Below are 44,048 nucleotides of genomic sequence, written 5' to 3'. Positions count from 1 at the left end.
GGGTGGGGCGTCGACGGTGTCCGTTCAGCGCCAGGTCGGCTCGGCGGGCGCGGTGCCGTCGGCGTCGGGTCGGGGTGAGGGCGGTTCGCCTGGTGCTGCGCCGGGAGCGCCGCTTCAGGGACGCGGTGGTTCGGCGGGTGGGGCGTCGACGGTGTCCGTTCAGCGCCAGGCCGGCACGGCGGGTGTGGTGCCGTCGGCGTCGGCTCGGGGTGAGAGCGGCTCGGCTGGTGCTGCGCCGGGAGCGCCGCTTCAAGGACGGAGTGGCTCGGCGGATGTGACGCAGTCAGCGTCCCGTCAGGGTGAGGGCGGCTCGGCTGGTGCCGCGCCGGGAGCGCCGCTTCAAGGACGGAGTGGCTCGGCGGGTGGGGCGTCTACGGCGTCCGTTCAGCGCCACCGGGACCCGTCAGGCGCGGCGTCGTCAGAGTCCGGTCAGGGTGATGGAGGCTCGGCGAGTGTGGTGCCGTCGGTGTCCGGTCGGGGTGAGGATGGTCCGGCTGGTGCTGTGACAGGGGCGCCCTTGCAGGGTCGAGACGGCTCGCGTCAGGGGGACGGCGGCGCGGCCGGTGCGGCTGCGGTGCCACCTCGTGGCCGGGGTGGCTCGTCGAGCGGGGCGTCGGCGGTGTCCGTTCAGCGCCACCGGGACCCGTCAGGCGCGGCGTCGACAGTGCCCGTTCAGGGCGATGCTGCTGCCGTGCCCCCTCGGGGCCGCGGTGGTTCGGCGGGCGGGGCGTCGGCGGTGTCCGTTCAGCGCCACCGGGACCCGTCAGGCGCGGTGCCGTCCGTGTCCGCGCAGGGCGACGGTGACACGGCGGGCGCTGCTGCGAAAGCCCCCCTCCCGGGTCACGGCGGCCCGACCGACACGCCGACGACAGCGCCCCGTCAGGGGCGCGGGGAACTGCGCGATCAGCCCCCACCGGCCGTCACGGTGGCGACCGGCGGCAACACCCCCTCCGTGCAGCGCGCCGTGTCACCGCCCAGCACTCCCCGCCCCGGCCTAGGTGCCCCCCTGCCCCCCTCCCCGACACCGCCGCGCGCGGTACCCGCACGCTCCGCAGCCGTCGGTGCAACCAACCCTCCGGTGCAGCGCCGGACCACGCACAGCACGGAGACTCCTGCGCCTGCCCCCACCCCCTCGGCCCCGGCCCCGGCTCCCGCATCCGCATCCGCCCAGCGTGCCCTGAGCACCCCGAGCACCCCGAGCACCCCGAGCACCCCCCGCACCCCGAGCATCCCCCGCACCCCCCGCCTCGGTCTCGGCGCCCCCCTCACGTCCCCCGCACGTCCCGTGCAGCGGCAGACACCGGCCGGCACAGCGAACCGCCCGGCCGGCCGGCCGTCTCCGGCGACCACCCCGAACCCACCCGCCCCCGACCTACCGTCGATCCCGGCCGGCGCCTACCACCAGCCCCCCTTCGCCCCCGCCACACCCCCGTTCCTGACCGGAGCCCCGGCCCCGGCCCCGGCCTCCACGCCCGCACCCACCCCCGGCGGCCCCCCGGCACCCGTCCAGCGACGCCCCGCCACTCCACCGGACAGCGCGCCGACGCACATACCCGGCGTCGCCCCCGTCTCCGTCCAGCGGTCCCCCGCCACCCCCTCAGCAGGCACGTCCGCCCACGTGCCGGGCGGCATCGCGCCGCACCGGACGTCCCCGCCCACGCCCGGCCGCACGGCGACCACGGCCGCCGCCCCCACCCTCGCCGTCCCCGTGCAGCGGGCGACCCCCGCCGTCGGCACCTCCCAGCCGGTCCCCCTCCGAACCACCGGCGCGACCGCCCCCCGAACCAGCACCGACCCCCTCCCCCTGGCGCCCCTCAACCCCCCCACCGTCCAGCGCGACCCCCTCCCCACCTCGCTCCCACCGGTCCTTCCCCCGCACTCCGTGAAGAAGACCCCGGTCACCGGCTCCACCCCCACCCGCCCCCACGCCCCGCTCACCAAGTCCGAGACGCCGCCGCCACCTCCGCCGCCGCCCTCGTCCTCACCCCCGGACGATCCCCCGCCGTCGTACTCCGCCTCCGCCTCCGCAGCCGGCGACGGCGACGACCCGCCGGACTACATGGCGATCGAGGAGGGCGGCTTCGACCCCCGGGCCCTGACCGAGTACCAGGTGGACGCACTGGTCCACCGGATCATCGACCGGATCACCCGGCAGGTCCGCACCGAACTGCGCCGGGACCGTGAACGCGTCGGCAAGCTACGCGACTTCCGCCCCTGACCCCCGCCGGCCCATCACCCCCCGCCGACCACCCACCGCCCGTCACCCGCCCCACCCACAGAAAGGCCCCCGATGGCTCGCCAGGACCCGGGAACCACGATCTGGTTCAGCCTCTCCATCGACGGCGAGAGCCTCGGCTACTTCAACGGGTGCCAGGGGCTGTCCTCGCAGGTGGAGGTCGAGCGCAGGCAGGAGGGCGGCAACAACGGCTTCGTGTGGCAACTGCCCACCCGCGTCACCTTCTCCACCATCCGGCTGACCCGTCCGCTCACCCCGGACACCTCGAAGGTCGCCAAGTGGATCTCCTCCGTGCAGACCGGCATCAAGCGCCCCACCGCCCAGATCACGGCACTGCGGGCGGACGGTTCGGAGGTGGCCCGCTGGGGTCTTCTCGACGTCCTGCCCGTGAGCTGGCAGGGCCCCTCCCTGGACCCCGCCAGCCCCGCCGTGGCCACCGAGGTCCTGGAGATCACCCACCACGGCTTCACCGACTGAGCGGGACGAGAGAGACGAGACGGACAGAGAGACGAGAGGGCAGAGAAAGACATGGCCAGCAGCAGCCGGGGCGCCGGCAAGAGCCTCGTGCGCGCCACCCTGGAGATCCACCAGCCCCCACCGAGCGGCAGCCGCACCCCGGGCGCTCTCATCAAGTCCTTCCACTTCGACTTCAACCCGGCGCAGCTCAGCATCGGCCGCCGTGCCGACTGGAAGTCCTCGTACGCGCCGATCGAACGCGACGGTCCGCTCCCGGAGTTCCTCGGCGCGTACCCCCGGCAGATGAACGTGGAGATCTTCCTGGACTCCTCCGACGACCCGACCGACAACACGGTGCTCAAGAAGGTCGAGTCGCTGCTGACCTGCTGCGAGGTCACCAGTCAGAGCATCGCCAACAAGCGGCCCTCGCCGCCGTGGGTGGTCTTCGAGTGGGGTTCGTTCTCGACGGCCCGCTTCACGGCGTTCGTCGCCTCCGCCGACGCCTCGTACACCCTGTTCGGGACGAGTGGGATGCCCATCCGGGCCACCTGCCGACTGCAGCTCCAGGAGATCCCGACCAAAACCCCCGGGCAGAACCCGACCTCCGGGGCGCTCACCGCGCAGCGCGTGCACCGGGTGGTCGCCGGGGACTCGCTCCAGGCGCTGGCCTGGCGGGAGTACGGCGACGCGTCGGCGTGGCGGGCGATCGCCGACGCCAACGGGATCGACGACCCGAACCGGCTGCCCACCGGCACGGAACTCGTGCTGCCCGCCGCCGAGGAGGTGCGGCGCTGATGGTCAAGTACGCCTATTCGAACATCATCAAGGTCACCGTCGACGGGAAGGACCTGAAGTCCGATCCGGTGTGGGGGTCCGCGCTGGTCGAGGCCCATGTGGACCAGGGTGTCGGGGTGCCCGCCGCCTTCCACCTGACCTTCCGCGACAAGGACCGCAAGCTCTTCGGCGACCTGGGCGTCAAGTTCGGCAGCGAGGTGGTGCTCACCCCGATGTCCGACGGCCTGGACACCGCGGGCCCGCTGCTGACCGGCGAGGTCACCGCCATGGAGGCCGAGTACGACGGCACCGGCAGCTACGCCGTGATCCGCGGCTACGACAACGGCTTCCGGCTGATGCGCCAGCGCCGGGTGGTCGCCTACCGCAACCAGACGGCCTCCGACATCGCCCGCAAGCTGGCCGGGCAGGACGGGGTGCCGATCGGACGGATCGACGCGACGAAGACCGTCTACGAGTTCATCAGCCAGAGCAACGTCACCGACTGGGAGTTCCTCGCGCGGCTCGCCGACGAGAACGAGATGGTCATGTCGGTCGACGCGAAGGGCAAGTTCCAGTTCGTGAAGCCGAAGGACGCCTCCGGGGCGCCCTCGACCAGCACGGACGGCGACAAGAGCCCCTTCGTCCTGGAGGCCGGGCACGACATCCTGCGGCTGCGTTCCGCGGTGACCGCCGCCGACCAGGTCGCCACCGTCGAGTCCCGCGGCTGGGACGTGACGACGAAGAAGACGCTCACCGCGACCTCGAAGGCCAACGGGAACAAGGCGTACAGCATCGGCGCCACCCCCGGCGACGCCTACGCAAAGTTCCCGGCGGCCAAGCTGGTCGAGACCCGCACCCCCTACGACAAGCAGTCCGAGGTGAAGTTCGCGGCCGACGCCCTCTCCGACGACGTGACGAGCGGGTTCGCGGAGGTCGAGGTGATCGTCCGGGGCAACCCGCAGCTGCGGCCCGGGGTGCCGGTGGCGCTCAAGGACGTCGGCACGCCCTTCGCCGGCAAGTACACGGTGACCTCGGTACGGCACGTCTTCGGCGACGCCAAGCACTACGAGACCTGGGTGACGGTCAGCGGCCGGCAGTGGCGGTCGCTGTACGGGGTGGCCTCGGGCGGCGGGGGCACCGACGCCGGTTCCGACCGGCAGCTCAGTGTGGCCCCGGCGCTCGTCACCGACGTGCAGGACCCGCTCCAGCAGGGCCGGGTGAAGATCAAGTTCCCCTGGCTCGACGACACCTACGTCAGCGACTGGACGCGGACCGTGCAGATGGGCGGGGTGCGCGGCGGCGGGGTGTTCCCGATGGACGTCGGCGACGAGGTGCTGGTCGCCTTCGACCGGGGCGCCCTCGACCACGCGTACGTCATCGGCGGCCTCTACAACGGCAAGGACAAGCCGACCAGGGTCAGGGACGTACCGCTGCACGACGGGATGCGCGGCCGCGCCACCCGGCACACGATCTCCGACCGCGTCGGCAACCGGATGGACCTGCTCGACCAGCGGGGCCGCAAACAGGGCGTCCGGCTGGCCAGCGGCGACGACAAGCTGACCGTCCACCTCGACCGGCAGAAGACCGAGATCACCGTGGACAGCAAGGGCAGCGTCTCCATCAAGGGCAGCAGGTCGGTGTCGGTCGAGGCCGGCGCGAACCTGTCCCTGAAGGCGGGCGGCGCGCTCAGCATCAGGAGCGGCGGACCGCTCTCCCTGCAGAGCGCGGAACTCGTCGACATCAAGTCCCCCGCGGGCGCGGTCTCCGTGAACGCCGCCGCCGTGAACCTGATGGCGAACGCGGCCCTGTCGCTGCGCGGCAACGCCGCCGTCGCGATCAGCTCCCTGGCCACCGTGGCGATCCAGGCCCCCGAGGTGCCGGTCCTCGGCAACCTGATGATGGGCGGACTGACGGTGATGGTGATCCCGGCATGAGCGGGCACGAGGTCCTCGCCGAGGGGCGGGTGCGGAGCTGATGGCAGAACAGTTCGTGGGCTCGGGCTGGTCCTTCCCGCTGCGGATCGGCCCCACCGGCGGTATCGCCCTGGTCAGCGGCGAGAAGGAGGTCGAGGAGGCCATCCGGCTCGTGCTGTCCACGGCCCCCGGTGAACGCCCGATGCGCCCGGAGTTCGGCTGCGCCATCCACGACCTGGTCTTCGCGCCGGTCAACGAACAGACCGCAGGCCGGATCCAGCACGAGGTGTACACCAGCCTGGACCGCTGGGAGCCGCGGATCGAGGTCGAGGACGTCGAGGTCAGCACCGGGGCCGACCCGAGCGTGCTGATGATCGACGTCCGCTACTCGATCCGCGGCACCAACAACCCGCGCAGCCTGGTCTTCCCCTTCTACGTCATCCCGTCCCACGACGAGCCGGACCTGCCGCCCGCCTCCTCGGACTCCTCGGAAAGCGACCGCTGATCCCCGATGGCCCTGCCCTCCCCGAACCTCGACGACCGTCGCTTCCAGCAGTTCGTCGACGACGCCAAGCGTTACATCCAGCAGCGCGCGCCGGAGTGGACCGACCACAACGTCTCGGACCCCGGCATCACGCTGGTGGAGACGGTCGCGCACATGGCCGACCAGATCGTGTACCGGCTCAACCGGGTCCCGGAGAAGAACCACCTGGCCTTCCTGGACCTGGTCGGCATCACGCTGTTCCCGCCGTCGGCGGCCCGCACCGAGGTGACGTTCTGGCTGTCGGCGGCCCAGGAGGAGACGGTTCCGGTGCCGGTCGGCACCGAGGTGGCGACCCGCCGTACCGAGACCCAGGAGGCGGTGGTCTTCGCGACCGAACGTGACCTGGCGATCGTGCCGAGCGCGCTGCGTCACCTGATGAAGCAGGAGCGCGGCTCGGCCGTCGTCGACCTCACCCACGAACTCGCCGAGGGCAAGGACCTGTTGTGCTTCACGGAGTCCCCGAACCCCGGTGACTGCATGCTGCTCGGCCTGTCCGCGGCCGTCCCGCACTGCGCGGTCGCGCTCGACCTGGACAGCAGGGTCGACGGTGTCGGCGTGGATCCGCGGCAGCCGCCGCTGGTGTGGGAGGCGTGGACGGAGGACGGCTGGCGGGAGTGCGAGGTCGACCAGGACGGCACGGGTGGTCTGAACCGGCCCGGCGAGGTCGTGCTGCACGTTCCCGGCGGCCACGTGCTGTCCCGCAACGGCGGCCGGGAGGCGGGCTGGCTGCGCTGCCGGGTCACCGAACCCCACCCCGACCAGCCCTTCTACACCACCTCCCCGACGGTCCGGTTCGCCGAGGCCTGCACCATCGGCGGCACCACCGGCGCGGTGCACGCGGAGACCGTCGAGGACGAGGCCCTCGGCGAGTCCACCGGCCTGCCCGGCCAGCGGCTGCGGCTCGCCCACGCCCCGGTCGTCGGTGACACCCCGCCGCTGCTCCTGCAGACCGCCGAGCACGACGGTGAGGGCGGCTGGCTGGACTGGCAGGTGGTCCCGCACTTCGCGGCCTCCGGGCCGTACGACCGGCACATCACGCTCGACGCGACCACCGGCGAGATCGCGTTCGGCCCCGCGGTGCGCGAACCGGACGGCTCGCTGCGCCAGTACGGCGCGGTGGCCGCGAAGGGCGCCGTCATCCGGGCCCGCCGCTACCGCACCGGCGGCGGCCGGGACGGCAACGTGGCCCGGGGGGCCGTACAGATCCTGCGCTCCTCCATCCCGTACGTCTCCGAGGTCGTCAACCGGGAGGCGGCGCGCGGGGGAGTGGACGGCGAGACGGTCGCCGAGGCCAAGGTGCGCGCCCCGATCACGCTGCGCGCCCAGGAGCGGGCGGTGACCCTGCGGGACTACGAGGAGCTGGCCCGCCGCGCCGCCCCGGAGACCGCCCGGATCACCTGCCTGGAGGGCGAGGAGGGCGAGCACGGCGCCTACGCGGTACGGGTCCTGGTGGTCCCGCAGGCCGTCGCGGACCCGGGCGGGCGGCTGCGCTTCGAGCAACTCGTGCCCGGGGACGCCCTGTTGGACCGCATCACCCGGCACCTGGACGAACGCCGTCTGATCGGCACCAGGCTGGCCGTCGGACCGCCCTTCTACCAGGGCGTCACCGTCGTCGCCACGCTGCACGCCTTCCGCGGGGTGGACGTCGACCGGGTCCGCCGCCAGGCCCACGACGCCCTCTACCGCCACCTCGACCCGCTGACCGGCGGCGCCGACGGCAAGGGTTGGCCGTTCGGGCGCCCGGTGCAGTCCGGCGAGGTCTTCGCGGTGCTGCAACGCGTCCCCGGCGTCGAACTCGTCGACGAGGTCGTCCTGCACCCCGCCGACCCGCTCACCGGCAAGCGCGGCGACCCGACGGACCGCATCGACCTGGACGCGCCGTCCCTGGTCTTCTCCTACGACCACCGGGTCCGGGTGATCGGCGAATGACGACGGCCGACGACGTGTCCGGAGGTCCGCGTTGAGAGGCTCGATCGACGGCCTGGGCTCCTCCACCCCCATCGGCCCGATGCTCCCCGCGGTCTTCGCCGACGACGACCTCGCCCTGCGCTTCGTCGCCGGCCTGGACGACGTGATCGCCCCGATCCCCAACGTCCTCGACTGCCTGCCCAGTTACTTCGACCCGGCGCTGGCCCCGCTGGACTTCGCGGAGTGGCTCGGCACCTGGGTCGGCGCGGAGACGGACGGCACCGAACCGGCACCGCTGCTCCGCGCGGCGGTGGCCGCGGCCGCCCACCTGCACCGCATCCGGGGCACCCGGCGCGGCCTGTCCGAGGCGGTCCGGCTGGCGTTCGGCGTGGCACCGGAGATCACCGAGAGCGGCGGCGCGACCTGGAGCGCCCGCCCGCTCGGCGCGTTCCCCGGCGCCCCGCGCCCCCACCTGCACGTCCACCTCACGCTGCCCGCGCCCACCCCGGCCGACGAGGTCCGCCTGGAACGCCTCGTGGCCGCTGCCCGCCCCGCCCACATGCCCTACACGGTCCAGGTGACCGCTTCTTCCCCGTCCGCCGAAAGGACCCCGTAGCGATGACGACCACCCAGAACTGCACGGAGTGCGGCACGGTCGCCGAACCGGGCCAGTCCTTCTGCGACGCCTGCGGAGGGGTCCTGAGCTGGACCGGCAACCGGGACACCCCGGCCGCGGCGTCGAACTCCACCACCCCGCCCCCGGGCTGGGACGCCTTCACCCGCCGCGACGGCGGCACCGGCCTCCCCCAACGGGAGATCCGAACCCCGGCAACGGCAACGGCAACCGCAACGGCACCCCCCGACACCCAGGAAGCCGCGCCGCCGACAGCCCCCCGCCAGGACCACACCGACTCGTCGGGTACGGCCACGACAGCACCCCTTCAGGACCACGCCGACTCGTCGGGTACGGCCACGACAGCACCCCTTCAGGACCACGCCGACTCGTCGGGTACGGCCACGACAGCGCCCCTTCAGGGGCGCGGGGAACTGCGCGACCAGCCACAACCCACCCGCACGGACCCCACCACCCCCACCACCCCCACCACCCCCGACGCCCCCACCGTCCCCACACCGCAAGCCACCGACGAGACGACGCAGCCTTCGCACCCCCCGCAGACCCCGCCCGCCGAAGGCGACGACGCCCACGACCGGGCACGGCGCCTGCTCATCCCGGTGGCGGAACCCACCCCCACCCCGGCCCCCTCCACCGTCTCCCCCGTCCTCCCCGGCCGCCCCACCCCCCAACGCCCCACCTCCGTCCGCGCCCCCGGCGAAGACCTCGGCGCCCACGGCGGCACCCCCTGCCCCTGGTGCGCCACCCCCAACCGCCCCGACCGCCACTTCTGCACCCGCTGCGCCATGCCCATGGCCGGCCACCCCGACACCTCCCCGTCGGCCCCCCGCCCGTGGTGGCGCCGCATCCTCGACTTCCGCAACCGCGAGACCCCGTGGGCGGGCGACCGCCCCCGCCTCCGCCGCACCTTCGACCGCGTCCTCACCTGGATCGGCGTGGCCCTCATCCTCACCGCCGTCGCGGTCCTGGCGGTCAACACGCCGAAGGCGATCAGCGCCACCCGCGACCACTTCGCCAAGCGCGTCCAGGTCCCCCCGGACCGCGTCAGCGCCTCCCGCTCGTACGCGGGCCACAAGCCGGACCTGGCCTTCGACAAGCTGAACAACACCTGGTGGGGCCCGGGTGTGACGCAGTCCGGCCAGGGCGAGTGGATCGAGGCCCGCTTCGACGAGCCGACCCGCCTGCTCAACGTCATCTTCACCTCGGGCGAGTCGACCCACTTCGACCAGCTCAAGAAGTCGGCGCTGCCGCACCGGCTGAAGGCGACGATCAAGACGGCCGACGGAAGGACCGAGGACCGCGAGCTGGTCCTGGACCAGACGGCCGGCGGTCAGACCCGCGGCTTCCGCGCGGCGGACGTCGTCTCGGTCCGCTTCACGATCGAGTCGTCGTACCAGGCATCGGCCGAGACCCAGGTCGCCATCGCCGAGATCGAGTTCTTCGGCCCGTCCAGCGCCGGCTCCTCCTGACGCGCCTATCTCCTCATCAGGGACCGGTACACGGCCGTGGACCTGGGGTTGCCGCGGCACCCCCAGACCCCGTGCGGGCAGTAGTCCGTGAGGGTCTGGTACACCGGCCGGGCGCTCGCGAACCAGTCCAGCATGCCCCGCAGGTACGCGGGGTCGTCCCCGTTCTCGTACAGCCCCCACTCCGGGTACGAGACGGGCTTGCCGTGGGCCCGGGCGAAGTCGACCTGGGCCCGCAGCCCGTAGGGCTCCGCCACCTGCTCCGGGAAGGAGAGCCCGCGCGGGGCGTCGTAGGCATCCATCCCGATGATGTCGACGTACCGGTCCCCGGGGTAGCACCGGGTCCAGGGGACCGCGTCCCGGCCCCGGTCGGGCGCGAAGTCGAAACGGAACCGCCGGCCCGGCACCGACCGCATCGCGGTGACGATCCGCACCCAGTACGCCTTCCAGGCGGCCGGGTCGGGGCCGCAGCGGTGGGTGTACGTCACCCCGTTCATCTCCCAGCCGAGGACGATGACGGTGTCCGGCGCGCCGACCGCCACCAGCCGCCGGGCCAGCGCCCGGAAGTGGCCGTCGTACGACCCGGCCGCCCCGAGTCGCAGTTCGCGGCGGACCTCGGCGTCCGGCAGGTGCTCCTCCGTCCGTTCCAGCATCGGCACGTTGAGGACGAGCAGCCGGTCCGGTTCGGCCCGCCGCCAGCGCGCCCACAGCCGGACGAAGCCGGGGGCGCCCTCGATGTTCGGCCACACGTCACCGGGCAGGTACGTGTGCCCGACGCGCGGTTCGTCGCGGCCCAGCCACGCGCCGAGCGCGCGCACCCGGCGCACGCCGTCGGCGCCGTAGCCGAGGTACGCCCCGAAGGGGCCGGGGGCGGGGGCGCGCGGGGTCTCCGGGCGGGAGACGGGCAGCAGCAGGAGGGCGACCAGCGCGGTGACCAGGACGAACCTCAGACGAGCCATGAGGGGCAGTCTGTCCGTTGCGGCACGGCGGTGCGGGCGGTGCGGACATCTTCGAACTTTGTGCGAGACACCGGCCCGGTCTGAACGGACGCCCACCGTCCGCCCGTACCTCCGGGCACGTCAGCGTTCGACCGCAGATCGGAGTCCCCCGTGAACGCATCCGCAGCCATCGGCGTGACCGGCCTGGGCGTGATGGGCCGCAACCTGGCCCGGAACTTCGCCCGGCACGGCTACCCGGTCGCCGTCCACAACCGCACGCCCGCCCGGACCCGTGCGCTGCTCGACGAGTACGGGCACGAGGGCACGTTCGTCGGCGCGGAGAGCGCCGCGGAGTTCGTCGCCGCCCTCGAACGCCCCCGCCGCCTCATGATCATGGTGCAGGCGGGCGCGGCCACCGACGCCGTCATCGACGAGTTCGTCCCGCTCCTCGAACCCGGTGACATCGTCATCGACGGCGGCAACGCCCACTTCGCCGACACCCGCCGCCGCGAGGCCGCCCTGCGCGAGAAGGGGCTGCACTTCGTGGGCGTCGGGGTGTCCGGCGGCGAGGAGGGCGCGCTGCACGGGCCCGCCGTCATGCCGGGCGGGTCCGTCGAGTCGTACGCCGTCCTCGGGCCGATGTTCGAGGACATCAGCGCCAAGGTCGGCGGCGAGGCGTGCTGCACGCACGTCGGCGCCGACGGCGCCGGGCACTTCGTGAAGATGGTCCACAACGGCATCGAGTACGCCGACATGCAGCTCATCGCCGAGGCCTACGACCTGCTGCGGCAGGTGGGCGGATACACGCCGGCCGAGATCGCGGACATCTTCCGCCAGTGGAACGGCGGTCGGCTCGGCTCCTACCTCATCGAGATCACGGCCGACGTCCTCGGCCACGTCGACGCCGCGACCGGGGCCCCCTTCGTCGACGTGGTCGCCGACGCGGCCGGGCAGAAGGGGACCGGGCGCTGGACCGTGCAGACCGCGCTGGACCTGGCCTCGCCGGTCACCGCCATCGCCCAGGCGACGTTCGCCCGCGCGGCCTCCGGGCGCCGTGAACTGCGGTCCGCCTACGCCGGGTTGCCCGGCGGGACCACGCCACCGCTCAGCGCGACCGAGGCCGACCGCTTCGCGTCCCGTGTCGAGCACGCCCTGTACGCGTCGAAGGTCATCGCCTACGACCAGGGCTGGACGATGATCCAGGACGCCGCCGCCGAGTACGGCTGGAAGATCGACCTCGGTGCGGTGGCGCGGATCTGGCGGGGCGGCTGCATCATCCGGGCGTCCTTCCTGGACCGGATCCGCGCGGCCTACGGGGCCGACCCCGACCTGGTGAGCCTGCTCGCGGAGGGGGAGTTCGCGCAGGAGATCGCGGACGCGCAGGTGCCGTGGCGCGAGACGGTCGCGTCCGCGACCCGCCGGGGCGTCCCGGTCCCGGCGTTCTCGGCGGCCCTCGCCCACTACGACACGCTCCGCGCGGACCGCCTCCCGGCGGCCCTCCTCCAGGGCCAGCGCGATTACTTCGGCGCGCACGCCTACCGGCGGACGGACCGGGAGGGCACCTTCCACACCCTGTGGGCGACGGACGGCCGCCCCGAAACAGAGGCCTGAGCAAAAAGCGCCCCGTTCCTCCCCCAGCCTCCGGCCGGGGGTGCCCCCAGCGCCCCTACGGGGCGCTGTGGTTCGACCCCGGTCAGACGCGGACGCCGAACATGAACGGGCCGCCGATGGTGCTCATCGACTCGTAGCGGACGACCGTGCCGGTGCGCGGGGCGTGCAGGATCTGCCCGTTGCCCGCGTACAGGCCCACGTGGTGCAGGTCGTTGAAGAAGAAGACGAGGTCGCCGACCTGGAGCTGCGAGGCCGAGTAGATCTTGGTGCCGATGGTCGCCTGCGACTCGGAGGTGCGCGGGATGGAGACGCCGGCCTGCGCGTAGGCCCAGGACGTCAGGCCCGAGCAGTCGTAGGAGGACGGGCCGGTGGCGCCGTACACGTACGGGGTGCCGATCTTGGTCCTGGCGGCGGCGAAGGCGGCGGCGGCCCTGCCGGTGGCGGAGGTGTCGCCGCCGAGGTCCACGCGCGCGCTGGAGGAGCGGCTGGCGCGGTCCTGCTCGGCGGCGAGGGCGGCCTTCTCGGCGGCGGTGAGGCTGTTGAGCAGTTTCTGCGCCGCGGCGAGCTTGGCCTGAACCTCCTTCTTCTTCTGGCCGAGTTCGGTGCGGGTGGCGGCCAGGTCCTTCAGCTTGCCGGACGCCTCGGCGCGCTCCTGGGCCAGTTCCCGCTGCTTCGCCTGGATCTTCTTCAGCGTCTCGACCTGCTGGCTGCTCAACTGGTCCAGCGTGGACGCCTTGTCGAGGTAGCTGTCCGGGTCGGAGGAGAGGAAGAGCTGGAGGGACGGGTCGAGGCCGCCGCTGCGGTACTGGGCGGTGGCCATGGAGCCGATGCCGTCGCGCAGTTCGTTCAGTTCGTCCTGGCCGCGTGCGACCGAGTCCTGCAGCGCGGATATCTGCTTCTGCAGCTTCTCCTGCTTCTCCTTGGCCCCGTTGAACTTCTCGGTGGCCTGCTCGGCCTCCTCGTAGAGCTTGTCCACACGGGACTTGACCTCGTTCTTGCTCGGCTTCTCGCTGGGCGCCGCGTTGGCCGCCTGGGCGGAGAGGGCCACGGCGGCAGCGGCGGCGGAGGTGAGCACGGTGACCCGAGCACGGCTCGGCTGCTTGGGACGACGGTGGGACGCCACGGAGGCGAACTCCTTCCGAGCAGAGGTTCGGGGCAACAGACACTAATGACTTTCTTATGGTCAGTTCAAATCTTCGCTTGAAAATTCTTGGCCGGAACCGATCGGGACGGCCCCCCGGGCGGACCGGGTGTCCACAGGGTGTGGACACCCGGGGCGGTGCCGGACTACGGGTTCACGACGCTGCCGCCGAAGGTGACGTTCAGCTTGCCGCTGGAGGCGAAGGACCAGCCGAGGGCGCCCGCGTAGGAGGAGCAGCGGGAGCCGTTCGTACCCGTCCAGAACTGGTTGGAGCTGTCGACGTCGCCGACGGTCTTGTCGTTCGAGCCGCTGACGGAGAACCGGCACGAGGTGTTGGTGCGGAACACCGAGGTGCCCTTGTCGAAGGAGAAGTTGCGCTCGGCGTTGTCGATGCCCACGTTGTTCGAGACGGCCATCGTGCCGGGGTTGCTGTTGTAGGTGAACCCGTGGTGCCCGTTGCCGTACGCGATGTCGTGCCGCACCACGTGGTTGACGGCGATGGCGTCGCCGCCGAGCTTGTAGCCATTGCGGTCGCCGTTGGCGTTCTGCGTGCCGTCGGTCAGGGTGCCGTTGCCGTAGGAGAGCGAGTACTCGATGGTGACCGGGCCGATCGCGCCGGTGTCGGTCTTCGTGTACAGGTCCCAGCCGTCGTCGATGTTGTTGTGCGAGACGTCGTACCGGAAGACGTTCCCGGTGCCGGTGGTCAGCTTCGACGCGAACCCGTCCGCGTTCTCGCCGCCGCTGTCCTCGTTGTCGTGCGACTCGGAACTGACGATCAGGTTGTTCGCGGGCCACGCGCTGCTGGGTGTGGTGGCGGAGATCCGGCCGAGCTGGAGGCCGGTGTCCCGGTTGTACGCGGTGACCGTCCGCTCGACGACGTTGTTGCTGCCGCCGACGTAGATCCCGTTGTCACCGGCGTGCTCGACCGTCAGGCCGTACAGGTGCCAGTAGTTGGCAAACAGCTGGATGCCCCGGTTGGTCGAACTCTCGCTCTGCGCGGAGAAGTTGAACACCGGGGTCTCGCCGGGGTAGGCGGAGAGCGTGGTGCGGGCGCCGGCGGTCCCGTCGGAGCCGGCCGGGATGGTCACCGTGGCGGAGTAGTTGTACGTCCCGCCGCGCACGTAGATCGTGCCGCCGGCGGCGATCCGGCTGATCGCGGAGGTGAGCGTGGTCGGCGCGGACTGGGTGCCGGCCGCGCTGTCGGTGCCGCTCGGCGACACGTACAGCACCGTGGACGCGGCCTGTGCGGGCGTGCCGGACAACGCCACGAGCGTGCCGGCGACCAGGCCGACGGCCGTGATGACTGGTCTCACGTGCATCGTTGTCTCCGTTCGGATGCATTCCGGAGGGCGCGGTAAGCGCTTTCTAAGCGAAGCTAGAAGCGTGTTGTGGGCGCGTCAAGTTTCATGGATGTAAAGAAAATTCAGAGATGTGATCGTTCAGGCTGACGGAATACGCGTCAGGACGCTCCGGTTGTGCATCGTATGACCGAGATCACGGACAAGATCGACCTTGGTGCCGTCGGTGTCTGGCGCCTCTCGACGAAGGCCGGGCCCGAGGTGGCCGTCGAGGTGGAACGGCTCGGCTACGGCACCCTCTGGCTCGGCAACGTGACCGACCCGGACCTGGCGGTGGTCGAACGTCTCCTCGACGCCACGCAACGGCTGGTGGTCGCCACCGGCATCGTGAACATCTGGTCCAACCCGGCGGACCGGGTCGCCCGCGCGTACCGGCGCATCGCCGAACGTCACGCGGACCGCTTCCTGCTGGGCGTCGGCGCCGGACACCCCGAGGCGACCAAGGAGTTCGTACGGCCGTACCAGGCGCTGAACGACTACCTGGACGTCCTCGACGAAGGTGGCGTACCGGTGGCACGCCGGGCGCTGGCGGCGCTCGGCCCCCGCGTCCTGCGCCTGGCCGGCGCGCGCACGGCGGCCGCGCACCCCTACCTCGTCACCCCCGAACACACCCGGCAGGCGCGCGGGACCCTGGGTGCGGGACCGCTGCTGGCCCCCGAGCAGAAGGTGGTCCTGGAGACCGACCGTACCCGGGCCCGCGCCATCGGTGACGCCACGCTCGGCATGTACCTGGGGCTGGGCAACTACGTCAGCAACCTGCGCCGCCTGGGCTTCGATGACACCGACTTCGCGAACGGCGGCAGCGACCGCCTCTTCGACGCGCTGATCCTGCACGGCACCACGGCCCAGGTGGCGCAGGGCCTACGGGCCCACCTCGACGCGGGCGCCGACCACGTGGCCCTCCAACTCGTCCACCCTGACAACACCGACCCCCTCCCGGCGTACCGGGAACTGGCGTCGGCCCTGGGGCTGGTGACCGGGTAGGTGACTCGTGCCCCGTCCCGCTGTCGGGACGGGGCAGGGGCGGCCCTCAGCCGATGCGGGCGCCGGTGCCGCTCACCCGGACGCGGGGGTCGTCCGCGCGCAGGGTGACCGTGAGCTCGCCGGGGCGGCCCAGGTCCTCGCCCTGGTGCAGGGTGAGGACCGCGTCCTCGGGCACCAGGCCCAACTCACGGGCGTACGCGCCGAACGCGGCGGCCGCGGCGCCGGTCGCCGGGTCCTCGACGACCCCGCCGACCGGGAAGGGGTCCCGGACGTGGAAGACGGTGGCCGACGCCCGCCACACCAGTTGGACCGTGGTCAGGTCCAGGCGGTGCATCAGGGCTTCGAGGCGCGCGAAGTCGTAGGCGAGGTCGGCGAGGCGGGCCCGGGTCGCGGCCGCGAGCACGAGATGGCGGGCGCCGGCGAACGCGACGCGGGGCGGGAAGGCGGGGTCGAGATCGGCGGCCGGCCAGCCGAGCGCGGCCAGCGCCTCCGTGAGGTCGGCGGCGGAGATCTCCTCGGTGTGCGGCTCGACGCTGGTGAGCGTGGCCCGGATCGCGCCGCCCTCCTCGGTCACCGTCACCGGGACCGTGCCGGCGGGGGTGGCGAACACCAGCTCGCCGGGGCCCGTCCGCTCGGCGAGGGCCACGGCGGTCGCGATCGTGGCGTGCCCGCAGAACGGCACCTCGGCCCTGGGGCTGAAGTAACGGATGCGGTAGGCCCGTTGCGCCCCGTCGGCCAGGCCCTCCGGGGGCGCGGTCAGGAACGCGGACTCCGAGTACCCGAGCTCGGCGGCGATGGCCAGCATGTCGCCGTCGTCCAGGCCGGTCGCGTCCAGTACGACCCCGGCGGGGTTGCCGCCGTCGGGGGTGCTGGAGAAGGCGGTGTAGCGCAGTACCTCGGGGCGTGGCGCGTTCGTCGTCATGATCGGGACAACGTGGGGCCGCACGGCGGCTATTCCGGCAGGCCGACTCGAAGCACTGCTCGAAGCTGGACTCGACGCCCCCGCCCGAGGTCCTTCCTTGCCGCCGACTCCCTCGATCTGGGCATCGACCCGACGCCTCGTCGGCGTGCAACCCCGCCCCCCGTCATCCCCGTCACCCTCGGCTCTCCGTCACCCCCGACCCCTCCCCGAACCGTGCGAGGGCCGCCAGGATCGTGTTCCGCATCGTGGGGCTGCCGGTGTGGCCCGAGTCGTCGATCACCTTGAGTTCCGCGTCGGGCCAGGCCCTGGCCAGTTCCCACGCCGTCTTCAGCGGGCTCCCGATGTCGAGACGGCCGTGGATCAGGACCCCGGGGATACCGGCCAACCGGTGGGCGTCCCGCAGCAGTTGACCGTCCTTGAGCCAGGCGTCGTGGGAGAAGTAGTGCGCGCAGATGCGGACGAAGGCCACCAGGGCGTCGTCGGGCCGGTTGCTGTACGCACCGGGATTGCCCAGTGTCTCGTGGGCGATGACCGCGTCCTCCCAGGTGGCCCACGCGCGGACGGCCGCGGCCCGGACCGCGTCGTCAGGGCTGTTCAGCAGCCTGTCGTAGGCGGCGACGAGATCACCGTCGCGGTCGGCGGCCGGCAGGGCGTCGCGGAAGGCCTCCCAGGGGCCGGGGAGCAGACGGCCGACCCCGCGGTAGAGCCAGTCCGTCTCCTCCGGCCGGGTCATGGTGACACCCGCGATGACGATCTCCGAGACCCGCTCGGGGTGGCGTTCGGCATAGGCGAGGATCAGGGTGGAGCCCCAGGAGCCGCCGACCGACCTCCAGGAGCCCGTGGGCGTACGGTTCGACGGGCGGGAACTGCTCGGGCATGGCGCTCTCCTGTCGCCGAGTGAGTGAACATCCACAGGTACTAGCAGAGTTGATCGAGAGACGGGGCAGCTACTCGGTCCGGTCTGAGTACGCGCACTCTGTTCGGCGGTTCAGGGCGGCCGGAATCCTGGGCGTATGGCTGAGGGAATGCGCGGGCCCGTTTCACGGGCGGTGGTGTCGGTGCTGGTGCAGGCCGCGATGTCGGTGGCGGCCTGGGCGGCGTGGCTGGGGTGGGACCAGCGGTACGACGTGCGGGCCGACGGGACGACGAGCGGGCCGTACGAGATGTGGCAGGTCCTGGGGCTCGGGACGACCCTGCTGGCGGTGGTGGTGGGCGCCGCCGCCCGGGGACACCGGGCCGGTGCCGTCGGCGGTACCGCCGTGGGCCTGACCGTCGCCGCCTACGCCGACTGGTCGGACGACGCGAGCGGGCAGTTCATGGTGGGGGTGATGCTGGTGATGGTGGGGACGTTCGTCGCCAGTGCCGTGGTGACCGCCGCGGTCGACTCGCTGCGCCCGGAACCGCCACCGGCGCGGTAGGTCACAGGGACGCGGGGAGCGTCTGTTCCGCCCAGATCGTCTTGCCGGTGGGGGTCTGGCGGGTGCCCCAGCGTTCCGAGAGCTGCGCGACCAGGAGCAGGCCCCGGCCGCCCTCGTCGTAGACCCGGGCGCGGCGCAGATGGGGGGCGGTGTTGCTGCCGTCGGACACCTCGCAGATCAGGGACGCGTCGCGGATCAGGCGCAGGGCGATGGGGCCTTCGCCGTAGCGGACCGCGTTGGTGACCAGTTCGCTGACGATCAGTTCCGTGGCGAAGGCCGCGTCCGTCAGCCCCCAGGCCGCCAGCTGCTCGCCGGCCATCTTGCGGGCCCCGGCGACCGCCGCCGGGTGCTGCGGGAGCTGCCAGGTGCGGACCTTCGCGGGGTCGAGGGCGGACGTGCGGGCCAGGAGGAGCACGATGTCGTCGGCGGGGCGGTCGGTCAGGACCGTGCGCAGTACCTGGTCGCACATGTCCTCCAGGGGCATGGCCGGGCCGCCGAGGGCCCCGCGGAGCAGGTTCAGGCCCACCTCGATGTCGTGGTCGGCGGTCGCGACCAGACCGTCGGTGTAGAGGGCGAGCAGGCTGCCCTCCGGCAGGGCCATCTCGACGGACTCGAAGGGGAGACCGCCGAGGCCGAGCGGGGGTCCGGCCGGGAGGTCGAGGAAGCGCACGTGGCCGTCGGGGGTGACCAGGGCCGGCGGCGGATGCCCGGCCCTGGCCATGGTGCAGCGGCGGCTCACCGGGTCGTAGACGGCGTAGAGACAGGTCGCACCGACCTCCCCCAGCGCCGCCCCCGCCTCACCCGCCCCCACTCCACCGGCTCCCCCCGGGGCTCCGGCGGCCCCGACCGGCGGTGTCTGCGGGCGGCCGGGGAACACCGGAGTCTCCTCGGGGTCGAGGCGGATGACCAGGTCGTCCAGCTGGGTCAGGAGTTCGTCGGGGGCCAGGTCCACGTCCGCGAGGGTCCGTACCGCCGTACGCAGGCGCCCCATCGTCGCGGACGCGCCGACGCCGTTGCCGACCACGTCGCCGACCACCAGGGCGACCCGGGCGCCGGACAACGGGATCACGTCGAACCAGTCGCCGCCGACGTCCGTGCCCGAGCCCGAGGGCAGATAGCGGTACGCCACCTCGGTGGCCGCCAGGCCCGGCGGCGGCCCCGGCAGCAGACTCCGCTGGAGCGCGAGGGCGGTACGGCGCTCGCGGGTGTAGCGGCGGGCGTTGTCCACGCTCACCGCGGCCCGCGCGACGATCTCCTCCGCGAGCCGCTGGTCGTCCTCGGTGAAGGACTCGGGCGTACGGTGCCGCACGAAGTGGACCAGGCCCAGGGTGACGCCCCGGGCGCGCAACGGCACCAACAGCACCGAGTGGATCATGTGCCGGGCGACGGCGTCGGCGCGGGCCTGGGAGGCGGCGATCCACTCCCGCATGCCGGGGTCGCCGGGGCTGTTGCGGGTGGCCCGGCCGCCGGTCAGGGCCCACATCGGGGGCGTGTCCGCCGGGTAGTGGACCGGCTCGCCCGGGGCGGCCGCCGACTCCGGGCAGCCCGGCAGGACCGACCGCTGCGCGGTACGGCGTACGGTCAGGGACCGGCCCGGCGGCAGCGGTTCCGGCTCGTCGCCCAGGGCGACGGACTCCAGCAGGTCGACGGTGACGTAGTCGGCGAACTGGCCGACGGCCACCTCCGCCAGTTCGTCGGCGGTCCGCCCCACGTCCAGGGTGCTGCCGATGCGCACGCTCGCATCGTTGAGGACGGCCAGGTGGCGGCGGGCCCAGTAGTGCTCGGTGGTGTCGAAGACGACCGCGGACAGGCCCTGCACCGCGCCGGTCTCGTCCTTCAGCGGGGAGAAGAACATCGACCAGGCGTGCTCGCGGGTCTCGCCGGGCGCCTGGCCGTGCTGCTCGTGGAAGACCGTCCGGCCGGTGCGCAGCACCTCCCGCTGCAGCCGGTCGTACTCGTCGAAGGGCGGCCCGGCCTCGATCTCCCGCAGGGTCAGGCCGCGCATCTCCGCGACGGACAGGCCCATGATGCGGGTCATGGCCTCGTTGGCGGTGACGAGCCGGGCGTCCCGGTCGTAGATCGCCACCGGCATCGGCAGCTGGGCCAGCGTGAGGTCCCACAGGGCCGCCGCGCCCGCCTCGCCGCGTCCGGAAACGGTCGTCCGCGCCGCGCCGGTGACCAGCCAGAGCGGCCGGTCGGCCCCGGCGGTCAGCGGGGTGCCCTGCAGGCGTACGACGACCCGGTCGCCGTCGCGGTGCCGCAGCGCCACCTCGGTGGACCAGCGGTGCCCGGCGGCGAGGTGGCGGCGCGCGGACGGGGGCAGGCGCCCGGCGAGCAGGGACCGGGCCGGCCGGCCGACGACCTCGGTGGCTTCGTAACCGAGCAGTTGCCGGGCGCCCGCGCTCCACACGAGGACCGCCCCGCCGGCGTCGACCACGACCGCCAGGTCCTCCGGTACGCGTGCGTCCATGGTGCCTCCGGGTGTCCGGGTACCCGCACCCGCTCCAAGGATCCCGCCGTGTCCTTGTCCGCTCAACCGCCGGCGAGCGGTCCCCCTGCCCCGCGGACGGCCCCTCCGGCGGTCAGGACGTCGCGGCGGGGGTCTGCCTGATGCCGTCCACGACCGTGCGTTCGAGGATCGCGGTGGTGAAGACGACGGTGCCGGGCGTGATCAGACCGTCGGCGCCGCTGTTCCTGCGCACCTGGACCGAGCGCTCACCGAGGAAGACGTGGCTCTTGCTGTCGAAGATCCACTCCTCGCGCTGTCCGCTGGTCTCGTCGAGCCGGGCCACCGCCACACCGTGCCGGCCCACCGCGTCCGTCGCGTCGTCGACCACGACGACACCGGGGATCTTCGCGGCGGCCTTGAAGAGCGCCGGGTACAGCTCCGCCGGCGGGTAGCTCTCGCCGAGGAGGTCGCCGATGGTGGTGAACGCCTCCTGGTCGGGGGAGTTCCCCTGGCCCTTCGTCTCCTTGTAGATCTTGGCGAGCAGCTTGTCGGGGTCGGTGGTGAGCTTGGTGAGGTAGTCGTACGACGGGCCGTTCAGGGACGGCTTCGGGGTGTTGCCCTGCTCGTCCGGGAGGGACAGGGTCTCGCCCTCGGGGCTCTTGTTGACGGCAGGGTCGATCAGCCAGCCCTTGGTGCCGTCCGGGGACTTCCAGACCTGCCGCGTGTGCAGCGGGTGGCCGGCCAGGGAGGACGTGCCGTCGACGGTGCGGACGTAGCTGTCGGCCGACTTGGACTCGATGTAGATGTACTGGCCGGGCCGGACGGTGGGGCGGGAGGCCGAGGTCTCGGTGGCGGCCAGGGAGATCTGGTCGAGCAGCCGGGTGACGCCCTTGGTGGTGGCCGCGCCGACGGTGGTGGTGAGGGCCGGGCCGGCGTCCCGCACGCCGTTGCCGTCGTGGCCGGTGAGGGTCACTCCGGCGACGACCGCCGCCGCGAGCCCGGCCGCCGTCAGCGGCAGGGCGATCGCCGGACGGGGAAACCGGCGGCGCCGCTCCGGTGCGGGGGGCGTGGTCCGCTCCGTCTGCCGCATGTCGTGGATCTGGGCCATCAGTCGCTCCTTGTGGAACTGGTGGCGGCCCGGCGGCAGGTCCCGCGCGGTGGCGGACAGCAGCTCGGCGCCGCCGTCGCCCTCGGCCGGGTGGTTCCGGGAGGTGTGCACGGTCATCGTCGTCCTTCCTGTGCGGGCCGGATCACGTGGGTGTGATCACCTCTTGTCTGTCGGGAGCGGCGGCCGGCTTCCCGGATTCCGCGAGTTTTTTCGGGCAGTGGCCCGGCCGGCGCGGGACCGGTGAGGTCACGCAGCTTCCGGCGGGCGCGGGAGAGCCGGGAGGCCACGGTGCCGACGGGGATGCCGAGCGCCTCCGCCGCCGCCTCGTAGTCGAGGCCCTCGCCCAGACAGAGCGTGACGACCTCGCGCTCGGGCCTGCGGAGTCTGCTCAGGGCGGTCAGGGCGGCGGCGAGGCGGTGCCCGTCGTCGACGCGGTCGGCCACCTCGTCCGCGTGGTCGGGCACCGACAGCTGTGCCGCCGCCGCGGCGTTCGCGGCGGCCCGGTACCGGCGGTTGCTGCGGAACTGGTTGCGGGCGGTGTTGGTGGCGATGCCCAGCAGCCAGGGGCGCAGCGAACCGCCCTCGGGGTCGACGCGGTCGCGCAGCCGCCACGCCTCCAGGAAGGTCGCGGCCATCACGTCCTCGGCCACCGACCAGTCGGCGGTCAGCCGGAAGGCGTGGTTGTAGACGGCGCGCGAGTAGCTGTCGAACAGCTCCGCGAACGCGCTCGGCTCCCCGGCCCGTACCCGGGTACGCATATGTGTGCTCACGTCACTGAGCTGTCCGGCACGCCCCACCCCCTTCCCGTGATCCGGACCACACCCGAACCCCGACCCTCGTCGCCACCTCGGCCGCCGGACCGACGCCCCGAGTCTGCCGCCCCCGGCTCCCCACCTCGCACATCGTCAGAGGCATGACCTCGGCCGTGTGCTCGCTACGCCCGTTCCCGGGGGGTCGCTCCAGGGCGGGTGAGGGCGTCGGAGACCACCGCGATCAGCAGGACGGCGCCGGTGATCATGAACTGGACCGCGGGCTGGACGCCCAGGAGCGCCATGCCCGAGGCGATCGACTGGATGACGAGGACGCCCAGCAGCGCCGACCAGGTCGAGCCGTGGCCCCCGAAGAGGCTGGTACCGCCGATGACGGCGGCGGCGATCGCGTTGACCAGCAGCATGCCGGAGCCGGGCACCGGGGTCGCCGAGGTGAGCCGGGAGGCGACGAACAGCCCGCCGACCGCGGCCAGCGCCCCGGACACCAGGAACACCGAGACCCGTACCCGCGCCACCGAGACCCCGGCGCGCAGGGCCGCCTCCGCGCCACCGCCGAGGGCGAGCACCTGCCGCCCGTACGAGGTGCGGCGCAGCAACAGGTCCGAGCACACGAGGACCACGAGGAAGACCAGGAGGGCGAGGGGCAGCCCCTCGAAGCGGGACAGGACGAACGCGGCGGCGAAGGCGACCACGGCGAGCAGCGCGCTGCGGACGCAGATCTCGCCCGTCGGCCGGTGCGGCAGCCCGAGGCCGGCGCGCCGCCTGCCGTCGCGCAGGCCGGCGACGAGGTAGCACGCCGTGCCGACCGCGGCCAGGCCCCAGGTGGCGCCCGCGGTGCCGAAATACCGGCCGGTCAGCGCGGCGACCAGCCCTTCCCCGCTGAAGCCGATGGAGGTCTCCGGGCCCAGCAGGTAGAGCATCAGGCCGTTCCAGGTCAGCAGCCCCGCGAGGGTCACCACGAAGGCGGGCACCCCGGTCTTGGTGTACACGAACCCGTGGAAGGCGCCGGCGGCGGCACCCGTCGCGACCGCGACGAGCACGGCGAGCCACTCCGGCATCCCCTGGTTCACGTTCAGCGTCGCGAACAGGGCACCCGACAGCCCGGCCAGCGAACCCACCGACAGATCGAGTTCGCCGATCAGAAGGACGAAGACGACCCCCACGGCGACCGTCCCGGTCCCCACGATGTCCACGCTGAGCACGGACAGGTTGCGCGGCGAGAGGAAGTTGGCGTTGAGGCTCTGGAAGACCGCCCAGATCACGGCGAGGGCGAGCAGCACCGGGGCCGGCCCGAGGCCGCCCTCGCGCAGCTGCCGGCGTGCCGTGCCCGCGTACGCCGCGAGCCGGCCCCGGTACCCGTCCGTCACGGCCAGCTCTCCTCGGAGTCGGCCGGGCGGCGGGGCCGGCCGGAGTGGTCCGCCGCCCCCGTGATGGCGCCGATGATCTGTTCCTGGGAGGTGGTCCCCACGTTGAAGAGGCCGTTGTTGCGGCCGAGGCGCAGCACGGCGACCCGGTCCGCGACGGCCTTGATGTCCCCCATGTTGTGGCTGATGAGCAGCACCCCGGCGCCCCGGTCGCGGAGGTCCTCGATCAGGTCGAGGAGCTGGTTGGCCTGTTCGAGGCCGAGCGAGGCGGTGGGTTCGTCGAGGAGCAGCAGGCGGGGCTCGCTGAGGAAGGACCGGGTGATCGCCACGACCTGCCGCTGCCCGCCGGTCAGGGTGGCGAGCGGGGCCCGTACGTCGGGGATGTGCAGGGGCAGGATCCGCAGGACCTCGCGGGCGCGGCGCTCCATCTCGACCTCGTCCAGGAGGCCGTGGCGGTGGATCTCCCGGCCGAGGAAGAGGTTGCCGACGACGTCGAGGTTCCCGCACATCGAGAGGTCCTGGTAGACGGTCGCGATGCCGAGGGCGCGGGCGTCGTGCGGACGTTTGATCTGGACGGGGCGGCCCTCCCACTCGATGTCGCCCCTGTCGGGGGTCACGACCCCGGAGATCACTTTGACCAGCGTGGACTTCCCGGCGGCGTTGCCTCCCACCAGCGCGACCACCTCTCCGGCCCTGATCTCCAGGTCGACGTCCACCAGCGCCTCGACGGCGGCGAACCGTTTGCAGACGCCGTGCAGCGCCAGCAGGGGCTGAACCACGGGGCCACCACCTCCCTCACCCGTGGGGCGGGCTCATCGGGTGAGTCCCGCCTTGGCGCAGGCGGACCGGAGTTTAGGCGTACATATCTGATCGATGCGGTATATACCGTCCTTCACCAGCGTGTCCTTGATCGTGCCGGCTGTCACCGGGTACGACGGCAGCAGCACGGACGGGATCTTCTTCGTGGTCGGGCCGGCCACGGTGCCGGTGGCGACGGAGGCGACCGGCTCGCCGCGGCCCAGGGCGACGGCCATCCGGACGGCGGCCGCGGCCTCGGCCCGGTAGGGCTTGTAGACGGTCATGTACTGGCGGCCGGCCACGATCCGCTGCACGGCCGCCAGATCCGCGTCCTGCCCGGTCACCGGGGGCAGCGGCCGGACCGCACTGGCGTCCAGCGCCGAGATCACCGCGCCGGCGAGGCTGTCGTTGGCGGCGAGGACGCCGTCGATACGACCGGCGCCCAGGGCGGCGATGGCACCGGACATGTTCGTGTAGGCGTTCTCCGGGCGCCAGCCCGCGGTGTCGTACGACGTGCCGATCCGTACCTTGCCCCGCAGGACGGAGAGCGCGCCCCGCTCGTACCAGCCGGCGTTCGGGTCGGAGGTGGCGCTGTTCATCATGACGATCTGGCCGCCGTCCGCCTTCCTCCCCATGGCGGTGAGCAGCGCCCGGCCCTGGAGCCGGCCGACCGTCTCGCCGTCGAAGGTGACGTAGCCGGAGATCGGGCCCTGGGCGAGCCGGTCGTAGGCGACGACCGGAATGCCGGCCCGGTGCGCGGCCTCCACCGAGGAGCGCAGCACCTTGGGATCGATGGCGGCCACGACCAGGACGTTCACGCCCCGGGTGATCAGGGCCTGGAGCTGTTGCTGCTGGACGTCGGCGTCGGGGGTGGCCGCGACGACCGGCGCCGGGCAGTGCGGGCACAGCCGCTTCAGCTCCTGCTCGATGAGCGGCCGGTCGAACTGCCCGAACCGCGAGGCCCCGCCGCCCGGCAGCAGCACGCCGACGCTGAGCCGGTCGCCGCCGCTCCCGCCGTCGCCCCCGCAGGCGGCGCCGAGCACCAGCCCGGCCCCGACCGCGACGGTCACGCAGGTGCGGGCGAGGAAGCCGCGCCGCGTGCCCGCAGGCCCGATGCCGAGACCCATGACCGGTTCCTTAGGTTTCGTCCTGACTCGTCCCGTAAGAGGAGTCTGACATCCACCGTCCGCACCGTCACCCGGCCTGCCCCGAGCGCCCGGCCGATCCCGGGGGCGGCACACCGGCCGACCGTGCGGATCCGCCGTCGGGGAGCGGCCCGCCGGAGAACTCCTGCGGTGCCCGGAAACGCACGGCTGCGGCGCGTGCCCGTGAGGACGTCGAAGAGGTCGAAGCAGCCAACGACGGCTGCTCAGCAAGGAGCGTTGCCTCAACCCTCGGGAAGTGGTCCATGGCATCTACGAACTGGCCTCCTCTTCGCGTAGGCGCCGCCACGTCTCCTGCCGGTCCGCGTTCAGGAGGCACCTGCGCAGGGCTTCGCGCCCCGGGCCTCCAGCCAGGCGGTAGCGATCGCTGCCGCGCGTGACGGCGTCGACGGCCTCGCCGACGGCGGCAGCTCGTCGGCAGGGCCGCATCGCACACAGCCCCTCACCCTCCGGTGAAGTAGGACGGCTGACGGACGCTCATGCTCCGGGCGACCGACGTCAGCACGGCCGCGCTCACCGGCGGCGAGGTCGCCTGGATGTCCGCCACCGTGTCGCCAACCCGGATGTAGTAGGAGACGTACTGCGAGTTCCCCGAACGCCACACGTCCGGCGCGACGGCGGTACAGGCGGGAGCTGGGACGGGATAGGTGGAGTTGATCGCGGCGCAGTGCGACGGTGGGGTGAACTGCGGCTGCACGGGCGCGACGACGACCTGGATCTCGCGATGCAGCTCCGCCATGCTGGTCGCCTGCCGGCCGTCGGGGGCAAGACGGTAGAAGAAGGTGGGAGCGGTGAGGGTCTCGGTCCCGACACCTTCGATGTGGTAGCCGCTGGGGACCTGCGGTCCCAGCAGCGGGACCGAGCTCGCCGACAAGGCCGCCTCCTGCCGGCTGTCGTCGACCCGCGAGACGACGAACGTGTTCACCGGCACCACCAGCGCAAGCGCCACCACCGTCGCCACGCGCGGCAGCCACGGGCGCAGAGACGCGGTGAACCACGCCGCGAGGGCGAAGGCGGCAGTCGGCAGCGCGAACCGGACCCAGCTGACGCCGCCCGGTAGCGCGGGGAGGCGGTCCACCGCCGTCAGATACCGCAGCAGGTACCAGCTCAGACCGACGCCGAGCAGCGCGGTGAGCCATGCCGGACGCACCCCCAGCATCCGCAACACCGGCCACCCGACGACAAGCAGCACGAACGGGGTGGCGTCATCCCACAGCACGACCACCCCGACGCAGCCCCAGCCGGGGGCGTTCCGGCAGGCGGGGGAAGAGACCAGCAGCCACTCCGCGAGGAACAGCGCCACCATGAGGCCGAGCCCCACTCCGGCGGCACGCAGCGTGCGCCCGCTCGGCCGCCGCGGCCCCGGTACCGGTTCGGCTGCCCCCGCGCTGCTCACTGCGCACCCCCGTGCTCGTCTTCCGCAACGGGAGCACTGTCCCGCACCTCGCCTGCCCTTCACCTGAGTACGCGTACTCAGGTGAAGGGCGCTCAGTGGGGATGTCCGGGTCGGATCCTGCTCCGTCCATCGCGGCGCATTGCGGGCGTGCGCCCACCTCGAAGGCCGGAGCGGACCACCCCAGCCACGGCGTACCCCGCCGCGCGGGAGCGGAGCGAGCCGCCCTGTCGCGTGGAGAAGGCCGTAACTGATCTAAGCGTTCTTGGGTTCAGCCTGCTGGACCACTTCGAAGGACCACAGAGTCGACCCCGTAGCGGCCGGCTGCGGCTTCTCGCCGCCCTCCTTGCCACCACCCTGGTGCGCCGTCTTCATGGGCCCCTCCATCCACGCCTGGAAGGACTCCTCGTCACGCCACCGCGTGTACACCAGGTACTGATCGGTCCCCTCGACCGGCCGCAGCAGCTCGAACCACTCGAACCCGTCCGAGTTCTCCACGGCGTGCGCCCGCGACGCGAACCGCTTCTCCAGCGTCTCCCGCTGCTCGGCCGGCACTTCCAGTACGTTGATCTTGACTACGCTCATGCCTGCATCTTGCCGCACGGGTGATCAGAAGAGCGTGAGCGACGGGGACCCTCCCTTCGGTCCGCGGGCCGGCCCGCACGACGGGCGCTTCCGTGCCCGCGTCGGCCGCTGAGCTGCGGCGACCGGCGTCGCTCGGCCCTGAGGGTTCCCCTTAGGGGATGTCACAGGTCTGCGGCAATGGCGGGCTCGGACGGCCGAGCCCGCACGCGACCCTTCCGGACCGGGTACGTTCGAGGACGTGGCTGGATTCAGGATCGGACGCGGCGGCCGGGACACCCGTGCCCCGCAAGCGCGACCGCAACAACCCGCGTACGGGCAGCAGGCGCCGCCCCAGGGCTACGGGGGGCAGCCGGGGCCGTCGTACGGGCCCCCGTCGGCCCCGCGGCCCCCGCAGCCGTCGTACCCGCAGCACGGCGGCGGGTCCGGCTGGCCGCAGGCGCGCGGCGGCCACCCGGGGCAGCCCGGTCCCGGGCAGGCGGGCGGCGACGGCCCCGAGTACTTCGGCGACGACAACGGGTACGGCGGATACAACGGGTACGGCGGCGGCCAGGGCGCCGGTGCCCGTGACCCGTACGCGGCGAACCAGCCGGGTCACACCCAGGCCTTCTCGGTCGACGAGGCCGAGGGCTACACCCAGGGCGCGACCTACCACGCCGGTTCGGCCGTGCAGTCCGGCCCGATCGGCCCGCGGCTGCACTGGAAGGACCTGCTGAGGGGGATCGTGCTGGCCCCGAACCAGACGTTCCTCCAGATGCGGGACTACGCGATGTGGGCCCCCGCCCTCATCGTGACCTTCCTCTACGGCCTGCTCGCGGTCTTCGGCTTCGACGGCGCCCGCGCGGACGCGATCAACGCCACCCTCTCCAACGCGATCCCGATCGTCCTGGTGACGGCGGTCGCGATGGTGCTCTCGTCCTTCGTCCTCGGTGTGGTGACCCACACCCTCGCCCGCCAGCTGGGCGGCGACGGTGCCTGGCAGCCGACGGTGGGCCTGTCCATGCTGATCATGTCGGTCACGGACGCCCCGCGCCTCCTGTTCGCCATGTTCTTCGGCGGTGACGCGGGCTTCGTGCAGATCCTCGGCTGGGCCACCTGGGTCGCCGCGGGCGCCCTGCTCACCCTGATGGTCGGCAAGTCCCACGACCTGCCGTGGCCGAAGGCACTGGGCGCGTCGGCGATCCAGCTGATTGCACTGCTGTCGATCGTGAAGCTGGGCACGTTCTGAGCGAGTCCCCCAGCAAGGGAAGGGCCCCCGGCGCCGTCATCGCGGCGAGTTCCGGGGGCTTTTCCGCGTCGCAGCGGGCGGCAGCGTCACCTCAGCCCTGCTCGACGCGCCCGGCAGCGCGGAAGCCCGGCAGTCCGGGTCAGAGTGCTTCCTTGTTCTCCTTGGGGGCGGTCCCCGACTTGTGTACCGGAGGCAAAACAGACCACGGGAAGTTGATCCAGTCGTCGGTGCGCTTCCACACGTACTCGCACTTCACGAGAGAGTGGGACTTCTCGTAGATCACGGCGGAGCGGACCTCGGCGACCGTGTCGAGGCAGAAGTCCCGGACGAGCTTCAGCGTCTTGCCGGTGTCGGCGACGTCGTCCGTGATGAGGACCTTCTTGTCGCTGAAGTCGATGAGGTTGGGGACGGGCGCCAGCATGACGGGCATCTCGAGGGTGGTCCCGACGCCCGTGTAGAACTCGACGTTGACCAGGTGCAAGTTCTTGCAGTTCAGGGCGTAGGCGAGGCCGCCGGCGACGAAGACACCGCCGCGGGCGATGCTCAGCACTATGTCGGGCTCGAACCCGTCGTCGGCGATGGTCTGCGCGAGCTCGCGCACGGCGACGCCGAACCGCTCGTAGGTCAGGTTCTCCCGTACGGGACCATCGCTGCTCATGTCCGGTTCCTCACACCTGCGTCCGATGGAAGTTGAGGTAGGAGCGGGAGGCGGTGGGTCCGCGCTGCCCCTGGTAGCGGGAGCCGTAGCGCTCGCTGCCGTAGGAGTGCTCGGCGGGGGAGGAGAGCCGGAACATGCACAGCTGCCCGATCTTCATGCCGGGCCAGAGCTTGATGGGGAGGGTGGCGAGGTTGGACAGCTCGAGGGTGACGTGCCCGCTGAACCCCGGGTCGATGAACCCGGCGGTGGAGTGCGTCACGAGCCCGAGCCGCCCGAGCGAGGACTTGCCCTCCAGGCGCGAGGCGAGGTCGTCGGGGAGGGTGATGACCTCGTACGTGGAGGCCAGCACGAACTCGCCGGGGTGGAGGATGAAGGGTTCGTCGCCCTCGGGCTCCACGAGCCGGGTGAGGTCCGGCTGCTCGACGGAGGGGTCGATGTGGGGGTACCGGTGGTTCTCGAACACCCGGAAGAAACGGTCAAGCCGGACGTCGATGCTGGACGGCTGCACCATGGTTTCGTCGTAGGGATCGATCCGTACCCGCCCGGCGTCGATCTCGGCCCGGATGTCCTTGTCTGAGAGAAGCACGCCCCGAGGATACGCAAGGCGCGCGGACCCACGACAATCGTGACGAGTCCACGCGCCGGTGTGACTGCGGGTTTCCCTCTCCTACTCGCTACCGCTTCTCAAGAGCGACCGGTACGACGCTGCGCAGCCGGGCGCACTTGGGGCACCGGACGAGCCGACCGGGGCCGAGCCGCTCGGCCTGCTGCATCGGGAACGAAGTGGTGCTGAACACGTGCCCTTCGGCACAGCGGACGACGGTGCGTTCCATCAAGTCCCTTGAGTCCCTTCCCCAGGAGCCGCGTCGGGCCAACTGCCGTGACGACGGAAAGCCACATTACGGGATCAAAGGGACGGCTCTCCAGGCGGCACTCCGACCTCGCCGAGACCCGCTCCCGCGCCCCACCGTACGCCCCAACTCCGTTCCCCCGCAGCCGGATCCCATGCCTCCGAACACACACGGACTCCACGGTCCGAGCACCGGGGGTCTGTCATGAGGTACAGTGAGCGAGCGTTCGGACACCGACTCCGGTCGGTTTCTACGCGGGTGTAGTTTAATGGTAGAACATCAGCTTCCCAAGCTGAGAGCGCGAGTTCGATTCTCGTCACCCGCTCCATGCAGAAGGCCCAGGTCAGAGACCCGGGCCTTTTTGCTGTCCATCGTGATCAGCTGTCGCGTGCCAGATTCGTGCCAGAAGGCTTCTCAGGCGCTCTCTTCGCGGCAGCAGCCCGGGCCTTACGGACCGTGGCGTCCAGCCCGGCGGCGACCTCCTCCTGCCGCTCGTCGTCGGAGTGCTGATAGATCAGCGCGGCTTTCTCGGAGGACTGCCCGGCCCGGACCATGGTGTCCTTGAGCGTGGCCCCTGAGCGCGTGGACAGCGTGTGCCCCGTGTGCCGGAGATCGTAGAACCGGAAGCCCTCGGGCATGCCGACGATCTCCCGAGCCTTCCGCCACCTCCGCCCGAAGGTGCTGCGCCGGAAGGGAGCACCTTTCTCACCCACGAAGAGCAGCCCATCGGGCCCTTGCTCGGCGTAGCTCTCCAGATGCCAGCGGAGCTCCCGGTGGAGGAACGCGGGAAGAATCACAGTCCGGGTTCCGGCCTCGGACTTGGTGTCGCCCTGTACACGCCGCCCGTTCATCCGCTCCGGCTCGGCGAGGCGCACCCGGACGCGCAGGTTTTTTGCTGTGCATCGTGATCGGTTGTCGCGTGCCGGATCCGTGCCGGCGTTGATCTTCCGGGTCGACGGAGCTGTCTTCTGGCGTGGCCACAGCCGCCTGGTGGACCCATCCGCTCCGGGAGCCGATGGGCTCCCGGAGCGGGGGTCGATACGCGCGAGGCGGTTCCCGGCACTGTGCGGTCAGCTGCCGGAGAGCCAGTCCACCAAGTCGTAGACGGTATGGCAGTAGGGGTCGTGGACGTCCTTGCGCATGCGTTCCAGCTCGCCGAGAAGGAGGACCGGGAGCGCGGTGTGCACCGCTGTCACGCCGACCGTGACGGCACGTTTCTTGTCCCGGAGGGGGAGGTCGATGCCGAACGGGGGTGCGTCCTGTGACTCGGGGGTGTCCAGGTAGAGGCGGCACGTTGCCTGGTCCAAGAAGAGGAAGCCGCGTAGGCGCAGTTCTGGAGGGTCTTCCGGCTCTGGAGAGAGGGAGAACGCGACCGCGGCGGCGTGCAGTGCGTCCGGGACCTTGAATCGCGGCTCGGCGACGAAGGCGTGCACGAGGGCGGATGCGTCGATCACTGGGATCCCGAAGGCGTCGCGCGGTGCCTTCTCGGTCTCGTGTTCCGGCCAGTCGGACGCCACGCCGCGCAGCGCGGCCGCGATGTCCCCCGCGGGGATGTTTCCGCCCTGGGGGTCCGTGAGTGGCACGTCGTAGGCGACGGAGTTGTCGAGGTGCCGGCCGTCCCAGAGGACGACGCGGCTGGCGTCGGGTCGGTCCGGGGAGGTCATCACACCTCGGACGAGCCGGACGTCCGGTCCGAACGTGAAGGCTGTGACACGGCTCAGCATTTCATGCGCCAGCTGCGCCTGCAGACCGGACAGGCCCGCCTCGTCCCACGCCATCGAGTGCTCCGTCATACTCGGTTCAACGCGTCCGGGCATTTGTTGACACCCTGGCAGAACGCCGTGATCACGCCGATCTTGTCGTCGGTGTCGGCGAGCTTGTACTTGTGGTCGCTGGTCTCCCAGTGGTACTGCGCAATGACCTTGACCTTGGCGAGAATGATCCCAAGGGTGTCGTACAGCACCGCGCCGTATACCTTGCGGGTCTTCGTGCTTCCCCGCTCGGGATGCTCGTTGACCGCTGGCTTGATGACTTTCTCGCTGTGGATGTTGTGCGGTCCGGAGAAATGGGCCCAGCCGAAGGACCGGTTTCCCTGACGGGTTGGGATGTAGCGCCCGTCCTTGTCGTGGGCCACGAACTTCACCACGCTCCAGTGGCTGCTCGCGGCATCGTCGTCTGCCGCTGTGTCACCTTCGCCGGCATCGGAGTCGACCGCGGCGACGGCCTTGTCCGTGTCGTCCGCCGCTGTGGAATCGGCCACGGAGTCCGAATCGGCTACGGTTTCGTAAGTGAGCCCCTGCTGGGTTGCTTTGGCGGCTCCGAAGGTCTGGACATACTGCTCATCGGAGGCGAGGAGAAGCTGCCCCGCGTCTCCACCCGCGTCCGTTGTGCTGTCAACAGTGTTGGCCTGTGATGAGGTTGTGGTCCTGTCGGTGACACCGGAAGCGTCGGCCTACGCCGAGGCAGCTCCGAGAGTCACGGATCCGAGCAGGACAAACGAAGCCAATTTGGCTTTCACGCATTCCCCCATGTTCATGTGTTCTGATGCGAGGCACTGTGGTGCCGGAGGATGCCGTGGTCAGCGGCATCGCGCCGGATCAACCTAGCTGTTGGACATCGGGCCGATCCATACATTTGAACGACTGTTGATCGTTCGAGCCGGCCTCCCAGGCGTGCGCTTTCGCACCGGCCTCTGGCGACCGACGCTCGCACCCGGCCTCGGGATGCCTCTCGGCTGCTGCGCGGGGGCCCCTCGGCCTCTGGCCGGGTGGCGTGCCCACCGCGTGCCCATAAGACCGGTCAGGCACGGTCAACGGCGGTGCGGTCTGTCGCGCCCCGGTGGCGTGTCAGAGAGCACATACGCAGGTCAGACGGTTTCCAGCTCCCCAAGCGCCGTCGCTTCCCAAGCTGAGAGCGCGAGTTCGATTCTCGTCACCCGCTCCATAGCGAAGCCCCAGGTCAGTGGCCTGGGGCTTGTGCTTTATCGGAAACTCTTCAGAGACCTCCGCGCTCGGCTCACCCTCGCGCAGTCGTCCGCAGTGCGGCTTCGGTCAGAGTGGTCGCCGTGTGCACCGCGCTGGCGATGGCGTCGTCGGGGGTGAGGCCGCACAGGTCTGTGAGGGAGAAGAGGGCTTCTGCGCCGACGACCACGGCGAGGTCCCGCTTGAGCTGGGCGAGGGCTTCCGGATCCGTGACCCCGAGTGTGTCCTCCAGGGGGAGGAGCGCGAAGTCGATCAACCCGAAGCGGACCCCGGGCCTGGCGGTCGCCGTCTCCGGGCGGGTGATGGTGGCCGCGATCATGGCGCGCACCGCTCCCTGCCGGAGGAGTATGCCGCGCAACAGGAACTCGCAGGCGAAGGCGACCCGTTCGACGGGGTCGGTGGAGTCGGCGACCGGTGCGAGCGCCTCGGCGGGGGGCGGCCAGGCGCCGGCCAGGGCCTCGCTGATCAGCGAGGGAAGGTCGGGGAAGTAGCGGTATGCGGTGGCCTCGGAGACCAGGGCCGCGCGCGCGATGGCGGGCATGGTCACCTCGCCGCCCGTGCCGATGAGTTCACGGGCGGCCTCGACGATCGCTGTACGGGTGCGCTTCTTCTGGTTGGTGCGGCCGGTCTCCGCCTGCGTCGTTGCCACCAGTACGTCCCCTTTCCTGTCCGTCCATCCGTCGTCACCTTATCACTGGCCACTCTCGTCGTAAGAGTTCACTTGCATGATGATGCCGAACCCTCTAATCTCCTTCATGAGAGTCAACTCTCACGAAGGAGATGGCGATGACCAAGGTTTCCGTGGTAGGTCCGGACGACGGCGAGACGATCCATCTGGGACCGGCACAGATCCGCATCCTCGAGGACGGCAGCACCACCGGGCACCGTCTCGGCATGGCCGAGATCACCCTCGCCCCGCATACCGAAGGGCCCCCGCAGCACCGTCACGCCCAGCACGACGAGGGCTTCTACGTGGTCTCCGGCACCGTGCACTTCACCGTCGGGGAGACGACACATGCCGCACCGGCCGGCACCCTCGCGATGATCCCGCCCGGGGCCCCGCACACCTTCGCCAACCTCGGCGACGAACCGGCGGTGATGCTCAACACCTTCACGCCCGACCTGTACGTGCAGTACTTCCGCGACCTGCGGGACATGATCGCCGGCGGCCGGGAGCTGACCCCGCAGGCGACCGTTCAGGTGATGGGCCGTTACGCCACCGTGCCGGCGACCGACTACGCGTGACGGCGGCGTCAGCAGTCCTCGCCAACCCCCACCTCCGACAATCGACTTGGAGACTTCCATGACCGGCACCGCCCGCACTGTCACCCTCACCCTCGACTCCGGCGACGTCGACCTGAGCTTCACCGACGACGAGCGGGGCAAGGGTCACCCCTTCCTGCTCCTGCACGGCGGCGGCGGTCCGCAGACCGTCGCCGGGTTCGCCGGGCTCCTCGCCGAGCAATGGCCGGCGCGGGTCATCACCCCCGTCCACCCCGGCTTCGGCGGGACCGCCCGGCCCGACTGGCTGACCGACGTGCCCACCCTCGCCCAGGTCTACGTACGACTGCTGGAAGACCTCGGCCTGCAGGACGTCACCGTCGTCGGCAATTCCATAGGCGGCTGGATCGCCGCCGAAACAGCCCTGCTCGGCAGTGACCGGATCAGCAGCGTCGTCCTCGTCAACGCCGCCGGCATCCATGTCCCAGGCCACCCGGTCGCCGACCCCTTCGCCCTGACACCCGCCGAGCTGTCCGCTCTCTCTTTCCACGACGTCGAGAAGTTCCGCATCGACCCCAGCACGTTCTCCGACGAACAGCGCGCGGTCGGGGCCGCCAACATGGCCGCGCTGCAGGTCTACTCGGGCCCGCACACCATGGCCGATCCCACCCTGCGCGAGCGTCTGGCCAAGGTCACTCTCCCGGTCCTCGTCGCGTGGGGCGAGAGCGACCAGGTCGTCGACACCGCGTACGGACACGCGTACGCCGCCGCCATCCCCGGCGCCCGGTTCGAGCTCCTCCCTCGCACCGGTCACATGCCCCAGATCGAGACTCCCGGGCAACTCCTCCCTCTGGTCTGGGACTTCGCCGAAGCACACGCAACCCATCGGCCCACCAACTGAGCGCGGGAGCCCACGTGTCCGATCCCGTACGGGGGCGGCGCGCCCCCGTCCTCGCCGTCTGCTGCCTGAGCGTGCTGCTGGTCAGTCTCGACGTCACCGTCCTCAACGTCGCACTTCCCTCGATGCAGCGGTCCCTGGACGCGTCCGTCTCCGGCCTGCAGTGGACGCTCGACGCGTACACCATCGTCCTGGCCTCGCTGCTGACCCTGGCCGGCGCCACCGCCGACCGTGTCGGACGGCGGCGCGTCTTCCAGGTCGGTCTCGTGCTGTTCACCGGCGGGTCGGCCCTGTGCAGTCTGGCGCCCACGACGGGATGGCTCGTCGTCTTCCGTATGGTGCAGGCGGTGGGCGGCAGCATGCTCACCCCCGTCGCCATGGCCATCCTCGCCAACACCTTCACCGCACCACGGGAGCGGGCGCGGGCCATCGGCGTCTGGGGCGGGGTGGTCGGCCTGAGCATGGCGGCCGGGCCGGTCCTCGGCGGGGTACTGGTGGAGTGGGCCGGATGGCGGTCGGTGTTCTGGCTGAACGTGCCGGTCGGGCTGGCCGCGCTGACGCTCGCCGCGCTGGTCGTCCCGGAGTCCCGCGCGCACACGGCCCGACGCGCCGACCCCGTGGGCCAGCTGCTGGTGATCGTCCTGCTCGGCGCACTGACGTACGCCATCATCGAGGCGCCCGGAGAGGGCTGGACCGCGCCGATCGTGGCCTGCCTGATCATGGCAGCCGGCGCGCTGGCCGTCTTGATCCCGTACGAGAACCGGCGCGCCGAACCGCTGATCGACCCGCGGCTCTTCCGCAGCGCGCCTTTCAGCGGGGCCACCGCGACAGCGGTCCTCGCCTTCGGGGCGCTCGGTGGCTTCCTGTTCGCCAACACCCTCTACCTGCAACGGGTGGTGGGTCTGAGCGCCCTGGGCACCGGGCTGCACCTGCTGCCGATGGCGATACTGTCCCTGGTGTGCCCGCCGCTGTCCGGGCGGATCGTGGGCAGCCGCGGCCCGCGGATCCCCCTTGTCCTCGCGGGGGCCGGTATCGGTGCCAGCGGTGTACTGGCCGTTGCCGTCACCCGCTCCGCCCATCCCTCGGACATCCTGCTGTACGTCATATACGGACTGTTCGGTCTCGGCTTCGGCTTCGTCAACGCACCGATCACCTACACGGCGGTGTCCGGCATGCCGCGCGCCCAGGCCGGCGTCGCCGCCGCAGTCGCCGCGACCAGCCGTCAGGTCGGCTCCTCGCTCGGCATCGCGGTGATCGGCGCCGCGGTCGCATCCGGCGCGCGGCCCACGGCCTGGTGGATCATCGCCGGGTGCGGGGCGGCCATCCTGGTACTGGGCACCGTCACCTCCGGCCGCTGGGCCGCCGCCACCGCAGAACGTGTCGCCGCCCAGCTCGACCCCAACCCGCCGCGCGCCAAGGCGGACACCCCCGGCTGACCGTCACCGGTCTCACCGCCCTTCGCGAGCTGCACGTGCGCGTTCGACACAGCTGCCGCGTGCCGGATTCTCACCGGGACGTTGATCGCCTGGGTCGCTGGTGTCGACATGTGGCCCGCGCAACCTGCTGCAGGCGACGATCCGGCCCTACCGGCCGTCGTACGAGGGCTCGAGCGTGCTCTTGCCAGACGTCAACGCGATCCACGGACCTCCAGCTCTGCCGACTCCTCGCGCAGCCATCATCGGCCCGGCACCGGACGCGGTCGCCCCAGACCCGGAGGCGACGGAAACAGCGTTGCTGAACGTCCCTGGGAACTGGGCGCCGAAGTTCTCGACTGGTTCGCCTGCAGCCCGATCGCCGCGCAGGGCGGCGGCGAGCTCCCCCGACGGGATGTTTCCGCCCGTGGGGCCCGTGAGCGGCACGTCGAAGGCGACGAGCTGTCGAGCCGCTGCCCGTCCCAGAGAACGACGCGGCCGGCGCCGGGCCGGTCCGGGGAGGTCACCACACCTCGGACGAGCCGGACGTCCGGTCCGAACGTGAAGGCCGTGACACGGCTCAGCATTTCGTGCGCCAGCTGCGCCTGCAGACCGGACAGGCCTGTCTCGTCCCATGCCATCGAGTGCTCCGTCGTACTCGGTTCAACGCGTCCGGGCATTGGTTGACACCCTGGCAGAACGCCGTGATCACGCCGATCTTGTCGTCGGTGTCGGCGAGCGTGTACTTGTGGTCGCTGGTCTCCCAGTGGTACTGCGCGATGACCTTGACCTTGGCGAGAATGATCCCGAGGCTGTCGTACAGCACCGCGCCGTACACCTTGCGGGTCTTCGTGCGGCCCGGAGAAGTGGACCCAGCCGAAAGACTGGTTTCCCTGACGGGTTGGGACGTAGCGCCCGTTCTTGTCGTGGGCCACGAACTTCACCACGCTCCAGTGGCTGCTCGCGGCATCATCGTCTGCCGCCGTGTCGCCTTCGCTGTCATCCGAGTCGGCCGCGGCGACGGCGGGTGCGACCGGTGTGACGAAGGCCGTAGAAGCGGAAGCCGTCCGGGAGCCCGACGGCGGTGCGCGCCCGGCGCCACTTCCGGCCGAAGGACGTACGTCGGAAGGCCGCTCCCTTCTCGCCGACGAAGGGAAGACCATCGGGCCCCTTCTCGGCGTACCAGTCGAGGTGCCGTCTTACGTCCTTGTGCCGAGGACCGGGAGGACGACCGTACGGACGCCCGCATTGGTCTTGGTCTCGCCGGGAGCCCGCTTGCCGTTGGTCCGCTCGGGCTCCGCGACACGGACACGGACACGGATCAGCAGGTTGTCGAGGTCGACGTCCCGGCTGCGAAGGCCGGCCAGCTCTTCAGGCCGCATCGGACCGTACGCGCCGAGGTAGATCATGAGGCGACGGCGGATACCGATCGCGTCGGCGAGGGCGTCGACCTGGGCGACGGCCGGGATAGGGCGTTCGGCGGCTGATTCCTTGCCCGCGCCCTTGATCCGGCACGGGTTGCGGCTGACCAGTTCGTCGTCGACGTCGGTTTCCATGATGGCTTTGACGAGCCGGTACGCCTCGGCGACGGTTGTCTTTGCACCGGTTGCGCGGAGCCGCTCCTCCGCGACCAAGGGTGCACGAAGGGGCCGCCCGAAGGCCGGGCGGCCCCTTCGTCATCCCACGGTCCCACTGTCAGGATTGCGGCTCAGCTCCTGACGGTGAGGTACTGCCAGGCACCCCAGGTGCTGACATTGGTGTTGTCCTTGCTGCTGTGAACGTACTCGGCGGCCATGCGGAACTTGCCGTTGATCGCATTGCTCAGGCTCACCGATCCAGCGCCGGTGCTTGCGGAGCCCAGGGCGAAACAGGGCGAGGTGGTCAGCGTGTGCCAGGCGCCGCCGTAGTACTGCTGCACCCGGTAGTACGTGCACTGCCCGGCCTTGTTGGGCGTGACCGCGACGTTGAGCTGCTCCTTGGCCGTGTGGTGGTAGACCCGGTAAAGGGTGCTCCCGTAGGAGGTACTGGTGTAGTACCCGCTCAGCGTTTCGGCCACCTTGACACGGTCGTACACGGTCCGGGCTGCAGTGGCGGGGGCGTAGCGGTAGTCACCGGCGAAGACCGCGCTGAAGACGGTGTTCCGGCTGAGCTTGTAGCTCGCCACCAGGTTCCCGTGGCTGTCCACAGTGCCGGTCTTGACCAGCGTCTTGGTGCCCCCGTAGGGCTGTGCGTAGATCGAGACGGTACGGCCGTTGTAGGTGGTGCCGAGATGAGCAGTGGCCGTGGCCGTCACGCCGTAGGAGTACGTCGAGGCGTTGGTGGTCACCGTCAGGGCCGAGGCCGTGCGCGAGACCTGGACGGTCGCCGATGCGGTGGAGCCCTTGTGGATGTCGTCGCCCGGGTAGCTCACCGTGTAGGTGTTGTTGCCGCCGATGGCCGGGGTGTCGTGGAGGGTGAAGCTGCCGTCCGTACCCACTGTGGCCGTGCCGATGCTGTAGCCGGCGGAGTGGGCCAGGTCCTTCTTGGTGAGCTGGACCGTCTCGCCGGCGGTGTACGGGCCGTTGGCCAGCGTGCCGGTGAGGGTGAGCTGCGCCGTGCGGGTCGAGGTGGCCGGGGCGGTCAAGGTCATCGTGGAGGCCGGCCTGGCCACCTGGACGCTGTACGAGGCGTTCGCGGACAGGTGCTTGGAGTCGCCCCCGTACGAGACCCGGTAGGTGGTTGCCCCCTCGGTTGTCGGGGTGTCCGTGACGGTGAATCCGCCGTTGGCATCCGTGACGGCGTCCGGCAGAGCGATGCCGTCCGGGTTCGCCGAGTCGACCCGGGTCACCTTGACCTGCTGCCCAGCGGGAATCGGGTTCGCCGAGGTGAGCGATCCGGTCAGGCTGAGCTGCCGGGTCGGGACAGTCGTGGCCGGTCCAGCCAGAGTGAGCACGGAGGCGGTCGCCTCGGGGTTGGACAGGACGTGCAGGGTGGGGTTGGCGCCGTAGACGTCGGCCGTGACGGCGAAGAGCCGGCTTTCGTCCGGGGCCCAGGCAAGTCCGGAACTGGCCAGCGTGCCGCCGGATCCGAAGTCGTACGTGTTGATCGGGGACGACTGGTGGGCCTGGTAGACGTAGACGTCCTTGTCATAGGACGCGTAGCTGCCCGCGGCGACAGCGCCGTCCGGCGCGATCGCCACCGAGTTCGGGTAAGCCGTGCTCGGGTAGGTGCCGTCTGCGGAGAGGTCGGAGAGCTTGAAGACCTGGTGGTAGTACGGCGCTCCGGTCGCCAGCACCACGTCCTGCCCGTCCGGCGTGATCTGCATGTCGCTCACGTCGGACGAGTCCTGCAGCCAACGGCGCACGCCGACAACGGGAGTGCCCGAGGACACGTCGTAGCGCGTCAGATAAGGCGGACTGGTGTCCTGGTCAGCGGCGAGGAGCGTCCCCGGCGCCGATGGGTCGGCGGCCAGCGTCGGCGCGCTGTACCACCCGTCGGCGGTGTCGAGGGTGACGCTCGCCGGGTTGCTGCTGGTGTCGATCGACCCGATGTTCCCCTCGGCTGCTCCGCCGTAGCCGAACCAGACCTTGCCGCCCGTGTAGGCGACGCTCCGAGGCTCGCTGCCGGCGCCGGTGCTGTAGCGGTGGGCCTCGTTCAGCGATGTGGTGTCGATGGCCGAGATGGCGTCGCCGTTGTAGAGCGCTGCGTAGACGGTGCTGCCGTCGGGGGACAGAGCCAGGCCGATCGCCCCGGGCTCGTTGTCGATGGTGCGCACAGTGACGCCGTCGTAGTCGGTCACCAGGATGGTGCTGTTACCGACCCCACTGCTGAAGAACAGGTGCTGGTGCGCCGGGTCGACCAGCATGTGCGAGTAGTGGGGCAGCGACAGTGGCACTGCAGTATCGGCCCAGGCATTACTGCTGAGGCCGACAACGCTGGTGGCCAGCCCGGCGAGGAGGGATATCGCCGCCGTGAGCGAGACCTTCTTGAGGCGCATGAAGCTCCCTGCGAAGTAAACGGGAACAAGCATCCGGACGATAGCGCACGCTGTTGGACCGGTTTCCCTCCGCCAGGCAAGCCGGCGGGTGCATTGACAATGGCCTGGCAGCAGCGGAGTTGCGGGTTTCAGGACCCGGACATGAACTCCTTCCATCGGTGCGCCTACGGCTCGGTGGACGAGTGGATGCATACGAACGGCGCCGGTATCTCGGCGGGGCGGCGACCTTCCCGCGCGCCACGTTCACCTCGGTCCACGGTCCGTCTCCGCCCGGCCACCGAGGTGGTCACGGTGGATCGTGCGGAGGTGCTGCCGGAAAGGGTCCGCAACGGTACCTCGTGGGTCTTGATCGTGGTGCCGAGGGAACGATCTTCAAAGCCTGTCAATGCGCTGGTCTGCATGGCCCCCGCCGCAGCAAAATTCCGTGCAAAGTTTCGAATTTTCGACAGACTTGGGCCGTTCGTCGACGTCCGTCGTCCCCAACCTGACCTACTGTCCCGTCAGTTCCAGCGCGAAGGTCCGGAGGGGGACGTATTCATGGGGCGGAAACCAGCACTGGTGGCCCTCGCGGTTCTGCTCATCGGCTGTCCCGCCGCGGGCGTCGCCCATGCGGACACCGTCACGGGCGCGACCTTCTACGTCAACGACGAGGCCGCCGGGTGCAGCGACACCGGTCCCGGTTCGGCGGCGGAACCCTTCTGCCAGATCCAGCCGGCCGCGGACGCCGCGGCGCCCGGGGACACCGTGCGCATCGCGGGCAACAGCAGGTCCTACGCGCCCGTGATCATCAGGTCCACGGGTACCGCGGACGCACCCGTCACCTTCTCCGCCGCAACCGGCGACGGCTCGCTCGTCACCGTCGCAGGCCCGCACCCGGCCACGGCGATCGTCTTCTCCGGTGCCCGGTACGTCGACATGACCGGGATCCGCACCAGGGCCGCCGGGGCGACCGCCCTGGCCGTCGAGGACTCGCAGCACATCACCTACCGCTCCGCCTCCGCACAGAGCAACCTCGCCAACGGCACCGCGGTGATCGCGATCGACGGGTCGTCCTCCGACATCTCCCTCACCCGCCTCAAGGTCGACCAGTACTCCGGGCCGGACGTCAGCAGTGCGGCCGGAGCGCGGAACATCACGCTGGCCGGCGACATCTTCGACGTCGGCGGTGTCTCGGCCGTGGGCACCACGGGCATCGACTTCGCGGGCGACACGTTCCGGACGGTGTGCGGCGCTATCAGTCTGACCGACGGCAGTTCGGGGTCGGTGGAGAACACCGTCGCCCTGCCCTACTCCACGACGCCCTGCTCCGCCACCACGGCCGAGCTCACGGTGGACGCCACCTCCGCCCCTCAGGTCACCGCGGACTACAACGCGCTCAACCCGCCGTCCACCGGGACGAACTACAACTGGGCCGGCACCGCCTACACCACCGCCCAGGCGTTCCGGGCGGGCACCGGCCAGGGCGCCCACGACCTGGACCAGACGGATCTGACGATCCCCGCGGGTGGGCTGCCCGCGGAGCACTCACCACTCATCGACTCGGCCGACTCCGACGCCCCCGGCGAACTGTCCACGGACGTCGACGGCCGTCCCCGGGTCGACGACCCCCTGGTCGCCGACACCGGTGCCGGTCACGACGACCGGGGCGCCACGGAGTTCCAGGACCCGTTCACGGTGAGCGGGCTCATCGTGGGCTACGGGTACGTCGGCGTTCCGACCACCGCCGTGGCGCGGCTGAGCAACCCGTGGTCGGACTCGCTCGACGGCCTCACCTACACCTTCGACTTCGCGGACGGTACGACCGTCATCTCCACCACCGGCTCGGCCACCCACACCTACAGCCAGGCCACGTCGAGCACAGGTGTCCAGGCCTGGGTGGTGGTGAACAGGGCCGACGGCACGAGGGTCGGTGTGGCCGACTACTGGGAACGGGTCGATCCGGTCCCGGACCTCACCCCGACGATCGGCTGCGGGACCGGCCCCTCGCTGCCGGACGCCGCAGGCTGCACGTACGACACCGGCTTCGACCCCTACCCGATCACCAGTGACCGGATCACCTTCGGCGACGGCTCCGCGGCCCTCTCCGTCACCGCCTCCAGCGATTTGGTGCGGCACACGTACAAGGCGCCCGGCACCTACACGGTCACGCAGACGGTCACCGACTCCGACGGGCGCACCGCCACCGCGACCGACCCGCTCACGGTCGGTGCGGCCTTCGTCGCGCACGGTCCCGTACGACTGCTGGACACCCGGTACGGGACGGGCGCGCCCAAGCGGGCCGTCGGCGCCGGCGGTGTGGTCCGCCTGAAGATCCTCGGCGTGGGCGGCGTCCCGGCGTCCGGGGTGACGGCGGTGACCCTGAACGTCACCGACACGGGCGCCACGGCGTCCAGTTACGTGTCGGTCTACCCGGACGGCGCCGCCCGCCCGAGCGCCTCGAACCTCAACTTCCAGGCCGGGCAGGTCAACCCGAACCTGGTCACCGTCCGGGCGGGCGCCGACGGCTACGTCGACCTCTACAACGCACACGGCAAGGTGAACCTCATCGCGGACGTCGAGGGTTACTACACCACCACCAAGCCCAGGATCGATGACGACTCCATGGCCGGCCTGGCCGTGATCACCCCGACCCGGGTGCTGGACACCCGCAACGGCACCGGGGCGGCCAAGGGCGCGGTCGGGCCGCGCACCACCACGACCTTCACCCTGCCGAAGTACGCCCGGGGCGTGGCGACCGTCGGCGCCGTCCTCAACGTCACCGTGACCGGGGGCACCAGCAGCGGCTACGTCACCGTGGACTGCGGCGGTCCCGCCCAGCCGACCGCGTCCAGTCTCAACTACCGGGCCGGAGAGACCGTTTCGAACCTGACCGTCCCCTGCGTGAGCGCCGGCA

At 71.4% G+C, this 44,048-nt stretch carries 36 protein-coding genes, 1 tRNA gene and 3 pseudogenes (1 of these 40 only partly in view); 17 read left to right on the top strand and 23 right to left on the bottom strand.

Features of this window, described 5'->3' with window-relative positions:
• The first annotated feature begins 1,618 nt into the window (after window positions 1–1,618).
• From ACZ3KP_RS17445 to ACZ3KP_RS17410, 8 genes are all read left to right on the top strand, one after another.
• A complete protein-coding gene (locus tag ACZ3KP_RS17445; RefSeq protein ID WP_467500443.1) occupies window positions 1,619–2,218 on the top strand; it encodes a hypothetical protein in 600 nt (199 codons plus the stop codon).
• Window positions 2,219–2,290: 72 nt separating this feature from the next.
• The gene (locus ACZ3KP_RS17440) at window positions 2,291–2,713 is read left to right on the top strand and encodes a phage tail protein (RefSeq protein ID WP_132888528.1); all 423 of its coding nucleotides are present in this window, start codon (window positions 2,291–2,293) and stop codon (window positions 2,711–2,713) included.
• Window positions 2,714–2,764: 51 nt separating this feature from the next.
• Window positions 2,765–3,487, top strand: a complete 723-nt coding sequence (locus ACZ3KP_RS17435; RefSeq protein WP_132888529.1) for a CIS tube protein — start codon at window positions 2,765–2,767, stop codon at window positions 3,485–3,487.
• A complete protein-coding gene (locus tag ACZ3KP_RS17430) occupies window positions 3,487–5,400 on the top strand; it encodes a VgrG-related protein (protein WP_467500440.1) in 1,914 nt (637 codons plus the stop codon). Before ACZ3KP_RS17435 ends, ACZ3KP_RS17430 begins: the two co-directional genes overlap by 1 nt.
• 40 nt (window positions 5,401–5,440) lie before the next feature.
• Window positions 5,441–5,884, top strand: coding sequence for a GPW/gp25 family protein (locus tag ACZ3KP_RS17425; RefSeq protein ID WP_132888531.1), 444 nt, complete (start codon window positions 5,441–5,443; stop codon window positions 5,882–5,884).
• A gap of 6 nt (window positions 5,885–5,890) precedes the next feature.
• On the top strand, window positions 5,891–7,852 hold the full coding sequence (locus ACZ3KP_RS17420; RefSeq protein ID WP_358972026.1) for a putative baseplate assembly protein: 1,962 nt from the start codon (window positions 5,891–5,893) through the stop codon (window positions 7,850–7,852).
• Window positions 7,853–7,883: 31 nt separating this feature from the next.
• The gene (locus ACZ3KP_RS17415; RefSeq protein WP_358972028.1) at window positions 7,884–8,447 is read left to right on the top strand and encodes a phage tail protein; all 564 of its coding nucleotides are present in this window, start codon (window positions 7,884–7,886) and stop codon (window positions 8,445–8,447) included.
• Window positions 8,448–8,449: 2 nt separating this feature from the next.
• Complete coding sequence (locus ACZ3KP_RS17410) at window positions 8,450–9,934, top strand: zinc ribbon domain-containing protein (RefSeq protein WP_467500437.1); 1,485 nt, start codon at window positions 8,450–8,452, stop codon at window positions 9,932–9,934.
• Window positions 9,935–9,939: 5 nt separating this feature from the next.
• On the opposite strand, the gene ACZ3KP_RS17405 is transcribed toward ACZ3KP_RS17410, so the two are convergent.
• Complete coding sequence (locus tag ACZ3KP_RS17405) at window positions 9,940–10,890, bottom strand: glycoside hydrolase family 26 protein (protein ID WP_467500435.1); 951 nt, start codon at window positions 10,888–10,890, stop codon at window positions 9,940–9,942.
• A gap of 150 nt (window positions 10,891–11,040) precedes the next feature.
• On the opposite strand from ACZ3KP_RS17405, the gene gndA reads away from it, so the two are divergent.
• Window positions 11,041–12,480 carry an NADP-dependent phosphogluconate dehydrogenase gene (gene gndA, locus ACZ3KP_RS17400; RefSeq protein ID WP_467500433.1) on the top strand — a complete coding sequence of 480 codons (1,440 nt, stop codon included), beginning with the start codon at window positions 11,041–11,043 and terminating at the stop codon, window positions 12,478–12,480.
• 82 nt (window positions 12,481–12,562) lie between these two features.
• Here gndA and ACZ3KP_RS17395 read toward each other — a convergent pair whose 3' ends face one another.
• Window positions 12,563–13,603, bottom strand: coding sequence for a C40 family peptidase (locus ACZ3KP_RS17395; RefSeq protein ID WP_467500431.1), 1,041 nt, complete (start codon window positions 13,601–13,603; stop codon window positions 12,563–12,565).
• A gap of 164 nt (window positions 13,604–13,767) precedes the next feature.
• Window positions 13,768–14,958 (bottom strand): right-handed parallel beta-helix repeat-containing protein, encoded by a 1,191-nt coding sequence (locus ACZ3KP_RS17390; protein ID WP_467500949.1) that lies wholly within the window; start codon window positions 14,956–14,958, stop codon window positions 13,768–13,770.
• 147 nt (window positions 14,959–15,105) lie between these two features.
• Here ACZ3KP_RS17390 and ACZ3KP_RS17385 point away from each other — a divergent pair, with 147 nt between their 5' ends.
• Window positions 15,106–15,963: an LLM class F420-dependent oxidoreductase gene (locus ACZ3KP_RS17385; protein WP_467500429.1), complete on the top strand. Its 858-nt coding sequence runs from the start codon at window positions 15,106–15,108 to the stop codon at window positions 15,961–15,963.
• Between the two features lie 46 nt (window positions 15,964–16,009).
• Here ACZ3KP_RS17385 and ACZ3KP_RS17380 read toward each other — a convergent pair whose 3' ends face one another.
• Together ACZ3KP_RS17380 and ACZ3KP_RS17375 are read right to left on the bottom strand one after the other, a co-directional pair.
• Entirely contained in the window at window positions 16,010–16,885 is an 876-nt protein-coding gene (locus ACZ3KP_RS17380) for a PhzF family phenazine biosynthesis protein (protein ID WP_467500427.1), read from the bottom strand.
• A gap of 172 nt (window positions 16,886–17,057) precedes the next feature.
• A pseudogene (locus tag ACZ3KP_RS17375) lies at window positions 17,058–17,717 on the bottom strand (alpha/beta fold hydrolase); the annotation flags it as partial.
• A gap of 181 nt (window positions 17,718–17,898) precedes the next feature.
• On the opposite strand from ACZ3KP_RS17375, the gene ACZ3KP_RS17370 reads away from it, so the two are divergent.
• Window positions 17,899–18,303, top strand: coding sequence for a hypothetical protein (locus ACZ3KP_RS17370; RefSeq protein ID WP_467500425.1), 405 nt, complete (start codon window positions 17,899–17,901; stop codon window positions 18,301–18,303).
• A 1-nt stretch (window position 18,304) separates the two neighbouring features.
• On the opposite strand, the gene ACZ3KP_RS17365 is transcribed toward ACZ3KP_RS17370, so the two are convergent.
• The 8 genes from ACZ3KP_RS17365 to ACZ3KP_RS17330 all read right to left on the bottom strand — a co-directional run bounded on the left by ACZ3KP_RS17365 (window position 18,305) and on the right by ACZ3KP_RS17330 (window position 27,933).
• Window positions 18,305–20,773, bottom strand: a complete 2,469-nt coding sequence (locus tag ACZ3KP_RS17365; RefSeq protein WP_467500423.1) for a SpoIIE family protein phosphatase — start codon at window positions 20,771–20,773, stop codon at window positions 18,305–18,307.
• 112 nt (window positions 20,774–20,885) lie between these two features.
• Window positions 20,886–21,977: a CU044_5270 family protein gene (locus ACZ3KP_RS17360; protein ID WP_467500421.1), complete on the bottom strand. Its 1,092-nt coding sequence runs from the start codon at window positions 21,975–21,977 to the stop codon at window positions 20,886–20,888.
• A complete protein-coding gene (locus tag ACZ3KP_RS17355; RefSeq protein ID WP_467500419.1) occupies window positions 21,974–22,630 on the bottom strand; it encodes an RNA polymerase sigma factor in 657 nt (218 codons plus the stop codon). Before ACZ3KP_RS17355 ends, ACZ3KP_RS17360 begins: the two co-directional genes overlap by 4 nt.
• Window positions 22,631–22,794: 164 nt before the next feature.
• On the bottom strand, window positions 22,795–24,003 hold the full coding sequence (locus ACZ3KP_RS17350) for a sugar ABC transporter permease (RefSeq protein WP_467500947.1): 1,209 nt from the start codon (window positions 24,001–24,003) through the stop codon (window positions 22,795–22,797).
• Window positions 23,994–24,773, bottom strand: a complete 780-nt coding sequence (locus tag ACZ3KP_RS17345) for an ATP-binding cassette domain-containing protein (RefSeq protein WP_467500417.1) — start codon at window positions 24,771–24,773, stop codon at window positions 23,994–23,996. The genes ACZ3KP_RS17350 and ACZ3KP_RS17345 overlap by 10 nt, the downstream gene beginning before the upstream one ends.
• 33 nt (window positions 24,774–24,806) lie before the next feature.
• Window positions 24,807–25,919 (bottom strand): sugar ABC transporter substrate-binding protein, encoded by a 1,113-nt coding sequence (locus ACZ3KP_RS17340; RefSeq protein WP_467500415.1) that lies wholly within the window; start codon window positions 25,917–25,919, stop codon window positions 24,807–24,809.
• Window positions 25,920–26,397: 478 nt separating this feature from the next.
• Window positions 26,398–27,351, bottom strand: coding sequence for a hypothetical protein (locus ACZ3KP_RS17335; protein ID WP_467500413.1), 954 nt, complete (start codon window positions 27,349–27,351; stop codon window positions 26,398–26,400).
• 252 nt (window positions 27,352–27,603) lie between these two features.
• Window positions 27,604–27,933, bottom strand: coding sequence for an antibiotic biosynthesis monooxygenase family protein (locus ACZ3KP_RS17330; protein ID WP_358972062.1), 330 nt, complete (start codon window positions 27,931–27,933; stop codon window positions 27,604–27,606).
• A gap of 238 nt (window positions 27,934–28,171) precedes the next feature.
• Between ACZ3KP_RS17330 and ACZ3KP_RS17325 the strand changes: the two genes are divergently transcribed.
• Window positions 28,172–29,158: a Yip1 family protein gene (locus ACZ3KP_RS17325; protein WP_467500411.1), complete on the top strand. Its 987-nt coding sequence runs from the start codon at window positions 28,172–28,174 to the stop codon at window positions 29,156–29,158.
• A 139-nt stretch (window positions 29,159–29,297) separates the two neighbouring features.
• Here the strand turns inward: ACZ3KP_RS17325 and ACZ3KP_RS17320 are convergent, their stop codons facing one another.
• The 3 genes from ACZ3KP_RS17320 to ACZ3KP_RS17310 all read right to left on the bottom strand — a co-directional run bounded on the left by ACZ3KP_RS17320 (window position 29,298) and on the right by ACZ3KP_RS17310 (window position 30,649).
• Complete coding sequence (locus ACZ3KP_RS17320) at window positions 29,298–29,816, bottom strand: phosphoribosyltransferase (protein ID WP_358972068.1); 519 nt, start codon at window positions 29,814–29,816, stop codon at window positions 29,298–29,300.
• Window positions 29,817–29,826: 10 nt separating this feature from the next.
• Window positions 29,827–30,402, bottom strand: coding sequence for a dCTP deaminase (dcd, locus tag ACZ3KP_RS17315; RefSeq protein WP_123975552.1), 576 nt, complete (start codon window positions 30,400–30,402; stop codon window positions 29,827–29,829).
• A gap of 88 nt (window positions 30,403–30,490) precedes the next feature.
• On the bottom strand, window positions 30,491–30,649 hold the full coding sequence (locus ACZ3KP_RS17310) for a hypothetical protein (RefSeq protein ID WP_358972071.1): 159 nt from the start codon (window positions 30,647–30,649) through the stop codon (window positions 30,491–30,493).
• Between the two features lie 272 nt (window positions 30,650–30,921).
• Here ACZ3KP_RS17310 and ACZ3KP_RS17305 point away from each other — a divergent pair.
• A tRNA-Gly gene (locus tag ACZ3KP_RS17305) sits at window positions 30,922–30,995 on the top strand.
• Window positions 30,996–31,044: 49 nt separating this feature from the next.
• On the opposite strand, the pseudogene ACZ3KP_RS17300 reads toward ACZ3KP_RS17305, so the two are convergent.
• From ACZ3KP_RS17300 to ACZ3KP_RS17285, 4 genes and pseudogenes are all read right to left on the bottom strand, one after another.
• Window positions 31,045–31,557, bottom strand: a pseudogene (locus tag ACZ3KP_RS17300) (tyrosine-type recombinase/integrase); the annotation flags it as partial.
• Between the two features lie 180 nt (window positions 31,558–31,737).
• On the bottom strand, window positions 31,738–32,445 hold the full coding sequence (locus ACZ3KP_RS17295) for a hypothetical protein (protein ID WP_467500406.1): 708 nt from the start codon (window positions 32,443–32,445) through the stop codon (window positions 31,738–31,740).
• 11 nt (window positions 32,446–32,456) lie between these two features.
• Window positions 32,457–32,927, bottom strand: a complete 471-nt coding sequence (locus ACZ3KP_RS17290; protein ID WP_467500404.1) for a hypothetical protein — start codon at window positions 32,925–32,927, stop codon at window positions 32,457–32,459.
• A gap of 755 nt (window positions 32,928–33,682) precedes the next feature.
• Window positions 33,683–34,297 carry a TetR/AcrR family transcriptional regulator gene (locus ACZ3KP_RS17285; protein WP_467500403.1) on the bottom strand — a complete coding sequence of 205 codons (615 nt, stop codon included), beginning with the start codon at window positions 34,295–34,297 and terminating at the stop codon, window positions 33,683–33,685.
• 137 nt (window positions 34,298–34,434) lie between these two features.
• On the opposite strand from ACZ3KP_RS17285, the gene ACZ3KP_RS17280 reads away from it, so the two are divergent.
• Genes ACZ3KP_RS17280 through ACZ3KP_RS17270 form a run of 3 tightly spaced genes read left to right on the top strand, consistent with a single transcriptional unit; the run spans window position 34,435 to window position 37,203 of the window.
• Window positions 34,435–34,893, top strand: coding sequence for a cupin domain-containing protein (locus tag ACZ3KP_RS17280; protein ID WP_467500401.1), 459 nt, complete (start codon window positions 34,435–34,437; stop codon window positions 34,891–34,893).
• A 58-nt stretch (window positions 34,894–34,951) separates the two neighbouring features.
• A complete protein-coding gene (locus ACZ3KP_RS17275; protein WP_467500399.1) occupies window positions 34,952–35,770 on the top strand; it encodes an alpha/beta fold hydrolase in 819 nt (272 codons plus the stop codon).
• A gap of 14 nt (window positions 35,771–35,784) precedes the next feature.
• Window positions 35,785–37,203 (top strand): DHA2 family efflux MFS transporter permease subunit, encoded by a 1,419-nt coding sequence (locus tag ACZ3KP_RS17270; protein WP_467500397.1) that lies wholly within the window; start codon window positions 35,785–35,787, stop codon window positions 37,201–37,203.
• Between the two features lie 556 nt (window positions 37,204–37,759).
• On the opposite strand, the gene ACZ3KP_RS17265 is transcribed toward ACZ3KP_RS17270, so the two are convergent.
• The 3 genes and pseudogenes from ACZ3KP_RS17265 to ACZ3KP_RS17255 form a co-directional block, all read right to left on the bottom strand.
• On the bottom strand, window positions 37,760–38,005 hold the full coding sequence (locus ACZ3KP_RS17265; protein WP_467500395.1) for a hypothetical protein: 246 nt from the start codon (window positions 38,003–38,005) through the stop codon (window positions 37,760–37,762).
• A 188-nt stretch (window positions 38,006–38,193) separates the two neighbouring features.
• Window positions 38,194–38,801: pseudogene (locus tag ACZ3KP_RS17260) on the bottom strand (site-specific integrase); the annotation flags it as partial.
• Between the two features lie 86 nt (window positions 38,802–38,887).
• Entirely contained in the window at window positions 38,888–41,155 is a 2,268-nt protein-coding gene (locus ACZ3KP_RS17255; RefSeq protein WP_467500393.1) for a WD40 repeat domain-containing protein, read from the bottom strand.
• Window positions 41,156–41,692: 537 nt separating this feature from the next.
• Here ACZ3KP_RS17255 and ACZ3KP_RS17250 point away from each other — a divergent pair.
• A protein-coding gene (locus ACZ3KP_RS17250; protein ID WP_467500391.1) for a PKD domain-containing protein crosses the window boundary here: on the top strand, window positions 41,693–44,048 show its 5' portion. 461 nt of this gene lie beyond the right edge of the window; 2,356 of the gene's 2,817 nt are visible here — the first part of the coding sequence; it begins with the start codon at window positions 41,693–41,695; its stop codon lies beyond the right edge, outside the window.

It is taken from the genome of Streptomyces sp. NPDC020958 (assembly GCF_055562175.1).
Note: the sequence above shows the minus strand (reverse complement) of the source record. Positions and strands in the feature narration are given on the sequence as shown.

Bases quoted from the DNA above. Each gene is read 5' to 3' on its own strand.
- ACZ3KP_RS17440 (WP_132888528.1), top strand. From the start codon at position 2,291: ATGGCTCGCCAGGACCCGGGAACCACGATCTGGTTCAGCCTCTCCATC.
- ACZ3KP_RS17435 (WP_132888529.1), top strand. From the start codon at position 2,765: ATGGCCAGCAGCAGCCGGGGCGCCGGCAAGAGCCTCGTGCGCGCCACC.
- ACZ3KP_RS17430 (WP_467500440.1), top strand. From the start codon at position 3,487: ATGGTCAAGTACGCCTATTCGAACATCATCAAGGTCACCGTCGACGGG.
- ACZ3KP_RS17425 (WP_132888531.1), top strand. From the start codon at position 5,441: ATGGCAGAACAGTTCGTGGGCTCGGGCTGGTCCTTCCCGCTGCGGATC.
- ACZ3KP_RS17420 (WP_358972026.1), top strand. From the start codon at position 5,891: ATGGCCCTGCCCTCCCCGAACCTCGACGACCGTCGCTTCCAGCAGTTC.
- ACZ3KP_RS17410 (WP_467500437.1), top strand. From the start codon at position 8,450: ATGACGACCACCCAGAACTGCACGGAGTGCGGCACGGTCGCCGAACCG.
- ACZ3KP_RS17405 (WP_467500435.1), bottom strand. From the start codon at position 10,890: ATGGCTCGTCTGAGGTTCGTCCTGGTCACCGCGCTGGTCGCCCTCCTG.
- ACZ3KP_RS17385 (WP_467500429.1), top strand. From the start codon at position 15,106: ATGACCGAGATCACGGACAAGATCGACCTTGGTGCCGTCGGTGTCTGG.
- ACZ3KP_RS17380 (WP_467500427.1), bottom strand. From the start codon at position 16,885: ATGACGACGAACGCGCCACGCCCCGAGGTACTGCGCTACACCGCCTTC.
- ACZ3KP_RS17370 (WP_467500425.1), top strand. From the start codon at position 17,899: ATGGCTGAGGGAATGCGCGGGCCCGTTTCACGGGCGGTGGTGTCGGTG.
- ACZ3KP_RS17365 (WP_467500423.1), bottom strand. From the start codon at position 20,773: ATGGACGCACGCGTACCGGAGGACCTGGCGGTCGTGGTCGACGCCGGC.
- ACZ3KP_RS17360 (WP_467500421.1), bottom strand. From the start codon at position 21,977: ATGACCGTGCACACCTCCCGGAACCACCCGGCCGAGGGCGACGGCGGC.
- ACZ3KP_RS17340 (WP_467500415.1), bottom strand. From the start codon at position 25,919: ATGGGTCTCGGCATCGGGCCTGCGGGCACGCGGCGCGGCTTCCTCGCC.
- ACZ3KP_RS17330 (WP_358972062.1), bottom strand. From the start codon at position 27,933: ATGAGCGTAGTCAAGATCAACGTACTGGAAGTGCCGGCCGAGCAGCGG.
- ACZ3KP_RS17320 (WP_358972068.1), bottom strand. From the start codon at position 29,816: ATGAGCAGCGATGGTCCCGTACGGGAGAACCTGACCTACGAGCGGTTC.
- ACZ3KP_RS17310 (WP_358972071.1), bottom strand. From the start codon at position 30,649: ATGGAACGCACCGTCGTCCGCTGTGCCGAAGGGCACGTGTTCAGCACC.
- ACZ3KP_RS17295 (WP_467500406.1), bottom strand. From the start codon at position 32,445: ATGGCGTGGGACGAGGCGGGCCTGTCCGGTCTGCAGGCGCAGCTGGCG.
- ACZ3KP_RS17280 (WP_467500401.1), top strand. From the start codon at position 34,435: ATGACCAAGGTTTCCGTGGTAGGTCCGGACGACGGCGAGACGATCCAT.
- ACZ3KP_RS17275 (WP_467500399.1), top strand. From the start codon at position 34,952: ATGACCGGCACCGCCCGCACTGTCACCCTCACCCTCGACTCCGGCGAC.
- ACZ3KP_RS17255 (WP_467500393.1), bottom strand. From the start codon at position 41,155: ATGCGCCTCAAGAAGGTCTCGCTCACGGCGGCGATATCCCTCCTCGCC.